This window comes from Aequorivita viscosa, assembly GCF_900106795.1.
Classification (GTDB): Bacteria; Bacteroidota; Bacteroidia; order Flavobacteriales; family Flavobacteriaceae; genus Aequorivita; species Aequorivita viscosa.
On the sequence record NZ_FNNS01000014.1, the window covers coordinates 1 to 57671 of the forward strand.

The window sequence follows — 57671 nt, forward strand, 5'->3', positions numbered from 1 at the left end:
AGGGTATTATAAACTTGATAATATCCTTTGATGATTTTTTCGGTTATTTCGGAATGGATCAGCATTTAGGTTTTTAATTTTTATGGAACGCGGATAACACGGGTTTTGCGGATTTTCACGGATGTTTTCAAGTGATTATCCGTTGCATCAGCGTAATCTGCGGTCTATATGTTGATGAACCCCATAAATTTATGAAATTATTTCGTGATAACTCTAGTCTACTTTCCTTGAAGTTGGTGCAGTTTTAGCTGAATCCGTTTTCTATCAACATCCACATCTAGCACTTTTACGATAATTTGTTGATGCAGATGCACGTGTTCATTCACATCTTTTACAAAAGAATCGGAAAGGTTTGAAACGTGAATCAAACCGCTTTCCTTAATTCCAATATCCACAAAACAACCAAAATTAGTGATGTTGTTTACAATTCCAGGCAGCAATTGTCCTTCTTGTAAATCGGTAATGTTTTTTATGTTTTGATTGAAGGTGAAAACTTTGGCTTCTTCACGTATGTCAAGTCCTGGTTTTTTCAGTTCTTTAATAATATCTTTTAAAGTGGGAAGTCCAACTCTTTCAGTAATGTAATTTTCTAGGTTTATTTTCTGAAGCAAGGTTTTGTTTCCTATTAATTCTGAAACGTTCACATTTACATTCTTTGCCATTTTTGAAACTACTGAATAACTTTCTGGGTGCACCGAAGAATCATCTAGTGGATTTTTCCCGTTTTTAATGCGAAGAAATCCCGCTGCTTGTTCATAAGCTTTTCCACCCAATCGCGGAACTTTCATTATTTCCTTACGCGAAGTAAAAGGTCCGTTTTCTTCACGATAATTCACTATGTTTTCAGCTAATTTTGGGCCAATTCCCGAAACATAACTTAATAGCGGGACACTAGCTGTATTTATATTTACGCCTACCGAATTTACACATAATTCCACAGTAGTATCCAATGAACTTTTTAATTTCGTTTGATCTACATCGTGCTGATACTGGCCTACTCCGATAGATTTTGCATCAATTTTCACAAGTTCAGCAAGTGGATCCTGCAATCGCCGACCGATGGAAACTGCGCCACGAACCGTGACATCGTAATTAGGAAATTCATCACGAGCTATTTTGGAAGCCGAATATATAGACGCGCCAGCCTCACTCACCACAAAAACCTGTATCGGATTTTTAAAATGAATTCGTTTTATAAATTGTTCCGTTTCACGTGAAGCAGTTCCGTTTCCTATTGCAATGGCTTCAATTTTATGAGCATCGGCAAGCGAACTTATTTTTTTCATTGCTCCTTTTGTGTCGTTTTTTGGAGCGTGCGGATAAATGGTTTCATTGTGCTGTAATCCACCTTGTGCGTCTAAACATACAACTTTACAACCCGTTCTAAATCCAGGGTCGATTGCCAAAACTCGTTTTTCTCCTAAAGGTGAGCCGAGCAATAATTGCTTTAAATTTTTAGCAAAAACGTTAATCGCGGTTTCGTCTGCTATTTCCTTAACGGCAGACAATGCTTCATTTGAAAGTGCCGGAAATAATAGTCGTTTGTAACTATCTTCAATGGCTAGTTTTATTTGTTTTGAAGCCGCATCATTCGATTTTATAACACGATTTTCAATTTTATAAATTGCCTTTTCATCGTCAATTTCAACTTTTTGGCGAATAAATCCTTCGGAAGTAGCGCGAAGAATTGCGAGCAGCCTATGCGACGGAATTCGGTTTAATGGCTCGTTCCATTCAAAGTAATCTCGGAATTTTTGAGCCATTTCATCGTCTTCCATCTTCTTAACGACTTTGGTAGCGATAACAGCGGAGCGTTCCAATTCCCGACGCAACGTGTTCCGAATGTCCGTGCGTTCGTTAATCCATTCGGCTATGATGTGGCGAGCACCTTCCAAGGCTTCTTCTTCCGAATTCACTTCGCCTTTCACATATTTTGAAGCTAGTGACGAAATATCGGAACTCCTAAGATTTCGGGATTGGCTCATTATAATTTTCGCCAACGGCTCTAAACCGTTTTCACGCGCGGTATCAGCTTTGGTTTTTCGCTTCTTTTTGTAAGGCAAGTACAAATCTTCCAAAGCGATTAAATCTGTCGTTTCTTCAATTTTTTTCTGAAGTTCCGCAGATAAAACTTCCTGCTCTTCCAACGATTTTAGAATGGCGATTTTGCGTTTTTCGAGAACTTCAAACTGTTCTTTAAACTTTACGATATCGCCAATTTGAACCTCATCGAGATTGCCTGTTAACTCCTTTCGATAACGGGAAATGAAGGGAATGGTGCAATCTTCGTTTAAAAGCTTGATGGTGTTTTCAACATTTTTTTTAGGAAGTTGTGTTTGGGAAGTGATAAAATTTAAAATCGCTGTCATTTCAGAAAAAATCAAATCCTTCGAGAGACCAGATATTTCGGGTACATCGAAGGATTTAGTATAGTTTAAAAGTTACTTAACTAATCGTTGCTCCGTTTAGTACGCCACTTGTATCAGGATTCATAAAAACCAATTTCCCGTCGGCGTCTTCGGTCATTAAAATCATTCCTTGGCTTTCAACACCGCGAAGGGCACGTGGCGCAAGGTTTACCAAAACAGTCACTTTTTTACCAATGATGTCTTCGGCATTAAAACTTTGAGCAATTCCAGAAACAATAGTGCGCACGTCAATTCCTGTATCAACTTTTAGTATCAAAAGTTTATCTGCTTTTGGCATTTTTTCAGCTTCGATGATTGTTCCCACTCGCATATCGAGTTTCATAAAATCATCAAATTGAATTGTTTCTTTCTGTGGCGTCAATGCTACTGTTTCAGAAGTATTCTCCTCTTTATCTTTTGTATTATCCATTTTCGTCTGTTTCAATTTATTTAGCTGCGCTTCCACTTGGTCGTCTTCTATTTTGCTGAAAAGAAGTTCTGCCTTTCCAATTTTGTGACCGGGTTTTATGAGTTCAGATTTTGTAGAAACGTCGTTCCATTTAACGGGTCCTTGGACTGCGCTCAGGGTGACATTGAGCATGTTTTTCAACTTTTCTGAAGTAAACGGTAAAAACGGTTCGCTTAAAACCGCCAATGCAGAAGCAATTTGCAAGGCAACATACATTACTGTTTTGGTGCGTTCTGCATCTGTTTTAATGGTTTTCCACGGCTCTTCGTCGGCCAAATATTTATTTCCTAATCGAGCTAAATTCATCATTTCCGCTTGTGCTTCGCGAAAACGGTAACGCTCCAACGAACTTGCAATTACGGCGGGATATGCTTTTAACTCATTTAATGTTTGCTCATCAATTTCAGAAAAAGTTGCTGGTTCTGGGACCCTTCCTTCGTAATATTTATCGGTTAGAACCATCACTCGGTTAATGAAATTCCCAAAAATTGCAACCAATTCACTATTGTTTCTAGCTTGAAAATCTGCCCAAGTAAAATCGTTATCCTTGGTTTCAGGTGCGTTTGCGGTTAAAGTGTATCGCAACACATCTTGCTGGTTCGGGAAATCTTCTAAATATTCGTGAAGCCATACCGCCCAGTTTTTACTAGTCGATATTTTATTGCCTTCAAGATTTAGAAATTCATTTGCGGGAACGTTTTCCGGTAGAATATAACTGCCTTCCGCTTTCAGCATTGCAGGAAAAATGATGCAATGAAAAACGATGTTGTCTTTTCCAATAAAGTGAAGCATTTTGGTTTTATCATCTTTCCAATAATCTTCCCAATTTTTGCCTTCGCGTTCCGCCCATTCCTTTGTTGAAGAAATATAGCCGATTGGCGCATCAAACCAAACATAAAGTACTTTTCCGTCGGCCCCTTCTACTGGCACAGGAATTCCCCAATCCAAATCGCGGGTAACGGCACGCGGCCGCAAACCGTCGTCTATCCAACTTTTACACTGCCCGTAAACATTGGTCTTCCAATCTTTTTTATGATCTACAAGAATCCACTGTTTTAAAAAATCTTCATATTCATTCAATGGCAAAAACCAGTGTTTTGTTTCTTTTAAAACTGGCACATTCCCAGAAATAGCACTTTTCGGATTGATTAAATCGGTAGCGTTTAAGCTGGAGCCACATTTTTCGCATTGGTCGCCATAAGCTTCTTCATTGCCGCATTTTGGGCAAGTTCCTGTAATGTATCTATCGGCAAGAAACTGATTGGCTTCTTCGTCGTATAATTGCTCGGTAACTTCTTCAGTAAATTTGCCTTCGTCGTAGAGTTTCTTGAAAAATTCGGATGCTGTTTTATGATGAATTTCAGCAGAAGTGCGCGAATAGTTATCAAAGGAAATCCCGAAATCTTCAAAAGATTTTTTGATAATTCCGTGGTATTTATCAACTACTTGTTGCGGCGTAATGCCTTCTTTTTTCGCTTTTATGGTAATGGGTACACCGTGTTCGTCACTTCCGCAAATAAAAGCAACATCTTTATTTTGAAGTCTTTGGAAGCGTGCGTAGATATCGGCTGGCACGTAAACGCCTGCTAAGTGGCCAATATGAACGGGGCCGTTTGTATATGGTAAGGCTGCGGTAATTGTATACCTATTTGGGTTTTGTTCCATAATTTTTTTTGAAAGTGCAAAAGTACATATAAATGTAGTAATTTGTGGTTTTAATTAGATTCATGATAACACCAAATACACTTCAAAAAGGCGATACGGTCGCCATAGTTTCCACTGCAAGAAAAATTACTAAGGAAGAATTGAAACCAGCACTTGAATTGCTTAAAAGTTGGGGGTTGAAATCGGTTTTAGGAAAAACAATAGGGGCAGAAGAAAATCAATTTGCTGGCAGTGATGAATTACGCGCAGCGGATTTTCAGGAAATGATGGACGATCCAAATATAAACGCTATTTGGTGTGCCCGTGGCGGCTATGGAACGGTCAGGATTATTGATAAGTTGGATTTTTCAAGCTTTACAAAGAACCCAAAATGGATTATTGGGTATAGCGATGTAACAGTTTTGCATTCTCATATTCACAATCTCGGAGTTGAAACGTTACACGCACAGATGTGTTTGGAAATTGAGAATAAGACGGAAAAATCGAGGGAATCTATTCGGAAAGTAATATTTGGGGAAGATTATTTAATTTCGTTCTCGGTGGATGCCTACAAGGAGGCCTGCGGCGACACCTTGCAGGAGAACACTCGGCTAGGTTTTATAAAAGGCGAAATTATTGGTGGAAACTTGTCGGTTCTTTACTCACTTGTGGGAAGTCCTTCGGAAATGAAAACCGAAGGGAAAATTCTTTTTATCGAAGACTTGGATGAAATGCTTTATCACATTGACAGAATGATGATGAATTTAAAGCGAAGCGGCTATTTAAAAAACCTGAAGGCCATAATTATTGGCGGAATGACGCAAATGAAAGACAATAAAGTGTACTTCGGAAAAACCGCTGAAGAAACTATTCTGGACTTAGTGAAAGAATACAATTATCCCGTAATATTGAACTTCCCAGCGGGACATATTCTTGACAATCGAGGGTTGATTTTGGGAAGGGAAGTGAAATTGATCTCTGAGAATGATAAGGTAATTTTGGAATTTTAGAAAGCTCTAAGCTGGATTTCTGAAAATTTGAATGCTTTAATGTTAAAGAAAAATGATATATTTGAGTTTGTGAATATTAATTTAAAGACACTTAGGCTATGAACACAGACAAAAGAAATTTAATAACCAAAGGACATTATGCTATTAGTATTCCAATCTTAGGGATTTATGCCTCGGCGATCTATTTTTTCGAACTAAGCTTTCTCGTTATTTCCATATCAACCATCGTTGCCTGGACATTTTGGTCTTATATGGTTCCGAAATGGAAACTAAGTTCAATCAAGCAACTAAGTTCTACTGAAGACTATGTTAATTGGTATTCAAATTCAATTGCAAGCTTTCTTATTTGGCCAGATTCTAACTGGTTTACCCAAACAGAATTTTGGACTGAAAAAGATAAAGATGAATATCAAGAACTTAGAAAATCACTTTTAAATATTCAATAATTCAAAACATAATAACTTACTTTCAGTATAAAATCCAAATTTCAATTTATGAGATTTGGATTTTTTGCTAATCAGTTTTTTGATTTATAAATATTATGGGAAGTCATAATGAATTAGGAAAAATAGGAGAAGAAATAGCCGCGCAATACTTATTGAAAAAGGGCTATAAAATTCTGCGTCGTAATTTCTTTTTTGACAAAGCTGAAATTGACATTATCGCCCAAAAGGAGGAGGACACGGTAGTTATTGTAGAGGTGAAGACTCGTAACAGCGACTTTTTTGGTGATCCGCAGAGTTTTGTTACTCCTGGAAAAATTAAAAATTTGGTGAAAGCTGCCAATGAATATATTGTTTCAAACGATCTAGATGTTGAAGTTCGCTTTGATGTTATTGCAATTTTAAAAAACCAAAAGACCGAAAGTTTGCAGCATTTTGAGAATGCCTTTTATCATTTTTAATTCCCTCGAAGGTGGGAATCTCTACATACTCCTATTTGACCTTCAAGCTTTAGAGGTGTCGTTGGTTTTTTCGCGATTAATTAACTCCCCAATTTTATAGAGTAAGATAATATGCAAAATTACTGTCGGAATTAAAAACATAAGTCCCAGCCAGCCCATAAAAACTAATGCAAACAATATTCCACTAACCACTTTAAAACCTCCCGCTATCTCTGGAATTTTCCCAAGAGGATCGTTTAATCGCATCAAGGCTAAACCAAAAATTATACTGCCAATTCCGAAGAAAATAGATTGAACCGAAATAACGTAGTCTATATAAAAAGGTTCAAAATATAGCGAAACCATATCGTAGCTATAAAATAAAATAGTAGTGCCAATTAGAAAGAAGGACCCAATTTTTAAAAGATAATTATTGAATATTTTACCGCTTAAAACAAACCCCCATAAAAAGTAGATGCAGGAAATCATTACAATAAACTTCATGCTGATGTAGGCTGCTTTTGGAATTATTAGTTCGTCATCGTAAAATCGGGCGTAGTCAACGGCATATTCCACAAATCCTGATAGAAAATAAATAAGTCCGCATATCCAAGCGACTTTTATATGTAACGCTGAAAACTTAACATTATTTAGATTGAGTTTGTTACCGTTTGAAGTGTTATGACTTTTCAGGTTTTCTAAATCTTCACCTAAAACATTTAAAATAGTTTTTAAGGTAAAACTCCGCGGTGTTACTTCGCCGGATTCTATGCGTTGAATAGTGCGTACGTTAATATTGCATTGCGCTACAAGTTCTTCTTGCGTAAGGCCTTTTTGTTTTCGCAGTTCTAAAATTTTTCGACCGAGTTCTGGTTGTTTCATTTACACGATAATTTATGAAGCAATAGTACGATGGTAGTAAATATAAGCCAATATTTTCAAAGGAATTTCACCCGACATTTACCCGACATTCTAGTAAACATTGAGCTTCCCAGGTTTTCCGACCTATTAGGTCTAAAGCTTTAGTCAGAAAATGGTTCCAAAGCCCGAAGCGCTTTATTAACCGAAGAAATCCCTTCAAAAGTTAAAATAAGTCGTAAGCCGTTACGGGTTTGCTTTTCTTTCATTGTTACTTTTTGAGGATGGGTCTGTACATATTGAAGCACGTTCGTAAAAGCGGCGCTTTGATAAAAAGCACTTTGTTGATCGGCTACAAAATATCCTACCATTTTTTTCTGCTTCATTATTAATCGTTCTAGGCCCATAGAAATAGCTAGCCACTTAATTCGTACACTATTCAATAAATCTTCTGCTTGTTTCGGCATTTCTCCGAAACGGTCAAGCATTTCTTTTTCGAATTTTTGAAGTTCGGCTTCGTTTTTTAATTCATTAAGCTTTGTGTACAGATTTAGTCTTTCAGTTATGTTATTTACATATTCATCAGGAAATAGCAGTTCAAAATCTGTGTCTATGGTCATTTCTTTCACGAAGTCTTTTTTCGGACCTTCAGTTTTTTCGTAAAGATTTTTGAATTCTTTTTCTTTCAGTTCCTCAATGGCTTCGGCAAGAATTTTTTGGTAAGTTTCAAAACCAATTTCATTTATAAAGCCGCTTTGCTCACCGCCCAATAAATCTCCTGCTCCACGAATTTCAAGATCTTTCATTGCGATATTAATTCCGCTTCCCAACTCTGAAAATTGCTCTAGGGCAGTAATGCGTTTTCGGGCATCATCGGTCATTGCGGAATATTCGGGGGTGATGAAATAACAAAATGCTTTTTTATTGCTTCTACCTACACGGCCGCGCATTTGATGAAGGTCTGAAAGTCCGAAATTATTGGCGTTATTAATAAATATTGTATTCGCATTTGGCACATCCAAACCACTTTCTATGATGGTTGTAGAAACCAAAACGTCGAATTCATTGTTCATAAACCGAAGCATTAAATCCTCTAGTTTCTTACCGTCCATTTGCCCGTGACCAATACCAATTTTAGCATCCGGAACCAATCTTTGAATCATTCCGGCAACTTCTTTTATATTTTCAATTCTATTGTGAACAAAGAAAATCTGGCCGCCACGAGAAATTTCATATTGCACCGCATCGCGAATACTTTCTTCACTAAAACGAATTACGTGCGTCTCAACAGGATAGCGGTTTGGTGGTGGGGTAGTAATTACCGAAAGATCGCGAGCCGCCATTAAGCTAAACTGCAATGTACGTGGAATAGGCGTTGCTGTTAGGGTTAGGGTATCCACGTTTTCTTTGATGGTTTTTAGTTTGTCCTTAACTGCGACACCAAATTTTTGTTCTTCGTCAATAACCAGTAATCCTAAATCTTTAAACTCAACCGATTTGCTAACCAATTGATGCGTGCCAATAACAATGTCCAGCCGCCCATCTTTTAAACCTTCCAAAACTGTTTTTCGCTCTTTTGCTGTACGAAAGCGGTTCAGGTAATCTACTTTTACGGGCATTTCGGACAGTCGTTCTTTGAACGTTTTAAAATGCTGAAATGCCAAGATTGTGGTTGGCACTAAAACTGCAACTTGCTTTCCGTTGTCTACCGCTTTAAAAGCGGCGCGAATGGCAACCTCCGTTTTTCCGAAACCTACGTCGCCACATACCAAGCGGTCCATTGGGCGCTCGTTTTCCATATCTTTTTTTACGTCTTCGGTTGCTGCGCTTTGGTCTGGCGTGTCTTCGTAAATAAACGACGATTCCAATTCGGCTTGCAAGTAACTATCAGGGTCGAATGCAAAACCTTTTAATGTGCGGCGTTTTGCGTAAAGTTCTATTAAATTGAAAGCTATTTCCTTTACGCGTGTTTTGGTTTTTTGTTTTAATTTTTTCCAAGCATCGCTACCTAACTTATAAATTTTAGGCTCTTTGCCGTCTTTCCCGTTGTATTTTGAAATTTTATGCAGCGAGTGAATGCTGAGGTACAAAATATCGCGTTCGCCATAAAAAAGTTTAATGGCTTCCTGCATTTTTCCTTCCACTTCAATTTTTTGTAAGCCTCCAAATCTTCCAATACCGTGATCTATGTGGGTTACATAATCGCCCACTTCTAGGTTTGTAATTTCCTTTAAAGTAATGGCCTGCTTTTTAGCGTAACCATTTTTAAGTTGGAATTTATGATATCGCTCAAAAATTTGATGATCGGTATAGCAAGCTAATTTTAAATCATCGTCAATAAATCCTTGAAAAAGCGGAAAAACAATTGTTTCAAATTGTGCTACTTGTTGGTCGGCATCTTCAAAAATATCGTGAAAGCGTTTTGCTTGTTGTTCACTGCTACAAAAAATGTAGTTTTTATATCCTTTTTCGGTGTTGTCATTCAAATTTTCAATCAGTAAATTGAATTGTTTGTTGAATGAAGGCTGAGGTTTGGTTGCAAACGAAATTGAAACCGAACCTAGATTCGAAATCGAACTGTTTTTTAAATGAACGGTTTTAAAATCTTCGAGTTGCTGTTTCAACAATTCTGAAGTAGCAAACAATTCTGAAGGCTTCGCACGCTTTATTTCTGAATCGATTGCATTATAGGCATCAGTAGCTTTTTTGAAAAGATTGTCGATTGCACTGCTGAAAAGTTCTTCGTTTTTTAGAAAAACCACAGTTTTTGAAGCAATATATTTTAGAAAGCTCTCGCGATTTTCATCAACCGTTTTATTTTCAACATTCGGAATTATTGAAACTTTTTTAACCTTTTCCAACGAAAGTTGTGTTTCCACATCGAAGGTTCGAATGCTATCTACATCGTCGCCAAAAAATTCGATTCGGTACGGTTCGTCATTGCTAAAACTAAAAACATCTAAAATTCCTCCTCGCACAGAAAATTCGCCTGGTTCGGTAACAAAATCGGTCCGTTTAAAGCGGTATTCAAACAAAATTTCATTTACAAAGTCGATTGAAAGTTTATCGTCTACAGCAATTTTTAAGGTGTTGCGCTCTAGTTCTTTTCGAGTAACTACTTTTTCAAAAAGTGCTTCGGGATAGGTAACGATAAAGGCAGGTTTTTTTCGTGAATTTATTCTGTTTAAAACCTCGCTTCGAAGCAAAACGTTGGCGTTATCAGTTTCCTCAATTTGATACGGTCGTCTGTAGCTTCCAGGATAAAAAAGAACATTTTTATCGCCCAGCAGATTTTCCAAGTCGTTTAAATGGTAGGCTGCTTCTTCTTTATCATTTAAAATAAGTAAATACGGCAGATCGCCAGTTGTAAACGTTTCGGCCAAAACCATTGAAACTGATGAGCCTACAAGACCTGAAACAGTAATATCATGGCTTCGACTTGCTTCGGCCATCGATTTTTTTTGGTCGTTTCGTGGAACCGAAACGGCAATAGATTCGCCTAGTTTTTGCGCTTGCAAAGACTGCGAATAGAGTGAAGTAACAATTTTTTTATGCATTAGGCTGCAAATTTAATCCAAACCTAGAAGGTCTCAAAGACCTCGTAGGTTTTTAATAACAACTTTATCATTTTGCTAACACACACCTCTTGGTTGAATCTGTAATTTTAGTTGAAATTGAATAAAAACAATAAATCCCAAAGTTTTTAAAATCTCTGGGGTCTAAGAAAACTCAAAGAATGGCAATTAAAGAATACGATGTTTTTGTAATAGGAACCGGAACAGCCGGTAAAAGTGTGGCATACGATTGTGCTGCGGAGGGAATGAAAGTAGCAATTGCCGATAACCGCGAATTTGGCGGGACATGTGCTAATAGAGGTTGCGACCCGAAAAAAGTGTTAGTAGGAGTTACAGAAGCTTTGCATCTTTCTGAGAACTTAAAGGAAAAAGGAATTGTTTCAGTACCAAAAATAGATTGGGCGGTACTGCAGCAATTTAAATCTACTTTTACCGATGCCGTGCCTGCCGCAACTGAGAGAGATTTGAAAGAAGCAGGAATTGAAATGTATCATCAATCGCCAAAGTTCCTTGATGAAAACACGCTTTCGGTAGAAGGAAAAACGGTAAAAGCGAAAAAAATAGTTATCGCAACGGGCCAAAAACCGATGGAGCTTAAAATTCCTGGCAGAGAACATTTAAGAATTAGTGACGATTTTCTAAATCTAGAAGAATTACCCGAGAGCATTGTATTTGTAGGCGCGGGTTATATCGGGATGGAGTTCGCACATATTGCTGCCTGTTGTGGCGCAAAGGTAACCGTTATTGAGTTTGGTGATAGACCGCTCAGCCCGTTTGAAGCTGATATTGTTTCGCACCTCACAAAAGCTTCGGATGAACTTGGGATAACATTTATCTTTAATGCAAAAGTTTCTGAAGTTGAAAAACTTCAGAAAAACTATCGGGTTTCTTTTCAAATAAATGGCAAAACAGATTCTGTAGATACGCGAATGGTTTTCAATACTGCAGGTCGCGTGCCTTCTATCGACGAACTTGATCTTGAAAATGGAAATGTGGCTTTTGAAGATAATGGTATCTCGGTAAATGAGTTTCTTCAAAATACCACAAATAAAAACGTTTACGCTTGTGGCGATGTTTCTGCGAGTGGATCACTTCCTTTAACGCCAACATCTTCACAAGAAGCCCGAATTGTTTCGTTAAATATTCGAAAAGGAAATACTACGAAAATGGATTTTCCGCCTGTGCCTTCAGTGGTTTTCACAATCCCTCAAGTTGCGTCGATTGGATTAACAGAAGACGAAGCAAAAAAAGAAGGTTATAATATTACAATTGAATATAAAAGTGTTCCTAAATGGTTTAATGCCAAACGTATTAACGAAAATGTGTATGCGTACAAAACCATTGTAGATAAAGACCGAAACCTAATTCTTGGGGCGCACATAATTGCTTCGGAAGCCGGAGAAATGATAAATCTATTTGTGTTGGCGATGTGCGGAAAGCTAACCACAGAAAATCTAAAAGCCATGATTTTTGCGTACCCAACTTGGGGTAACGATATTAAGGGAATGGTTTAAAAGAGAAATCCCAAAGAATTCAAATCCCAAATTCCAAAATTACTTTTTAGAATTGAGATGTTCCTTTAATTTAATATTGGGACTTGTAGCTCTATTTTTAAACCCGTGGTAACTACTGCTTACAAGCAAAACGGCGGCCACCGCAATTGCTGCATAGGCCACGGTTTGGCTCACTTCCGAATTGGCGACTGCAATTGCGCTTAAAGCCCAAACGCCAACCAATGCAAATTCTCGCATATTGCGTTTCCAAGTAACGGTTAAATTTATTATTCCAGCTATTACAATCATCGTTATTGTCCAGAAAACTTCGCTATAACCCCAGGCGTTCCACTCAATACTTGTTAAATATGCAGCCACGTTTGCAATGCTCGCAACTGTAACCCAACCGCTGTAAAATACAAAAGGCCACCAAAGAAAGGCAATTACTGAAATTGGCGCATCCCAAAGTTCCATCCGGTTGTTCATTACAATTTTTAAAAGTGAAAATAGCAACACAAAAATTGCGAGAACTGAATATTCCATATAGCCGTAAAGCCAGAAAGTTAACCACATAATATTTGCAAAGCACGAAAGTGCAAACCACCAACCCGTTTTAAGAATAAAGTCGTCGTCCCGCACTTTTTTAAAAAGACTTCGACTTTGATAAATTATAAATCCGAATAACAGTAAATAAATAAATCCCCAAATAGAAAAAGCATATCCTGCTGGGGTAAAAAGATTGGTTGATGCCTTGGATATTTCGCCTACGGTTGTATTGTTCATAGCTCCAGTGTTTGACAAATAGTTGACAAAAACCATAGCAACAAATAAAACAATATTGGAAATTTGGAGTGTTTTTTTCATAATAAATTATTTTTGTGAAACGCAGATAACCTCACCTTCAACAATAGCAAAGACTTCATCTTTTTTAGAAGGCGTTAAAATATGTTTCCCCGTAAAGTTACCAAAAGCAGGGAGAATTAAGCTGTTAAGGGTTTTGTAAAAACAAGGTAATCGCAAAGATTGTCTTCCCAAACCTCGCATTTTTATTCCGGGATGTATGTGGCCAGAAAAGTTGAACAATCCTTTAATTTCTGTTGGATGATGGGTTAAGTAAAAGCCTTCGAGTGTTAATTCATCAAAAACCTTTATGTCTAAATCTTGGTATAAATACTTCGGAATTATATCGTGATTTCCTGAGATTAAAATTATTTCAGCTTGGATATATTCTACCCACTTTTCAAAATCGTGCCATTCATCGTTTAATTTGCTATGAAATAAATCGCCCAAAAAACAAATAATTTCAGGTTGAAAATAATTGCTGGTCTCGGTAAGCTTTTCAAGGTTTTTAAAAGCTGCATCTACTGGAACTGCCGCGCCGTATTTTCTGAAATGCGCCACTTTTCCCAAATGCACATCTGCTATTAAAAGCATCTTTTTTTCTTCCCAATAAATAGCTCCGCTAGGGTGAAGCTTGAAGTTATGGTTATTAATATGTAAGTCGTGAATCATTTCATTAATTGAAGTGTCATTCGTTTTATTCTGTCTGCTAATTTTTCTGAAGAAAGCTTTTCGCGTAGTCTGTCGGTAATTATTGGAAAGCTGAAAGGTGTTGCTTTTTCGCACTGTTTCCAAATTGTTTTTTGCGAATTAATCCGCTCCAAAGCGCGCCGTAATCGTCCTTCTTCCAGCTGGTGCTCAAAGGTTTCACGATAGGCTTGAAGATACAAAAGGTTGTCTGCTTCGTAATCTCGAAACACATCAAACAATAACTGACTGTTGCTTTGCAAATGCTTTGTTTTGATAGCTTTATTGGGATAACCCTGAAAAACCATGCCACTAATCACTGCGATATCGCGAAATTTTCTACGTGCCAATTCGGTAGAATTTAAGCTCTTTTGCAGATCGTCATACAAATATTCTTCCGAAAAAAGGTTGTTGTCGAGTATGGTTTGAATGTCTAAAAACTGATCGCTCAACAATTCAAACCCATAGTCGTTATAGGCCAATGAAAAAGTAATTGGCGATAATAAACTGATGCGATACGCCAAAAGGCTGCTCATTGCTTCGTGAACAAAACGCCCTTCAAACGGATAAAAAAGTGAATGAAACCCTTCGCGGGTTTTAAAGGTTTCAATTAAAAATTCGCTTTCATTTGGCACAATACTTTCGCGCTCCTGTCGCTCAAAGATATGGCTCAAGGCCTCTATTTCTGGTGTTTTGCGCTTAGGAGCTACAGTTGCTCCTACCGGAAGCCGTGCGCTTTGCATTTCTTCGCGTAAAATTTTACTCATTTGTGATGAAAGCGGTAATCTTCCCCCCATAAAACTTACAATATTTGCAGTTCGTTTACTGCTTTTTCTAACCTGCGCTTGCATTTGCCTAATACGAACCAACTCTAGCGTTCTTCCGGCAAATACGAAAGTATCTCCTGGTTTCATTTTACTGATAAACCATTCTTCAATAGTGCCAATAAATCCGCCAGAAACATATTTCACGAGCATCATTGAATCACTTACAATTGTGCCGATACTTAACCGATGCATCATTGCAATTTGTCTGCTTTCAACTTTAAAAAGGCCTTCAGGCGTGACTTTAACTTTTTGGTATTCATCGTAAGCTTGCAGACTTTGACTTCCTATAGTAATGAAGTTTAAACACCAATTCCATTGGTCTTCTGTAATTTCTTGGAAGCAGAAAGTACTTTTAATTTCGGGGAAAATTTCCTTCGGGAAAAATCCATTACTCACGGCAAGCGTTACTAAATGCTGGATTAACACATCAAAACTGAGCAAATACGGAATTCTGTCTTCAACCACTTCATCTTTTACAGCGCGTTTTAAAGCTGAAGCTTCCAGTAATTCTAAAGCGTGGGTAGGTAAAAAATAAATCACCGAGGGCTCGCCCGGACGGTGGTTGCTGCGGCCCGCTCGTTGCAGAAATTTCGCAACGCCCTTAGGCCCACCAATTTGGATTACCGTTTCCACCGGTGCAAAATCAACGCCCAAATCCAAACTGGAGGTCGCCACAACAGCCGTCAACGATTCGTTGCGGATGGCCTGTTCCACCCAAAGCCGGGTGTCTTTGCCAATGCTGCCGTGGTGCATCGCGATTTCGCCAGCAAATTCGGGATGTTTTTCCAATATTTTTTGAAACCAGATTTCGCATTGTCCACGGGTGTTTGTAAAAATTAAGGTCGTTCTGCTGGCTTTTATGATCGGGATTATTTCCTCTAAAAGATGCAATCCCAAATGCCCACGCCACGGAAATGTTTCCATTTTTTTTGGAATGATAGAACGGACTTCTATTTTCGACTTTTGATTGGCCTTTACCAAAACTGAATTCTCGCGAAGGCGGGAATCTGTTCCCAAAAGTACATCCATTGCTTCCTCCAAATTACCTATGGTTGCTGAGATTCCCCAAATTCTTATTTCTGATGAAACTGTTTTTAAACGTGAAAGCGCCAATTCCATTTGCACTCCACGTTTGCTACCTAAAAGTTCGTGCCATTCGTCAACCACAATTGCAGTTAATGTTTTGAAGGTTTTTTCATAACCTTTTGAAGCCAATAGAAGCATCAAGCTTTCTGGCGTTGTGATCAATAAATCGGGCATTTGGCGTTTCTGTTTTGCGCGTTCGCTTTGTGAAGTGTCGCCAGTACGAATTCCAACAGTTAAACCTGTTTCCAGATCGTCTGCAAAGTGTTGTGCTGCTTGTTGAATTTCAACAGAAAGTGCACGTAATGGGGTAATCCAAATGGCTTTAATTCCTTTTGTGTGTTTCGTTTTATACTCAGGATTGTTTTTTAAATACTGAAGAACAATTGGCACCCAGAGAGCGTAGGTTTTCCCACTTCCCGTTGGAGCATTTAATAAGCCGTGTTTGCCATCGAGGAAGGCTTTCCAGGTTTTTTGTTGGAATGGGAAGGGATTCCAACCTTTGGATTTAAACCATTGCGAGCAAAGCGAAGCAATCTCTTCGTCGACAAGTCCTTGCCATTGGTTTGAGCCACTATCCTTTGTTTTTTTCATCGCAATTCAAAATTTTCGTCCTTCCAATTAATAGATAAATCATTCCATCCTGGATTCATTTCATTAATCAAAGCTTCCTTTCTTTTTCTGTTACCCGCTTTCAATTGTTTTTCCCTTAAAAAAGCATCGTTGACATCTTCATATTCCTCAAAATAGACCAATATATTGCAGTTGTATTTTGCCGTGAATGCATTTTTATAAATCTTCGTTTTATTTTCCATCAGGCGCCTCCTAATATCATCGGTGGCTCCCACATATAGGACGGTCTTATTTTTATTTGTGGTTATGTAAGTATATCCAGGCATTGCAAGCGTAGCGAAGCAATCTTTACTTCTTAAGTTAAAATATTTAATTGAAATAAATTCTATAATCGTGCATTTTATTGGGCAGATTCCTTCAGCAATTCTGACAAGTCAGAATTACTTCGGAATAAGTGCCTTTAAATCCGAAAGTGTATTTGCTTCGGCAATCGGCTTATCTTTTCGCCAACGCAGAATCCGCGGAAAACGGGTTGCGATTCCACTTTTGTGGCGGCTGCTTTCGGCAATTCCTTCAAAAGCTATTTCAAAAACATGATGCGGAGTTACGCTACGAACGGGGCCAAAACGCTCTAAAGTGTTGCGTTTAATCCAATTATCAACCTGTCTAAATTCTGCATCAGTTAAGCCTGAATATGCTTTTGCAAAAGTTACCAATTCACCTTCATCCCAAAGGGCAAAAGTGTAATCTGTGTAAAGATTGGCGCGTCTTCCGTGACCACGCATAGCATAGGTTAAAACTGCATCGATAGTAAATGGGTCGATTTTCCATTTCCACCAATCTCCTTTCTTTCTTCCAACTAGATAAGGCGAATCTTTTCGTTTTAGCATTAAGCCTTCACTGCGTTTTTCTCGCGAAAGTTCTCGTTCTGCTGCTGCTGCTTCCCAAGTTTCAAAATTCATGGTTTCGCTTAAAAACAGGCCTATTTCGGTACAATTACAACTTTGTATTAATTTATCTAAAATCTTTCTTCTTGCTGAAAATGGCATCTGCCGAATATCCTTGCCCTGCCATTCTAGCAAATCGTACGCATTCAAAATTACAGGCGTTTTTTTTAAAAGTGCTTTTGAAATATTCTTCCTACCTATACGAGTTTGCAGCGCGTTGAAATTGCCGATTTGCCCTTCTACAAAAGGTAAAATTTCACCATCGATTACAGTTCCGTTTGGAATTTCGGAAAGAAAACATTGAAACTCGGGATATTTGTCTGTGACTAATTCTTCACCTCGCGACCACACAAAAACCTCATCATTTCTAATAATTACTTGGCTGCGAATTCCGTCCCATTTATGCTCAAAACTCCAATCTAAAATTGATCCTAAATTCTCTTGAAAATTATCTTCCACGGCATAGGCCAAATAAAATGGATAGGGTTTGCTCAGGTAATCTTCGTCGTTGTGTTCGAGTATTAATTTTTTATAGGTAGTGGTTTCAGGCGTCCAATTGCCCATTAATTTATAGGCTAGAATATCTTCATCAATATCTGTGGCTTTTGCTAGGGCTCGCGTCATCAGTTTTTGGCTTACACCTATTCTAAAACTACCTGTTAGGATTTTATTAAAGACAAACCTTTCAAAATAGTTTAAAGCCAACCAATTGTCGTGTAAATATTGTTTCTTTTCTGCTTCAGTAAGGGTTCGTAATTCGATAATTTCTGAAACAAATTGTGAAAGCGATTTCTCTGAATGTGTTTCGGAAGTTGGCAGAATTAAAGCTATTGTTTCTGCCAGATCGCCAACTATATGATAACTCTCTTCAAAAAGCCAAAGCGGAATACCGCTAATTTCAGTAGCCCAAAGTCTGAGTAAAGTAGTATTTACAGGGCGTTTTGGGCGTCTATGTGAGAGTATTGCGATGGTCCACAGTTTATCTTTATCATCTGCATTTTGAAAATAGGCAGTTAGCGCCGAAACCTTTTCATTGGTTTTATTGGTGCTGTCGAGCTTTTTTATGAGTTGGGCGAAATCTTTCATAGTCCCCAGTGCCCCCATAGGGGTAATTTTATATGTATTGAAATATTATTCTTCATTCTCAATTTTTTGGTCGCTGAACGGCGCCGAAGCGACAGTTTCTGAATTTTCTTCTTCGTATTGGGTTTTTTCAGTTCGGGCGTCATAGCCCAATTCTTCCCTTAAATAGCGCGCAAAAATATCTGTATATCCGTGCGTTGCGATTATTTTCTCGCAGCCAGTAGCATCAATTGCAGCAAGCAATCCTTCCCAATCTGCGTGATCGCTTAAAACAAAACCTCTGTCAATCGCTCGTCTTCTCCGTGCTCCACGAAATGTCATCCACCCACTGGCAGAAGCGGTTACATAGGGCACCATTTTCCGAATCCAAGTACTGCCGTGGGTGCTCGGCGGGGCCACAACTATATTGCCTTTTATTTCTTCTTTTGTAGTGTCCCGAGTTATTAATGTAGTTTCTGGAAGATTGTAATTTGAACGCACTACCTCAGTCATATTTTCTACTGCTCCGTGGGTGTATATTTTGCCAATGGAAGTATCTAAATGTTTCAGTAAACGCTGTGCTTTTCCTAAACTATATCCGAAGAGCACCGAAGTTTTACCTTCTTGTCTATTTGTAGCCCACCAATCGTTAATATCTTTAAAAACTTCTGCTTGCGGTGTCCATTTAAATGCTGGTAAGCCAAAGGTGCATTCAGTGATAAATGTATGGCATTTTACAGGTTCATAAACTTCTGCCAAACCATCGTCTTCCGTTTTAAAATCGCCTGTAAATACCCAAATTTCACCTTTGTATTCAACTCGAACTTGCGATGAAGCAATAATATGCCCAGCAGGATGCAGTGAAAATTTAACGCCGTTGATGGTAAAGATTTCATTCCAGGCTTTTCCTGCGACAGAAATTTCACCCAACCGATGTTTAATAATCGGAACATTATTAGTGTGAGTAATATATTGTTTGTGCCCCCAACGACTGTGGTCTGCGTGACCGTGTGTTATAATGCACTTATCTACTGGTTTCCAAGCATCTATATATACATCTGCTTGTTTGCAGTATATTCCTTTTTCGTTAAATACAAGTAGTGGCTGTTTCATTTTTATTATTGTATCCCTTTAAAATTATAGAAGGCTATATAGTCTACCTTGTAATTAAGAAAAGTTTAGGTGAAATTTTTTAATGAATTTCATAAAAAACTTAAACCGAATTCTGTCCTTTGCTTACAAATCATTTTATATTTGCAATATAAAATTAAAATTATGTCGTTTACAGATTTATTCGAAAGTGGGGAGCATTCCCGAAATTTAGGTCATTTCGCATCTATAGCGAATATAGCATCGGTTGATGGTACAATTAATGCAGAAGAAGAAAAATTGTTAAAACGTTTCGCTCGTAAACTTGACATAGAAGAAGATGAGTATGCAGAGGTTTTAAAAAATCCAGGCAAATACCCTATAAATCCACCTAACGATTCTGAAAGACGTTTGGAAAGGATGCACGATCTTTTTGAAATGATTTTTGCCGATCATGAAATAGATGACCACGAACGATTTCTAATTGAAAGATATGCTATTGGTCTTGGTTATAGTGTAGAAACTGCTCAACACCTTATTAAACGCTCCATCCAAATTTATAGTGGAGGATTGGATTTTGAAGACTATCGCTATTTGCTGAATAAAAAGGACTAATTTTTAGAAACCCTATCCTTCATAAGTATTTTAAAAAAGCTCCGTAAGGAGTTTTTTTGCTTTAAATGGTTTCCAATTTCCTTACATAAAATATAATCGCAACATTAAATTACTTTTATAAAATAGTATCTTGCCTTCCAAAAATTTTTTGGTTATGATGCAATGGGAACAGCTACTGTCCTTACGAAAACAAGGTGATAGTAAGCAGCGATTACGCGCCGATGAAAACGAAACCCGCCTAGGGTTTGAAGTAGATTACGATAGAGTGATTTTTTCTTCAGCTTTCAGGAGTCTTCAAGATAAAACACAGGTTATTCCGCTATCAAAAACTTCTTTTGTGCATACTCGTCTTACGCACAGTTTAGAGGTTTCTGTTGTTGGTCGTTCCTTAGGAAGAGCGGTCGGAAAAGCAATTTTAGAGAAATATCCGAAGTTAGCAACCGAATGTGGTTACCGTTTTAACGATTTTGGAGGTATTGTTGCAGCAGCTGCTTTGGCGCATGACATTGGTAATCCACCATTTGGACATAGTGGTGAAAAAGCAATAGGCGATTATTTTTTGAACGGTAGCGGAAAACGTTTCCGCGATTATCTAAGTGAAAAGGAATATCAAGATTTAATCGATTTTGAAGGAAACGCCAATGGATTCAAAATTTTAACCGAATCTAAAGATGGTGTGCAAGGCGGACTTAGGCTAACTTACGCCACGCTAGGGGCTTTTATGAAGTATCCTAAACAATCGCTTCCTAAAAAGCCAACCGATAATGTATGTGATAAGAAGTTTGGGGTTTTTCAGAGTGAAAGTGCCTTTTTCAATGAAGTGGCCGATGCGTTAGGATTAATAAAGAGGCCTGATGCAAATGGCTATGTGCGACATCCACTTGCGTACTTAGTTGAAGCCGCAGATGACATTTGCTACACAATCATCGATTTTGAAGATGGTATAAACCTTGGATTGATTGAAGAGGAAATGGCACTAGAATATTTGATAAATTTAGTTCGCGGAAATTTAAAAACAGAAGTATATTATAAATTAAAAACACCACAAAACAGACTTGCTTACCTTCGGGCGTTGGCAATTAATACGTTGGTTACCGAAGCGACTTCAATATTTTTAAAGAATGAAGAAGCAATTTTAAACGGCACATTTTCCGAAGCACTTTTAGATAGCAGCCAGTATAAAGCTCAGATTTCTGATATTATAAAAATTAGTGTCGAAAAAATTTATCGAAGCGATGAGGTTCGAGAGAAGGAAATAGCGGGGTATAATATTTTATACACCTTGCTCGATACATTTACAAGTGCTTTTGAAAACTATCATAATGATGTTGCTCGTCCCTATGACCTGCTTCTTTTGCGAACGGTCTCGCCAACAATAACTAAGCAAGATTCGGTATATAAATATTTAATGGAAAGTTGTGGGTATATTTCACGACTAACGGATGGAAGTGCTGTGCAAATATTTCAAAAGGTTAAGGGTAATCTTTAACTGTGAGGCTTTTAAATGTTAAAAACACAATTGAAGAGGCAATATCTTAGGTTTTATGATATTTTTGGGAAATCTTAAATTCTAAAAGGTCAACACTCAATATTTGTGGAGTCTTTCCCTTTTGATTATGAATTCAATAAAAATAAAAACAAACTACATGAAAAAAATTATTTATCTGTTTATTTTCTTTGTTGTAAATCATTCCTTTGGGCAGGATTTTACAGCAACTGTAAATTCGTATTTACAAAAATATCAAGCCGATTCGTCTCTAAAACAAGGTGATGTAGCTGATGTTTCAATTGCAACTCAAAGTTATTCTAAAAGTTTAGATGCATACAACGTGTATGTTGAACAAAACTACCAAGGCATTAAGGTTTATAATTCTGTTTCTCCTTTTGTTATTAAAAATGGGGGAGTTGTAAGTGCAAAGGTGTCTTTTATTGAGAATATTTCAGCAAAAGCAAATAGCACTTCGCCTTCTATTTCGGCATTGGCAGCTATTTCAAAAGCCACAAATGCATTAGGGATTGATTCACCAAAAGGCCTGAGCTTGCTAGAAACCTTAGATGATAATTCGTACGTTTTTTCAAAGGGTGATATTTCTTTAGAAAATATTCCTGTTCAATTGGTTTATCAAAATATTGATGAAGGCAAAGCCTTGAAACTGGCTTGGGATTTAAACATTTACTTACTAGACGGAAGTCACTATTATAGCGTGAGAGTTGATGCCTTATCAGGAGATATTTTAGCTACCGATGATTGGGTTGTTAGTTGTGACCTTGGCGACGGAGCTCATTCACACGCTGCAGGAGAAAGTATACTTTTTCCAAGTGTAACCAAGTCTCAAAGCCAAATGATAAGTACTGCTGTAGCAACGCCAAGCTATAGAGTTTTTCCTATTCCATTAATTGGGCCTAGTGAAGGTAGAGATCAATTAATTTCTGATCCGTCAGATGCTTTAGCTTCTCCTTATGGATGGCACGATACCAACGGAATTGCAGGTGCAGAATATACCACTACACGTGGAAACAACGTACTAGCAAGAGAAGATCATAACGGAAACAATAGTGGAGGGCAACAAGCCGAAGGAGGTCCTACAATGCAATTTGATTTCCCATTTGATTTACCTGAAAATCCATTCAATTTTACCAACGGAGCAATCACCAATCTTTTCTATATGAATAACATCATGCACGATGTTTTCTATCAGTATGGTTTTGATGAAGCTAGCGGTAATTTTCAAGTAAATAACTATGCAAGAGGTGGAAATCAAGGAGATGGTGTATTAGCCGAAGCTCAAGATGGAAGCGGAATAAACAATGCTAATTTTGCCACGGGTACTGATGGTGTGCCGCCAAGAATGCAAATGTATCTTTGGACTGCGCCAGGAGAAGTTTTAGGATCATATTTTACCATTAATGATGGTCCCTTAGCTGGTTCATACTATTCTTTAGATTCTCAATTTGCACCACCACTTCCAACTATTCCAATCACTGCCGATTTGGTGTTAGTTGAAGATGATAACGCTGGAGATTCAGAAGATCCTCACGATGCTTGTGATGACCTTACAAATGGCGCTAGTATTGCGGGTAAAATTGCTGTAATTAGAAGAGGAAGTTGTGATTTCGTTGTAAAAGCTCAAAGAGCACAAGACGCTGGTGCAATTGCTGTAGTTATGGTAAATAATGTTTCGGGAGATCCTATTGTAATGGGTGGGACGGGTACAGATATAACTATTCCTGCTGTAATGATTTATAAGTTAGATGGAGAAAATATAATTACTTCACTTCAAAATGGCGACACTATTAACGCTACATTGGTAGATGATGGTTCTGGAATAGACAACAACCAAAGAGATGGAGATTTAGATAACGGAATTGTCGCACACGAATATGGGCACGGAATTTCTTCTAGATTGACTGGTGGTCGTTTTGCACCTGGATGTCTTCAAAATGAAGAACAAATGGGAGAAGGATGGAGTGATTACTTCGGCCTTATGCTTACAATGAAGCCAACCGATGCTGGTGAAGCACCTCGCGGAATTGGTACTTATGCAATGGGGCAAGGTATTGGTGGAAATGGTTTAAGAGCAAGGCCATACAGTACAGATTTTGAAAAAAATGAGTTTACATATGACAATATTAAATCTCAAAGAGCGCCACACGGTGTAGGATCTGTATGGGCAACTATGCTTTGGGATTTAACTTGGGCATTTATAGATGAATACGGTTTCGATCCAGATATTTACGAAGGTGAAGGCGGAAACAATATGGCGCTTCAATTAGTTATGGATGGATTAAAACTACAGCGTTGCAGTCCAGGTTTTGTTGATGGTCGTGATGCCATTTTGGAAGCTGATGAAATAGCAAATGGTGGTGCAAACAAATGTTTAATTTGGAATGCATTTGCCAAAAGAGGACTTGGTCTAAGTGCTAGTCAAGGAAGTGCTAGTAGCAAGCAAGACGGAACTGAAGCATTTGATGTTCCTGTTGAATGTAGACTTGGAGTTGGAGATCACGGAAGTGTTAAAAACAGCTTTATCATCTATCCTAACCCTTCACAAGGAGAACTTAACGTACAGTCAAGATTTGATGTTGGAGAAGCAACTATATCTATTTATGATATGAATGGAAGAGTAGTTTACAACACTGAAGTTGAAATGCACCAAGCAAGAAATTTAGATGTTAGTAGTTTAAATACAGGAATCTACCTTATTAAAGTTGAAGGTGGAGGATATTCTCAAACTTCTAAATTGATTATAAACTAAATTCAATTAAAATTGAATTTTAAAAAGGAGGTTCGTAATGAGCCTCCTTTTTTTATGACTTTAATAGTCGTTGCTTTATCTTTTCAATCGAGATTCCAACCATATCCATAAGTTCGTCTACGGTGCCGTGTTCTGGAAAAACATCTTGAATTCCTAAAGTTTCTATTTTAGCGGTATAATTATGTGCTGCTGCAAAAGAAACAACCGAGGTTCCAAGTCCACCTTTTACAGTTCCGTCTTCAAGGGTTATAACGTTGTTATATTTATTGAAAACCTTATGAAGCATGGTTTCATCTAAAGGCTTTAAAAATCGCATATCAATACAACCTATGGTTTGTTGCTTTTCGGTTGAAAGAAGTGAAATAGCAGCTAAAGCATTTTTTGATATAGGTCCTAAACATATAATAACTGCTTCGGTTCCTTCTTTTAAAATTTCAGCCTTACCGATTTCAATTTTTTCAAAAGTGCGTTGCCAATCTAAAATACTGCCCCGTGCTCTTGGATATCGGATGAAAATAGGCAATTCTAACCCTTGTACCGCAGTGTACATAATATTGCGAAGTTCTACAGCATTACGCGGTGCAAAAATGATAAGATTCGGAATACAATTTAAATATGCCAAATCGAAAATTCCGTGGTGCGTAGCACCATCTTCCCCTACGATTCCCGCACGGTCTAAACAAAATATTACAGGTATTTTCTGTAAACAAACATCGTGGATTACTTGATCGTAAGCACGCTGTAAAAAGGTTGAATAAATATTGCAGAAAACAGTAAATCCCTGCGTCGCCAATCCAGCAGCGAAAGTCACGGCGTGTTGTTCTGCAATGCCAACGTCAAAAGCTCGGTCTGGAAATTCATCCATCATAAACTTTAAGGAACTTCCCGTTGGCATTGCTGGAGTTATACCAATTATCTTTTCATTAGTTGTAGCAAGCTCTACAATAGTTTTACCAAAAACATCCTGAAACTTTGGTGGAAGTGCGTTTTCATTTTTCGGATTAAGATCTCCCGTAAGTGCATTGAATTTCCCTGGCGCATGATAAACCACTTGGTTTTCTTCAGCTTGCCTTAAACCTTTTCCTTTTTTTGTAATTAGGTGAAGCAGTTTTGGTCCTGATACATTTTTTAAACGTTTTAATTCAGAAATCACCAAATTTAAGTCGTGACCATCGATTGGGCCTGTGTAATCTAAATTAAGTGCTTCAAAGATATTGTCGGAAGTGGGTTCGCCATTTGTTTTAACTTTGGTGAGGTAGTTTTTCAATGCACCAACACTAGGGTCGATTCCAATAGCGTTGTCGTTGAGAACAATCAGTAGATTAGTGTCTGTTACTCCAGCGTGATTTAAGGCTTCAAAAGCCATCCCACTCGCAATGGAGGCGTCTCCCACGATGGCGATGTGTTGTTTTTCGGTTTCGCCTTTTAATTTTGAAGCAATTGCCATTCCCAAAGCTGCGGAAATAGCAGTACTGCTATGACCAACCCCAAAAGTATCGAATTCGCTTTCATCGCGCTTTGGAAAGCCGCTAATTCCTCCTAACTGTCTATTAGTGTGAAATATTTCTTGGCGACCGGTTAGTATTTTATGACCGTAGGCTTGATGCCCTACGTCCCAAACTAGTAAATCTTTGGGCGTATCAAAAACGTAATGAAGGGCGATGGTAAGTTCTACCACGCCAAGGCTCGCGCCTAAATGACCTTCCTTGGTAGCCACAATGTTTATAATGAATTCACGAAGTTCCTGCGCTAATATAGGCAGTTTGTCTTCAGGAATTTCTCGAAGATCTTCTGGAGATCGAATCGTATTTAATAAATTTTCTAGCACGTTGTAAAGATACAGCTATTGGTAATTTGTTAATTGACGGATTCGTTAATTTGTACTTTGTAATTCCAAGTGAAATATAAAGTGATATGACGGTTGAAGATGCATTCAATTAAATACATCGGACTTTTCAACTTTTATGATTCGCTTAGACGTAAAAAACACAGAGAGAACGTTGAGAATTATATCTTTGTGTGAAAATGAATTCAGGAACTAAAACCTGATATCTGTAACTTCAAATCCTAAAGATCTTGAGCATCATAACCCCTTTTGACGATACTTATTTTATGAAACGCGCCTTTCAAGAAGCCGAAGTGGCTTATGACAAAGGTGAAGTTCCTATTGGTGCGGTGGTTGTAGTCAATAATCAAATTATTGCTCGCGCTCATAATCTTACAGAAACATTAAATGATGTGACTGCGCACGCAGAAATGCAGGCTATTACTTCGGCAGCAAACTATTTAGGAGGAAAGTATTTAATAGATTGTACGCTTTATGTTACTATTGAACCGTGCCAAATGTGTGCAGGAGCATTGTTTTGGAGCCAAATTTCGAGAATTGTGTATGGGGCAAGAGACGAACGGCGGGGGTGTATTGCAATGGATACCAAATTACATCCTAAAACGATGATGACAGGAGGCATAATGGCCGAGGAAGCTTCACAACTACTCAAGCGGTTTTTTATTGAAAAACGAAACTTGAACTAGCAAGTCTACAGCTTTTTCTTTTTTTGATACTCGTGCATTTTCATTATGTTTTCCTTGTTTAGCATATAGTCTTTAACATCTTTGTCTTTCCAGCGGTGGTAGATAAATGAAGGCATCAAAACTAAAAATCCGACCATTAAGGAAAGGCCGATTATTAATTTTCCCGTGGCTTCGTCATCTACTTTTATATAAAATCCGACTCCCAAGGCTATTGCTACTGCAAAGAAGAGAATTATTAAGAAATATTTCATTTTACTTAAATTATTGACTTGTTATTTCTGGTTATGATGATTTTATAGTTTCACTACCAAAAACAACTATTATAACTTTATGTTTATTTGTGACTGTGCATTTATAGCCGCTTCTAAATTATTGAGGTCCTGAATGTAAATTTGTTTTAAACTTTCGGTATAGTCGTGCTTGTTAAAATAACCAAGGTTATAGTTTTCAATTGCTAAATCCAATTCTTTTTTGGCTTCTTCGTATTTATTATCTTCAAACAGGATTAAAGCTTTGTAATAACTCCCGTCCGCTGTTTTATTTTTGTTGTAAAGAATCATTTTATTAAAGTTCTTTAGCGCGGCTTCTGGGTTTTTGTTTTCGTAATGCGCGATTCCACGGTATAAAAAAGCTGTTGGCTCTGCCCAGTCTTCGCCATTTTCTTCGGTTATTTCATTTATATAACGATCAAAATATCTAATTGAATTTTCGTAATCTTTCAATCCTAGATAAGCTATTCCGCGCCAATAATCTACACTGTGGCCTTGTGGGGCATCTGTAAAGTTTGGCGTTAACGTATCCGAAGCGTCAAAATCTGCGATGGCTTTTTCATAATCCCTATAAAATTGAAGATAAAGATAACCACGCCAAGGCACCCATTCTTTCGGGTCACATTCCACGGCTTGGTCAAACAAAGGTTTCCATTCTTTCATTAACCCGCGCTTTAGGTACGCAATAGTTCTGGCGCGAATCGCTTTACAGTTGGATGGATCAAGGGTTAAAACACTATCCAATATACTCAATTGCTGTGCGGTGCCTTGTCCGAAGCGACCCGAAGTTGTATATATTTCTTTTGACAGCGCTATTTTATCTTCTACAGAAAGTGTCTCCGTTTTATTGCCACAACTCAATAGTAAGGCTAAAAAAAATGTGCTAAGGCAATATTTCAAGTACTTCACCATTTTCAATTTTAAAGATTAAATACATATAGCTGTCATACGTCTTTCCGCCAATTTCTTTTGGAGTCCAGTTTTCTTTGGCGATGCTCAAATTAACTAATTGATCTACTAATTCGTTGTTTAAATCGGTCTGTTGATAATCGGAATTCAATTCATTTATTTCAACATTGCCCACGTCGCCATTACAATTTACGAGAAATCGAAGATTTAAAAACCCTGAATCTGTATACCCGTTGTTCTCATATTTTTTTGAAATAGTTTTTCTAAATTGATATTTGCCATCTTTAAAAATATTTCGTTCCGAATGGTAATAGCCTTGTGGCTTCAAAGTAGTGTCGCAACGTGCAAAGCCTTCTGAGAACGCTGCGGTTTTTGGGTTTATATAACCTACATCATGCGGATACTTTGCTGTGTTAATCGGGTATTTTCCGATGCGCTCATAATGAATATAATTTATATAACCGATAAGTCCTCCAAGCACCATTAAAAGCACCCAAAATGTGATAATCGTCACTTTTAAGAAATTATTCCAGTTCATTTTATAGGGTGTAAAAAGACCCCCAAAGGTTTTGAAAACCTTTGGGGTCTGGGCGTTAATTATGATTTAGTCACAACGTTCAAATGAAGCTCTTCCAATTGTTTTGCATCAATGGGAGCAGGGGCATCGATCATTACATCACGACCAGAATTGTTTTTCGGGAAGGCAATGAAATCACGGATGGTTTCTTGTCCGCCCAAAATAGCGACTAATCTGTCTAATCCAAAGGCAAGCCCGCCGTGCGGAGGTGCGCCGTATTGGAAAGCATCCATCAAAAAGCCGAATTGTTCTTTTGCTTCTTCAGGTGTAAACCCTAAATAATCAAACATTTTAGCTTGAGTTTCTCTATCGTGAATCCTGATTGAGCCTCCGCCGATTTCGTTTCCGTTTAAAACTAAATCGTAGGCATTGGCTTTTACATCGCCAGGATTTGTAGCTAAAAGTTCGAGCTGCCCTGGTTTAGGAGCGGTAAAAGGATGGTGCATTGCGTAGTAGCGTTCGGTTTCTTCATCCCATTCTAACAGCGGGAAGTCTATAACCCACAACGGAGCGAATACTTTTGGGTCTCTTAAATTAAGTTCTTCTGCCAAGTGCATTCTTAATGCACTTAACTGCGTTCTTACTTTGTTTTTATCTCCAGATAGTACGCAAACTAAATCACCAGGTTTTGCACCCGTTGCTTCGGCCCATTTTGCCAAATCGTCTTGATCGAAAAACTTATCTACAGAAGATTTATACGTTCCATCGTCGTTGCAACGTGAGTAAACCATTCCCAAAGCACCAACTTGTGGGCGTTTTACCCAGTCAATTATTTTGTCTATTTCTTTTCTTGTGAACCCATTTCCGCCAGGAACCGCAATTCCCACAACCAATTCGGCTTGGTTGAAGACACCGAAATCTTTGTGCTGTGCAACTTCGTTCAATTCGCCAAACTCCATTCCAAAACGAATGTCTGGTTTGTCGTTTCCGTATTTTGCCATGGCTTCGTCGTAGGTCATTCTTGGGAAATCAGAAACCTCAACACCGTTAATTTCTTTTAGTAAATGTCTTGTTAGTCCTTCAAACGCATTCAGGATTTCTTCCTGATCTACAAATGCCATTTCACAATCTATTTGCGTGAATTCTGGCTGACGGTCTGCGCGGAGGTCTTCATCCCTAAAACATTTTACTATTTGGAAGTATTTATCCATTCCGCCCACCATCAATAATTGTTTGAAGGTTTGTGGCGACTGCGGAAGGGCGTAAAACTGACCTTCGTTCATTCGTGAAGGGACTACGAAATCGCGCGCGCCTTCAGGTGTAGATTTTATTAAATATGGAGTTTCAACTTCAACGAATCCTTTTTCCGAAAGATAATTTCGTACAGCAATGGCTACTTTATGACGGAAGATGAGGTTTTCACGAACGGGGTTTCGGCGAATGTCGAGGTAGCGATATTTCATTCTAAGGTCTTCGCCGCCGTCGGTTTCGTCTTCAATGGTGAATGGAGGTGTTTTTGATTCATTCAGAATTGTTAGTTCAGAAACCAATATTTCAACATCGCCAGTTGGCATGTTTGGGTTTTTGGACTGTCGCTCAATAACAGTTCCTTTAACCTTAATGACAAATTCGCGCCCTAATTGTGAAGCTTTCTCCATCAATTCTTTTGAACTGCGTTCCTCGTCAAAAATAAGTTGGGTAATGCCGTAGCGATCGCGAAGATCGACCCACATCATAAATCCTTTATCGCGTGTTTTTTGAACCCATCCTGAAAGGGTTACTTCTTTGTTGATATCTGCGGCGCGGAGTTGGCCGTTGTTGTGTGTTCTGTACATTTTGTTCTGAAAAAATTTGAGAGGGCAAATTTAGTGAGTATTAACGGAATGGGGTAGGTTTTGATGAGATTATTGATACAAGTATCACTTCCAACGTAGATCCGCATCAAATATTGGAATTTAGTCGTTTTTAACTCTCTTTTTTTAATTTTCGAATTTTTCGATAGTAAGTTTCCGAAAATAGATTGTTTGCTATTATATGTAGTTAATAACTGGTTTAACTCCAATCTTTCCTATGTTTTTTTTGTATGTTCGTGCCCTTAACCTAAAAATAATTCTATGTTTAAAAAATTATCCCTTTTAATAATTTTATTTGTGGCGTTTGCCACAAATGCTCAGGACTTGCCTGTAACGCAATGGACCGATAACGCCGATACTTCTTGGTATGATGATTCTCTAGATACGTTTGACGTATCGGATGCAGCAAGCTTTGCCGGAGTGAGTGTTTTGGTAGAAGCCGGTAACAATTTTGAAGGAAAAATAATCAACCTTACTTCAGATATTGATTTAGGAGCGCACCTTTGGTTGCCTGTAGGAACTTCAATTGACCTAGCGTTTAAAGGAAGCGTTGAGGGAAATGATTATACAATTTCAAATATATTTGTAAATCGTCCTGATAACGATTTTAGTGGTTTGTTTGGAGCCGTAATTTCTTGCGAAGTAAAAAACCTTAAAGTCGATGGAGCTGTGGTATATGGACTAAGCACTGTTGCTGTTTTAACTGCAAATTTATCTACCAATAGTTTGGTCGAAAACTGTCATGTAACCAATTCAGAAGTGTATTCTGCTGGTGGTTTTGACGGTGCGTCTGTTGGTGGAATCGCTGGTGGATTGTTAATAGATTCTCAGATTAAGAAATCTTCTTTTTCAGGTGAAGTTTACGGTGGAAACCAAACAGGTGGTCTCGTTGGAACTGCTTGGGATACCACATTAATTGAAGAGAGCTTTTCAGAAGGTTTGGTTTCTGGAGATGATGTTGTTGGTGGATTAGTAGGCTTTTGTACTTTTAATTTTCCTCCAGACCCTAACTCTACAAATGTGGTTAAAAACTCATATTCAAGAGCTAATGTTATTGCAACAGGCACAAGAGTTGGTGGTTTTTACGGTTCGCCAGAAATTAATGGAGCGATTGAAAATAGCTATTCTACAGGAACGGTTACAGCCCCAAATGCGGGTGGAACTGTAGGTGGTTTTATAGGCGACATTATTCAGGAAACTACGGTGGCAAATTCTTATTTTGATACTGAAAGTAGTGGAATGGCAGAAGGTATTGGAGCATTTCCAGCAGATCCAACAATTAGTGTAGTGGGAAGAACTACTAACGAAATGAAGTCTCAAGAATTGGTAGACCTTTTAAATGGGGATCAAGGTGATATTTGGAGCATTAATCCAGATGTAAATGATGGATACCCTGTTCTTACAAATCTTGTACTATCTACTGAAAGTTTTGTTTCAGTTGAAAATGAAGTAGTTATTTACCCAAGTATTTCTGCAACTTCAATCAATTTAAGAACGAGTGTACCGTCTAAATTTGTTTTGACAGATATAAACGGTAGAGTTTTAGACAACGGAATGATTCAGGAAACGGAAGTGAATTATACTATTGCGCATTTAAATTCTGGTGTTTATATTGTGATTTTTGAAAGCAATTCTCAAAGAACAGTAAAGCGCTTTATTAAAAAATAGTCTTGCGACGAACCCTTAATTAGCTAACAGAGCTGAGTAAGGTTTAAATTAAAAAAGCTGGGTAATGGTTATCATTATTCGGCTTTTTTTATTTGTGTTGTTTCCTTATTTATGGGTTAGCTGCAACATATAGTTAGCACATCAAGTATTCACTATTTGGGATCTTTTGTTTTCTGTTCTGAGTGAAACTAAGCTGTTATCTAAACTTGTTTTGGGTATGTTGTTCTGCCTTCTCTAAAGCTTTTAAAACGTCCTACGCTTTATAAATTTTCTATGTTTTCGAAGTCCATATATTACAAGAGGCTTCATCATTAATAATCAAAAAAAGAGGCTGCAAAATGCAACCTCTTTATAAATACAAAGACTTTTAAAGGTCAGTTATAGATTATTCAAAATCTGAATCTGACACTCCTTCATTGATGCTTACTTTGCTGATCTCAAAAGCGATTTCTTGTGGACCTGCAGTTTGCTTAATCGTAAATGGAAACTTAATTCCGTCTACTTCTGTGTAGTTCTCGTATGAAATAGTAGTAGAAATAGTCTGTCCCATTGCTTCTTGCGTGGTAACTTCTTTAACTTTCAATCCACTAGCTTTGTCATAATAAGCTTCTTTTCCTCCTTCGAAGGAAACAACGTAAGCGTCTTTTCCATCAACAGGTTCTAAACGCTCTAACTTTGCCCCTTTTGCTGAAAGTTCTGGGAAAGGAACTGCTGCGGTTTTTGCGGCAGCGTTTTGCTCGTCAGTGTTATCAATACGTTGGCCTTGAGCCATCATATATCCTTTTTCGCCATCAAAAATCATTTTTTGCAATGTCATTCCGCCCATAGAAACAACCAAAGAAGATTGATTTTTAGTGGTGTTTTTCATTTCAAGACCAAGTTGCATGCCTTGCATTTCAGCTTGTGCAACCCAGCTTACAGAATTAACAGCTTTTAGAGCTTTTTCGCCTCCAATGGCATTGATGTATTGGTTCAAAACAGTTTCTGCGGTTACACCTGCCTCAATGGCTTTGTTGTAATTTGGTTCAGATACGGGATTTGCATATTCATCAAAATAAAATATCGGAATTTGTCTTCCGCTAGGACCTTTAAGGGTTTTAAGACCTTCTAAAACTTCAGATCCTTTTCCAACAATTACTATACGAAGATTGTCCGGCTTATAATATTTCTTAGCTACACGTTGTACATCGGCTACGGTTACTGCGTTAATTTTTCTTAGGTAGTTGATGTAAAAATCATTTCCGAGATTTTGTGTTTTTATTCTTAAAGCAGAATTTGCGATAGTTGCAGGACGTTCTAAAGCTAGGACGAAATCTCCAGTGAATTTAGCTTTAGCATTAGCTAATTGCTGAGTAGTAACTTGGTTGTCACGAATAAAACGTATCTCTTTCAATATTTCGACAACAGCACTATCAGTTACCGCATTTCTCACGCTTGTTGAAGCTGTAAAGCGAGTAATGTTTTTATCTGCTCCTGTATTTGAACGCGCACCATAAGTCCAACCGTGTGCTTCACGTAAATTCATGTTTAATAAACTATTGAAGCCACCACCTAAAATTCTGTTAGCTACTAGTACTGGAAAATAATCAGGATCGCTCATTTTTAGTTTTACTAAGTTCTGAACTGTAATCTCTGATTGTACAGCGTTTGGCATATCCACAAAATTAACTTGTGTGTACTGAACGTCTTGTGGGTCGGCATAAGTAGCTGATGGTACAGGTGCTGCACTCCAGTCTTTTAAGTACTTTTTTACTAAGCGCTTAACTTCTTTGCTTGACACGTCACCAACTACTGCTAAATACGCATGGTTTGGTCTAAAAAAGTTGTCGTAAAAAAACTTTACATCGTTTAAAGTAAGGTTTTTAACTTTTTCTTCGGTTGTAAACTCACCATTTGGGTGTTCTGTACCGTAGATTAATGCAGGGCTTATTCTGCTGGCAACTTGAGAAACACTCTTTTCTTGACTTTTAATGCCTTCTAGCAACTTATCTTTTTCTTTTTGAAATTCTTCTTCTGTAAATAATGGATTTTTGATAGCATCTGCCATTAATTCCATAATTCTTGGGAAGTATTCAGAAAGAGAACTTGCATAGCCGCTTTCAGAGCCAAATGAGATATAAGCGCCTAGGTAATCGACTTCTTCATTAAAATCATCTTTTGAAATGCTGGTAGTTCCGTTGCCCATCATTGCAGCAACTAAAGACTCAACACCAGCTTTTTGACGAGATGCGTGAATTGGATTATCTATAAGAAGCTGTACACGAACGGCAGGTAGCTTATTGTTTTCAACAACTAAAACTGTTAAACCGTTATCTAGCTTAAAAGTTATAGGTTCAGATAAATTGACTGTAGGAGCAGGACCTGGAATAGGTTGTTTGCTTCGGTCTATTTGCGCTGTTGCAAGACTTGTAGTTAAAAGTCCTACTAGAAATAGGTAAATATATTTTTTCATTTTGATAAAATTCTTTTATGATTATTGATCGGTTTTTGGCAAATACTCTAAACGAAGGCGTTGGTTCGGGTTTAAGTATTTTTTGGCAACCTCTCTGATTTCTTCACGGGTAATATTCTTGTAGATTTCCAACTCTTTATTTATAAGACTAGTATCTCCGTAAAAAGTATAATAGTTAGCTAAGGAATTTGCAATACCTTCAACTGTTGCATTTGATGTTACAAAGTTGTTTTTGTAGATATTCTGTAATTTTTCATACTCGCGTTCAGAAATTAGTTCGGTTTGTAACTTTACGATTTCTTCATCCATTTCTCTTGTAATTGTTTCTAATGGAGTATTGTTTAGCGGTAATGCTAAGGTTATGTAGCTTCCATAATCTTCTTGGCTGAAGTTTAGAGCAGCAACTTCCATCGCTATTTTATCTTGGTCTACTAGTTTTTTGTATAAACGTGAACTTTTTCCATCGCTAAGAATGGTTGAAATCATGTCTAATACATATGCATCACGCTCTTTCATTGATGGCGTACGATATGCGTGTACAACCATTGGCAGTTGAATATTTGGATCGTAGAACTTAGCATTTATTTGTTGTGTAATAGGATCTTCTTTTATGTTAGGCTGAACAACTGCAGGTCCGCTAGGAATAGGTCCGAAGTAATCCTTAATCATCTTTTTCACCTGTTTTTTGTCTATATCACCGGCAACTACCAAAACCGCATTATTTGGAATATAAAACTTTTTATTAAAGGCTTGGAACTCTTCTAAAGTAGCCGCATCTAGGTCTTCCATTTCACCGATGGTAGTCCATCTGTAAGGGTGATTTTTGAAAAGATTTTCTTTTACAGCTTTTAGAACATTACCATACGGTTGATTGTCTACGCGAAGGCGTTTTTCTTCTTTTACAACTTCGTTTTGAGTGTCTACCCCAATTTGGTTAATAACTGGGTGCAACATACGTTCGCTTTCCATCCATAATCCAACTTCTACACTATTGGAAGGAAAAATTTCATAATAATAGGTGCGGTCATCGGTAGTGTTTGCGTTATTCGTTCCACCATTTGAGGAAACAATCTCGAACCACTTACCACGATCAATATTTTCAGTTCCTTCGAATAAAAGGTGTTCAAAAAAGTGAGCAAATCCTGAACGTCCTGGAGTTTCATTTTTGGCTCCTACGTGATACATTACGGATGTAATTACCACAGGAGATGTTTTGTCTTCATGAAGAATAACGTGTAGACCATTGTCAAGGTCGTACTCTTCAAATTCTACATGCTGTGACTGAACGCCTGCCAAAACGGCAAGGGCAAATAGAGCGGTAAGAAATGTTTTTTTCATTGTTTAAGTTTACGGGTTATGAACTTCATAAGTTTTAGCGGGTAAAAATACAAAGAAATATGGGGTTTATAACATAGATATTCAATTTAGGCTGTAAGCTTTAAGATATTTTTGTTCTTTAGAACGTTGAAGTCGTAGAAGAATGTAAAACCGTGAAATTTCACTATTTTTTCAAGATTTATCTCCATTAATATTATTTTATTGACATTTGTACTGTATCAGAGTTAATTTCTTATCGAATAAGTCATAATTTAGTCATAAAATTTACCCTTAATTTGCGTTCTACACTGATATTGTCGTAACTTTTGAAACTAAAACCTCAAACTATGTTGAAAATTTATTCCACTTATGGTATCGGTATTGCTATTGTGCTTATTGCCTATTTCCTGATTTTAAAATTAATCGGTCTGCATCACTATCCAGTATTAAGTGTTGTTAATGCGTTATTTTTTGGTGCGGGAATTTATTTCGCGCTAAAAAGCTATCAAAGTAAGGTTTCAGAAGTTAAATATGAAAAAGGTTTCGAGGCTGGACTATTTACTGGTGGAATTGCGTCGATAATTTTTACCGTTTTTATGGCGCTTTATATGTATCAAATTGACGGTGTATTTGCAACGTCTATTATGGAAAGCTGGAATATGGAAACCCAAATGGGTACGGCAATGATTGTTGTTTCCGTTTTTATAATGGGCCTTGTTACAACACTCATTTTAACATTTTCGCTAATGCAACTTTTCAAAAAGTCTTGGAACGCCAAGAATAGAAACAGGAACACTCTGTAAATTAAACAAAAACATTTGTTGTTTAGCTTAAAAAAACTATATTTGCACCCGCTTTTACTTGACGGTAAGAGTATAATGTTTAACTAATTTATAAACGATTCGCTATGTACGCAATTGTAGAGATAGCAGGGCAGCAAATAAAAGTTGCGAAAGACCAAAAGGTTTTTGTTAATCGTTTACCAGTAGAAGAGGGTAAATCAGTGTCTTTTGACAATGTACTTCTTATTGGTGACGGAGACAATATTACCATTGGCGCCCCGGCTATAAACGGCGCTCAAATAGGAGCAAAAGTCGTAAAGCACCTTAAAGGTGACAAAGTTATAGTTTTCAAAAAGAAACGCCGTAAAGGATACCGTGTTAAAAACGGACACCGTCAGGCCCTTTCTGAAATCGTAATTGAAAGCATTGTAGCCTCTGGTGCTACACCTGCTAAAAAAGAAGAGGCTAAAAAGGCACCTGCAAAAAAAGCAGCTCCTAAAAAAGCCGCTAAAGCAGACGATCTTAAAAAGATTGAAGGTGTTGGACCAAAAGCTGCTGAAGCTATGGTGGCTGCTGGATTGGATACTTTTGCTAAAGTTGCAAAAGCAAAACCAGAAGCTATTTCAACAATTCTTTCTGATGCAAGTTCAAATTTGGCTCATTTGGTTACCGATACTTGGCCAAAACAAGCACAATTAGCTGCTGATGGTAAGTGGGACGAGCTAAAGGAATTGCAAGACAGATTAGACGGTGGGATTGAAAAATAATCTTACTGAAGTATAATATTTAAAACCGAAACAAAATGGCTCACAAAAAAGGAGTTGGTAGTTCTAAGAACGGTAGAGAATCAGAATCGAAACGTCTAGGCGTTAAAATTTTTGGTGGACAAGCTGCTGTTGCTGGAAATATCATTGTAAGACAAAGAGGAAATACGCATCACCCAGGTGAAAACGTATACGGTGGAAAAGATCACACATTACACGCTCAAGTGGACGGTGTAGTGAAATTCACTAAAAAGAGGGATAACAAGAGCTACGTTTCAATCGTTCCAAACGCTAAGGCTTAGTAGTACATCTTGTGTAAAATTTGAAAACCTTCACAGCAATGTGGAGGTTTTTTGTTTTTAGGATTGTTATAGCACCGCAACTAAGTAACCATTAATCCGTTTACAATCTAGCGCTTCTTAAAGTCTGTGAATGAAATGCGACTATTTAAAAGTGTCCATCGGGGATTTTCGGGATAATGAGAATAAATAAAATTTTCAGGGCGTGTTAGAATCCAAAAATCGTCTGGAGCTTTACCATTTCCATGACTTATGGCACAAGTTATATCTAGCAATTGCCATTTTCCGTTTAGTTTTACAGCATTCCATGTGTGGTTGGGTTGTTTGTAATTCTTAGGCTGTCCCTCAATCGCTTTTGTAAATCCGTTAATCACCGCTACTGGAATATTTATGCTCTCACACAAATCCCGAAATAAAAAAGCATATCCTCCGCACAGTGCCATTCTCCGATCTAAAACATTTTCAACCACGTTTTCTTCAGAAATATAAATTTTTTTCTGAAGTTTCTTGCTAAAGCGCAATTCCGTGTCGTAACGAATGTTAGCGGCAATCCATCTATAAATGGCATATACCTTTTCAGAGTCTGAATGAGAGTTGACTGTAATTGACTTCGCCAAATTCGCAATAGGATTTGCTTTACTCTTTTTCTTTTTTACAGTCTTAGCTTTCGGGGGAGTATATGTTCCGATTATATTACGAGATTGCCCCCTCATTTCAGCGTAGAAGAATACCGAAATAAGAAGGACAATTAAATATTTTTTTTCTTTGAGAATCACCATTGATTATACTATAATTGATTGTCCGCAACACATCATAATGCTGTGAATTGTGACATTATAACAACTTTTATATGTAGTCTCAAATAGTAAATACTTTTTTTATTCGGCGTTAATCACCGTAATCTGTGGGATATCTTTCGCATTCTCAGATTTTTGGTTCCCGCTGATCTCGCAGATACTCGCAGACTTTTTTACTTGTATGGCAAAAAGCGGATATACAATACTATAACGTATTTTTAATGAAATCAATTTCATCAATACCTGTTATTTCATATTATAATTGCAATTTTCCTGCCAACAAAAAACCCCTGCATCAAATGCAAGGGTTTCAAAATTTTAGACTAACAGTCTGAAATATTAACCTTTCAAACTCGCGCTTAAGTATTCGCGGTTCATTCTGGCAATATTCTCTAATGAAATACCTTTTGGACATTCAATTTCGCAAGCTCCAGTGTTTGTACAGTTTCCAAAACCTTCTTTGTCCATTTGCGCAACCATATTCAAGACACGTTCAGTAGCTTCAACTTTACCTTGTGGTAATAAGGCAAACTGACTTACTTTAGCGGCAGTAAATAACATTGCACTGGCGTTTTTACAAGCTGCTACACAAGCACCGCAACCAATACAAGTTGCTGCGTTAAATGAGTCGTCTGCGTCTTGTTTATTAACTGGAATAGCATTTGCATCAATAGTATTTCCTGAAGTGTTCACAGAAACATAACCGCCTGCCTGCTGAATTCTTTCAAACGAGGATCTATCTACCATTAAATCCTTAATTACAGGAAATGCATTTGCGCGAAATGGTTCAATTGTAATTGTGTCACCATCTTTGAACATTCGCATGTGTAGTTGGCAAGTGGTAACCAATCTATCTGGTCCGTGAGGTTCACCGTTGATTTGAAGTGAACAGGAACCACAAATTCCTTCGCGGCAATCGTGATCAAAAACGACAGGTTCGTCTCCTTTATTGATTAATTCTTCGTTAAGAACGTCGAGCATCTCCAAGAAAGACATGTCACCTTCTATACCATCAATAGGATATGTTTTTAACTCTCCTTTTGCTTTGTTATTTTTCTGTCTCCAGATTTTGAGTGTAAGTTTCATCTTTATAATATATTTGATAAAGCGGAAGATGGAATGCCCCAAATATTCATCTTCGTTTTATTAGAAAATTGTTGTGGGCATTTCATAGTCTATTTATATGATCTCGATTTAACTTCAATATTCTCATACTTCAACTCTTCTTTGTGAAGTATTTCTGTTGCTGGATCTCCAGTGTATTCCCAAGCGGCGACGTACATAAAGTTTTCGTCGTCGCGTAAGGCTTCACCTTCTTCTGTTTGATACTCTTCACGGAAGTGGCCGCCACAGCTTTCGTTTCTGTGTAGTGCATCTTTTGCAAACAGTTCGCCCAATTCAAGGAAATCTGCAACACGCATTGCCTTTTCAAGCTCAGGGTTCATTTCATTCATGTCGCCAGGAACTTTTACGTCTCGCCAAAATTCTTCACGTAAAGCTCTAATTTCTGTCATTGCAGACGCTAAATCTTTTGCATTACGAGCCATTCCGCATTTGTCCCACATAATATGGCCCAATTTTTTATGGAAATGATCTACAGAATGGGTTCCTTTGTTGTTCAATAACTTCTCTAACTGCTCGCGAACCTTGTTTTCGGCTTCTACAAACTCTTTAGAGTCTGTTGGTATTTTTCCAGTCTTAATGTCTTTAGATAAGTAGTCACCAATGGTGTATGGTAACACAAAATATCCATCTGCCAATCCTTGCATTAAAGCCGAAGCACCTAGTCGGTTTGCACCGTGATCGCTAAAGTTGGCTTCACCTGTAACATAACAACCCGGGATTGTTGACTGTAAGTTGTAATCTACCCAAATACCACCCATTGTATAGTGTACAGCTGGGTAAATCATCATGGGGCTTTCGTATGGATTTTCATCTACGATTTTCTCGTACATCTGGAAAAGGTTTCCGTATTTGTTCTCGATAACCTCTTTTCCAAGTTTTGTGATTTCTTCTTTAGATGGATTGTAATTTCCGTGCATTGCCGCTTGCTCTTTTCCATAACGTTCAATGGCGCTGGCAAAGTCTAGGAATACAGCTTGACCTGTTTTATTTACACCAAACCCAGCGTCGCAGCGTTCTTTAGCGGCTCTGGAAGCAACGTCACGAGGTACTAAGTTACCAAATGAAGGGTATCTTCTTTCTAGGTAATAATCGCGTTCTTCTTCAGAAAGATCTTTTGCTTTTTTCTTTCCTTCACGAATAGCTATTGCGTCTTCTTTTTTCTTCGGAACCCAAATTCTTCCATCATTTCGTAACGATTCAGACATTAAAGTTAGCTTACTTTGGTGTTCTCCCGAGACTGGAATACAAGTAGGGTGAATTTGTGTATAACAAGGGTTTGCGAAGTAAGCACCTCTTTTATGGACTTTCCAGGCAGCAGTTGCGTTGCTTCCCATTGCATTTGTAGAAAGGAAAAACACATTGCCATATCCACCCGATGCAATAACCACAGCGTGTGCGGAATGCCTTTCAATTTCACCTGAAACTAAATCGCGAGCAATGATACCTCTTGCTTTTCCATCAACGATTACTAAATCTAGCATTTCGTGACGGTTGTAAGGAATAATTTTTCCTCTATTTATCTGGCGGTTCATTGCTGAATATGCGCCAAGTAATAGTTGTTGTCCTGTTTGGCCTTTCGCATAAAAAGTACGTGAAACTAATACACCACCGAAAGAACGGTTGTCTAACATACCTCCGTACTCACGAGCAAAAGGAACACCTTGTGCTACGCATTGGTCTATAATGTTTGCCGATACTTCGGCAAGGCGATACACGTTTGCTTCACGAGAGCGATAATCGCCACCTTTTACAGTATCGTAAAATAAACGGTAATTTGAGTCACCATCGCCTTGATAGTTTTTTGCTGCGTTAATACCTCCTTGCGCTGCGATTGAGTGTGCGCGACGAGGAGAATCTTGGTAGCAAAATGTTTTTACGTTATAGCCTAATTCCGCAAGAGTTGCCGCGGCACTACCACCTGCAAGACCTGTTCCAACTACAATTACGTCGATGTTACGTTTGTTGGCTGGGTTAACAAGGTTTACATCGTTTTTATGTTTTGTCCACTTATCTGCTAAGGGTCCTTTTGGGATTTTTGAATCTAATATTGACATAGCGTTAAATTTCGTGGTGATTATTGATTAAGGTGTAAATAAATCGCAATAAAAACGAATCCTAAAGGAATGAATATTGCGTAAAACTTCGTGAAACCTTGTAATGCTTTAGAATACTTATTGTTCCAACCCATACTTTGGAAAGACGAAGAAAAGCCGTGCCAAAGGTGAAGCGCTAACAATACAAATGAAAGGCTATACAAAGCTGTTCGTATTGGACTTTCAAATTTTTGAAGCAACTCGGTGTAATAACGTGTTTCGTCGATTGGATGGCTCTCAATGTATTTGTGTACTATTTCTGGAAACCAAAAGTCATAGAAGTGAAGTCCTAAAAATGCTAAAATCACAGCACCACTAATGATCATATTTCGCGAAGCCCAAGTTGAGTTTTCATTGCCTTTAAAAGACTGATATTTTATGCTCCGGGCACCACGGTTTCTTATTTCAAGAACAAAGCCCATTATAAAATGGAAAATAACTCCAAAAATTAAAAGCGGTTGAGCAAGAAATTGAACAAAGAAGTTGTGCCCCATAAAATGAGACAAGCTATTAAAAGTTTCAGGATCAATAACCGAAGTTAAATTAATGATGAAATGTTGCGCCAAGAAAATGACGAGAAACAAGCCCGAAAGAGCCATCGCTACTTTTCGTGCAATTGAAGAGGTTAGTATTGCCATTATTATTTTATTTCGAGAATAGTTGTACAAAAATACACTTCAAACCGCATGTTGCCAAACATTCTTATCTGTTTGAATCTATTTAGAATTAGTTTAAATACCGTAACCTTAGTAAGCTCCAAAACAACCGCTTTAAGCCCTATAAAGTCATTTGTTTTTTGATTAATTTTATCGAATTGATTTTCTTGTCTGATAATTCATTTTAAATTCAACAAAAAATGCTACCAAGCCAAAAGAACCACTGGGAAACTGTTTATGAAACGAAAGCACCTAGCGAAGTTAGCTGGACACAAAATCTACCAAAAACATCATTGGATTTTATCACTTCCTTCAATTTACCAAATAATGCAAGCATTATTGACGTTGGTGGTGGCGATAGTAAGTTGGTCGATTTTTTACTTGATGCTGGATTCACAAACATTTCTGTATTGGATATTTCTTCTAAGGCACTCGAGAGAGCCAAATTGCGTTTAGGAGAAAAGGCCGAATTGGTTGACTGGATAGTTAGCGATATCTCAGATTTTAAACCTCAAAAAAAATTTGATCTCTGGCACGACCGAGCTGCTTTTCACTTTCTTACTTCACCTAAACAGAAAGAGAAGTATCTAGAAATAATTCGAAACAATGTGAATGGGTATTTGGTTTTGGGAACTTTTTCGGAAAATGGGCCAAAAAAATGTAGCGGGCTTGATATTCAACAATATTCTGAAGATTCCTTGTCGCAATTTTTAAAAAATGACTTCGAAAAAATAAAATGCTTTACCGAAGATCATACAACACCCTTTGATACTACACAGAATTTTCTGTTTTGCAGCTTTAAAAGACGATAACAAGAAATTTTACATCTTTAGCAAGTTAAAAATATGCCCGCAACTGTACACTACCTGTGTGTACAGTTTTGGTAGTTTCACTTTTTCTTCCATTATACGATAGATTGGCGTCTAGGTATTTCGTAATTCGTTTTTGTAAAAGCGCCCGCCACGTAAAGTTAGTGCCTGGCTGCAATCCTTCGAGCATTTGGTAGGCAACGGGAGAATACGCACTACCCGAAAATTTGTTGTTGATATAATTAAACTCTCCATTGATTGATACCTTTTCCGCATTGGAATACGCAAATGAAAACCCAAGAGTTTGTTGCTTCAACTTTTCTTGATCTCCAAGTTGATTGTCGTTATTCTTAAAATTGAAAAACACATCAAAACGGGTTTGTCGGTTGAGTAAATATGAAATTTTTGGATTTAACTCATACGATTCTAAAAAGTAGTTCCGGCTCTCAAAGTTTTCAGATAGGCTTTCATTAAATCCTTTAGCTCCTTTGAAGTTGAACAACCATGCTTCCCAGAATTTATGGCTGAAATTTAACTGGTGGCTCTCCAAATTATTCTTTTGTAGACCAATAGTTAGTAAATTGTCGGCGGAAGTAGCTATATAAGTATAACTGGTTGTAAAGTATTGTTTTCCCCGATTAAAGAATAGCGCATTTCTGAAATTCAGCGTCAAGCCAAGTTGATCATCGCCTCCATCCTTAAACGGATTTATATTGAAACCGTCGTTTTTCCGCTTCACTTTTCGATCCAAAATGTAGGAAGTCTGATTGTAAAAATGTGAAAGCAGTTTTCGGAACCCTTCCTTATTCGACCACGCTTGCGGATTTAAGGTCAGGATTTGACTAAACTTATTCTGACGGATTTTCAAAAACACCTGATTTGGTAATAACACGCGAATGTACTCCGCCTGATCTTGAAATTGTGCCACTTCAAACTCTTCTAGCTCCTGAATTCCGTTGTTATTATAGTCTATCCACATATAAATTCCCTGCCCTGGATCGGTTTTTACATAGGTGTATTCCTGTTGCGCAATTACCCCGTTGTTTGATTCTAAAGTCGTATTCCAACGGACTCCCCCATCAAAAAACATTTGATTGTATAAAATTCGGGAATTGAGCGATTTTTCAGTTTCTCTAGACACTAACTCATCCTGAATTGTGGAGTCTATACTTATTGTTCTTCTTGAAAACGGTTCGTATTTTACAGTCCGATAGTTGGCAAAAGCCGATAACTGCGTGTTTTCAGAATTAATTAATCGCGACTTCAAGAAAAAGGTATTGGATGAATTCACCTTTTGTAATTTTTTATTCCGAACACTATCGTTCACCCGAAATTGATATCCTAATTCTACAAATACATTCGTACTGTCCCCAATTCCTGAAAACACTTCATACGAACTAAATTTCTGGCTCGCGATGGAAATACTGTCTCGGGCTACATCCATAATGCGGTTGTCTTCTAGTGCAATCTTTCCTCCAAGCCAAGATTTTTCGAAGGAATAAGAAGATGTATTGTTAAGACGATAAAATTTTGAAGAAATGGAATCTGCTTTACTATTCAGCAAACTTCCATAGGTGATGAATTTGAGTTTTTTAAGTTTTAGTTCTGAAGCTATTAAATGTCGTGAGCCATTAAAGTTTTCAGAAAAATTTAAATTCTGAAACTCATAGCGTCCGCCACCAATTTTGGGATGCGAAACCTCAACTCCAGAAACTATAAAACTTTGGTTTCCCAATGGATTAGTCAAGTTCCAATCTCGGTTGAACTCAACGTTATAGAGCCTTTCAATAGTTCTAAAATCCTTTTGAACATAATCCAAAGCTCCTAATGCTTCTATTTTTAAGGTGTCGGTGGTTGTTAAAACTCGCTGTTTAATAGCCAATCGGCCAGCAAAGCCATCGTTATCATTATTATCTAAATCGCTAAAAAGATTACGATCGTTATTACTTCCTGCAATTTCAAAATCTATTTTTGTTTTTTCAGAAGGATGGTAACTTCCATTCAAACCACCAACTTGAATTTTTTCTGGCGCATTCAACCTGATAACTGGTTCGTAATTTCCTTGCTTAACTCCATTTATTGGCGGTACGTATTCATAAATTCGGTTAATCGCACTTTGGTTACTGATGACATAATTACCGCTATTGTTGCCTAATAAAGTGAAGCGTACGTTAAAAAGTTCATCATCAGGATTGTTTGAATAAGCAAAAACTTCTTGCCCGTTGATAATAATCTTTTTATAGAGAATTTTATTTTCAGAATACACATCGGGAACAGCCGAAGGAGCCATCATGGCATCCTTATCGTCTCCTGCTGCTTTTAGAATGGCTACTTGTTCTTCTGTTAAACTTTGTTGCAAAGGTTGGTTTTTGGCATCACTTTCAGAATATACATAGACGCCCAAATCTAATTTCCCGCTTGAATAATTTCCTCCGCCGTAACCAATAAAACGTGTGTAACTGCGATCTGTAAATTGGTATTCCACAGAAATACGCATATTGGCTGTTATGGGATATGTTGGGTTGAACCTAATCTCGCCCGCATTGTAATCAATTTCATAGTCTTCGTTTTCACCACGTTTCAGTAAAAGTCCGTTGACGTAAACCCGCTCACTTCCCGATACAACCAGGATGTAAAGTTCGCCATTCGGGCCAACGAGTTTGTAAGGGCCTTGGTTTCCTTCTTGCCCCACAAATTCACTCTTTGCAAAAACGCCTTTAACCAAAGCTCCAGAGGCAAAAGCAGAAATTTTTGAACCATCTGCATTATTAAACGTTCCGCTCAACGAAATACCCTGTACTTTTTTAGTGAACCGTCCAAAATAACTTCCTTTATTTTCCAGATCGATATCGCCTGCCCGGATATTCCAAGTGTCGCCAAAAAGTTCAATAAAAATCTGATCAAATTCATTTAAACTCTGCGAATATCCACTTTCCTGTGCGGGAATGTTCGCGTCTTGAATTGAGGCACGAATAGAAACTTTATCGCTCAATTTTCCAGTAATTTGAAGATCCAGTTCACTGTTGACCACCGCATTTTGGTTATTCCCAATAGTGATGCCTCGCGAGATGCTTCCAGAAGTGTTTAAGCCGTCAAACGGAGTGAAGGTATTGACGTTTGTAGATTCTTGAAGCGAATACAACTTGTCCATTCTCCCGGTGTTTTCAACAATGATTTTTGAATCGAGCGTAAAATAATCGCGGGTTAAAAAAGAAGGGTATTGCAAATATTCAATTGTAATTGAGTCCTGTTGTTGCTGTAACTCTTCTGAGAAAATGACAACTCCTTTTTTAAAATCGATACGATAACTAAAAGGGTTGGGGGCGTTTCCATTTTTGTCGAGTATTATGAACCGTTGTGGGTTAATTCCAGAACTGTCTAACACTACAGTATCGCGTACGGCTACTTTTTTCACTCGATAATTTGAAGTCACATCCTGCGCAAACCCAATAGCGGTGAAAAAAAAGAAGAAAACAAGCAGTCGGTACTTCATCAACTATACAACTTAACACTTCCTATTTTATTTTGTGAAAAACTTTTGTGTATTGATTAGTGTGAATAAACACTCTTTTTCCCACCAAAATAGAATTCTTTCAAATGTAAATAAACCAATAAAGAATTAAGGTACAAGTTGTATATAGCGGTTTAGATTTTTAACTTGTCGTCTTTTATTAAATCAATTAAAAAAAGTCGATTTGCAACAGAACGATATAAAAATAATCTCATATAATGTAAATGGAATTCGAGCAGCAATGCGAAAGGGATTTATAGAATGGCTCAAAGCTGCTAACCCAGATATAATTTGTCTTCAGGAAATAAAAGCCAATTTTGAACAGGTTGATATTGAGGAAATTGAAAAAGCAGGATATCCATATCATTATTGGTATAGTGCACAGAAAAAAGGCTACAGTGGCGTTGCAATTCTTTCAAAAATTGAACCTGATCATGTGGAATACGGTACTGGCATCGATTATATGGATTTTGAAGGAAGAAACATTCGAGCAGATTTCGAAAATTTTTCAGTAATGAGTCTGTATATGCCAAGTGGTACGAATATAAATCGGCTTGAGTTCAAGTTTTCCTATATGGACGATTTTCAGGAATATATTGACACGTTGAAAGTAAAAATTCCAAATCTCGTGATTTGTGGTGATTATAACATTTGTCACCAAGCTATTGACATTCACGACCCTATTAGAAATGCTAATGTTTCAGGATTTTTACCTGTAGAAAGAGAATGGTTGGATGGGTTTATGAAAAGCGGCTTTATCGACAGTTTTAGGCATTTCAACAAAGAACCGCATCAATATACGTGGTGGAGCTATCGTGCCAATTCAAGAAACAACAACAAAGGATGGAGAATAGATTACAATCTGGTTTCGGAACCTTTAAAAGATAATTTAAATCGTGCTGTTATTTTGCCAGAGGCTAAACACAGTGACCATTGTCCGCTGTTGGTGGAATTAGCATTTTGATTTTAAATGAAAAAACCCCAAGGGTTTTAAAAACCTCTTATGTTTGATTTCTGAATACGTATCCAAAAATACAATTATTTTAGGCTTTTAAATTTACTGAATAAGAACAGGGAAGGGTTGGCTTTAAAACCTAGACAACATAATCTTGTATGTCCACCCAAAGATAACAACCTTTTCCTGTATTTTTCCAAGAGTCACAACAGTATTGAGAAACCACGGCTATATGCTTGGATTTCGTATCAGCTAAGAGGAAAGACGGTGGGAAAAATCCTTATTCTTTATAACCTAACACAAGAATAATGGTACAACCAAAAGTAGTGAAACAAGTAGTAGGTATTGATATAGGAATGGAAAGTTTCTTTGCCTGTTATCAAGTGAAGGATCAACATGAGCATATTGCCATCAAAGGGACCAAGTCATTTAAAAACAGCCCCAAGGGCATGGAAGAGTTCCTTTCGTGGTGTGAAAAACGTGAAAAGGACGTGGCTCCACAGCCTATTTATGTGATGGAGGCCACGGGTGTATATTATGAGAACCTGGCCTACTTTCTCTATGAGAACGACCAGAAAGTAAGTGTACAGTTGGCGCAAAAGCTAGCTTACTTTGCCAAGAGCAACAATCTGAAAACAAAGACGGACAAGGTCGACTCAAAAATGATTGCTGCTTTTGGGATGGAAAAGACACTGGGTGCATCAGACTTATGGACGCCTCCAAGCAAGGAGTTCAGGGTCATAAGAGACCTATCAAGAGAGCACACCAGTCTCAAGAAAGAGATCACGGCCGCCAAGTCCCAGCTTCACGCAATGGATCACGCACATAAGACCTATAAAAAAGTAATAACACTTAAAAAACAGATGATCTCCTTTTATAAAAAACAGTTGGATATCATCGAGAAAGAACTGAAAAAGCAAATAAAAGCAGATGATCAGCTCTATAAGAAGATCCAAAACATTGAAACGGTAAAGGGACTGGGGTTCATCACGATAATTAAAGTGATATCCGAGGTAAACGGCTTTTTGCTCTTCACCAATATCCGCCAGTTGGTCAGCTACGCGGGGCTGGACGTAGTGGACAAGGAATCCGGGAAGTACAAAGGGAAGGCCAGGATATCAAAAAAAGGTAATGCACGCATCAGATCTGCTCTATATATGCCAGCCGTGGCTGCCGCCACCCATAACATTAATTTGAGAGATTTCTATGAACGCGTAAATGACAACCGTACGGTAAAAAAACATGGAGTCGTAGCGGTAATGCGCAAATTGTTGATCTTGATATATACATTGTGGAAAAAAAATGAACCATATATTGTGGATTATCAGTTAAGATAAACTTCGGGTAACGATGAAGGACGGGCCTTCTTTTTGCCACAAAAAAGGCGGAGTCAAACTCCGCCCAGTAGATAGACTTCGGTACAACGAATTGGACGAAGCCTTCTTTTTGCAAAACAAAGATATTAATTAAATAATTGAAAAATGATTAGGATTTGAACACAGTATCTTTGGGGTTTAGTTTTATATTTAGAGAATATTAATCTAAATCAAACTTGATTCCCTGTGCCAATGGCAACTCGGTAGTATAGTTGATAGTATTTGTTTGTCTTCTCATATAAACTTTCCAAGCATCACTTCCGCTTTCGCGTCCGCCACCTGTTTCTTTTTCACCTCCAAAAGCACCTCCAATTTCAGCGCCAGAAGTACCGATGTTTACGTTTGCAATTCCACAATCAGATCCTTGAACCGAAAGGAAACGTTCAGCTTCACGTAAATTGTTGGTCATAATTGCGGAAGAAAGTCCTTGTACAACTCCGTTTTGAAGTTCAATAGCGTTTTCAACATCTCCACTATACTTCATCATATATAATACAGGAGCAAATGTTTCGTGTTGAACAATTTCATAACTGTTTTCGGCTTCAGCGATTGCTGGCTTAACGTAGCATCCGCTTTCATAACCTTCACCTTCAAGAACACCGCCTTCAACAATAATTTTTCCACCTTCTTCTACAACTTTTTCAAGTGCATTTTGGTAGTTTTTTACTGCGTCTTTATCGATAAGTGGCCCAACGTGATTTTTTTCATCCAACGGGTTTCCAATCTTCAATTGCTTATATGCAACAACAACAGCATCTTTTACTTTGTCGTAAATACTTTCGTGGATTATCAATCTTCTGGTTGAAGTACAACGCTGACCCGCAGTTCCAACAGCACCAAAAACAGCACCGATTACTGTCATTTTAATATCGGCATCTGGAGTTACGATAATTGCATTGTTTCCTCCAAGTTCAAGAAGTGATTTTCCTAATCTTTTTGCAACTGCTTGAGCAACGATTTTCCCCATTCTGATAGATCCTGTAGCAGAAACTAAAGCGGTTCTACCATCATTGGTCATTAGCTCACCTACTTTGTAGTCCCCATTTATTAAACAAGAAATCCCTTCAGGTAAATCGTTATCAGCAAAAACTTTTGCAGCAATATTTTGACAAGCAATTCCGGTTAATGGAGTTTTTTCTGAAGGTTTCCAAACACAAACATCTCCACAAACCCAAGCCAATGCTGTGTTCCAAGCCCAAACAGCCACTGGGAAGTTAAATGCTGAAATAATTCCAACAACTCCAAGTGGGTGATATTGTTCGTACATTCTATGTCCTGGACGCTCACTGTGCATTGTTAATCCGTGTAGTTGACGTGAAAGACCTACTGCAAAATCGCAGATATCGATCATTTCCTGTACTTCGCCTAAACCTTCTTGGTAACTTTTTCCCATTTCGTAAGAAACAAGTTTTCCTAATGGTTCTTTAAGTCTTCTTAATTCCTCTCCAAATTGGCGAACTATTTCACCACGTTGCGGTGCGGGCTTTACTCTCCAGGTTTTAAAAGCTGAAGTAGCCGTTTGCATTACTTTTTCGTAATCTTCTTTTGAAGTAGCAGTTACTTTTCCAATCAATTCGCCATCTACTGGTGAATAGGAAGAAATTTCTTCTCCATTTGAAAACCATTCGCTTCCAGTGGAAGTTCCTAAGTTTGTTTTTTTAACTCCTAATTGTTCCAATGCTTCTTCTATTCCGAAGGAAGTCGTAGTTGCTTGCATAAATATATATTTAAATGAAATTTTTTGTGAATAAAGAAATGGGATATTCCCTCCCTTTAATAATTCTGCAAAGGTACAGAATGAAGGTAAGAATGAAAAATGAATAGGCCGTAACCTTCTTTTACTCTAAAATGAGTAAGAAACATAGCTTCCTCCCCTTGTCAAGAGGGGTCAGGGAAGGATTAGTCTACTGTAAAACGTGGGTCGGTTTCCATTATTGTTCCACATGTATCGCACGTGCGTAGTTCTTTACTGTTATAGAAATGTTTAAAATGTTTCAGAAAGTCTTTTTCTATATCACTAAGTGGAAAATAAACTTCATATAGTTTATTGTTGCAATTGTCGCAAAACCATAAAAGGCCGTCCTTTCCGTCAAGGTCTGTTCGCTTTCTTTCAATAACCAAACCAATTGAGCCTTCACTTCTTCCTGGAGAATGTGGCACTTTTCCAGGATGTAAGTACATATCGCCTGGCCCTAATTCCATCACCTTTTTTTCTCCATTTTCTTGAATTGCAACTTGAATATTTCCTTCCAGCTGATAAAAAAGCTCTTCGGTTTCGTTGTAATGGTAATCCTTTCGAGCATTCGGACCAGCGACAATCATCACGATATAATCGCCAGAATCTACATATAGGTTTTTATTGCCTACGGGTGGCTTTAGTTTATCTCGGTTTTCTTCGATCCACTTATTTAGGTTGAAAGGTTTTTTGATTGCCATTGTTTGTATATTTATCAGATTAGTAAAAATACGGGAAAATGATTAAAATGAAAAACGAATGGCTATGATAAAAATTGCAACATACATTTTTGCAATCCTTCTGCTCTTTGGATGTAAAAACGACAAAGCCTCTACTTCTGAAATCACTAATACTTCTGAAAAGTCCCTTAAAAGTGAAGAAAACTTCGGAATTGTAATTCACGGTGGTGCAGGGACTATTCTAAAAGAAAATATGAGTGACTCACTTGAAGCTGCTTATAAGGCAAAGCTAAAAGAAGCCATTTCCGTCGGTCACGAAATCTTAAAAAATGGTGGAACTTCTTTGGAAGCCGTTACACATACAATTAATGTATTGGAAGATTCTCCACTTTTTAACGCAGGAAAAGGAGCTGTTTTTACACACGAAGAAAGAAATGAGCTCGATGCTTCCATTATGGATGGAGCAACGCTGAATGCAGGTGCAGTTGCAGGTGTTAAGCGCATTAAAAACCCAATAGATTTAGCCAGGGACGTAATGCAAAAAAGTGAACACGTAATGCTTTATGGTGAAGGTGCGGAAGAATTTGCAAGAAGACTAGGTTACAAAATGATGGATACTTCGTATTTCTATACTCGTGATAGATATGAGTCATTAAAGAGAGTTCTGAGGAAGGAGCAAAGTAAAAATGAAAAATCAATCTCTTTTGAAGATTCATTTATAAAAGACTCAAAGTTCGGAACAGTTGGTTGCGCCGCTCTCGATAAACACGGAAATCTCGCCGCTGGAACCTCAACTGGCGGAATGACAAATAAGCGATGGAATAGAATTGGTGATGCGCCAATTATTGGAGCGGGAACTTATGCAAACAACGCAACTGCCGCGGTTTCATCAACTGGTTGGGGTGAGTTTTTTATCCGTTCCGTGGTGGCTTATGACATTTCTGCTTTGATGGAATATAAAGGAATGACGCTACAAGATGCTGCAAGGGAAGTTATTCAGAAAAAAGTTCCAGCACTAGGTGGCGATGGCGGCATTGTGGCTATTGATAAGGACGGAAACGTGGCAATGGAATTTAATACTGCGGGAATGTATCGAGCTTCAATGAATTCGGAAGGAGAATTAGTGGTTGGGATTTATAAAGAGGATGAGTAGAGTTGGGCTAAAGCCCACTCAGTTTGCAGGTTTTCTTGGCCCCCAGCTAAAGCAGGGAGTTATTCGATGGCAGACTTAATCAATCGCCGTTAGTTCTACGAATAATCTCGCGGCTTTAGCCCGGGGTCACTGAAGCTCAGCCTTTCAATGGGCTTTAGCCTAAATCATTATTTTCTTCTAAATATTTAATTCACAATTTCTTCCAATTCACTTTATTGACTATCTATGTCCCCAGTTAATGCGGGGGTTATTCGATGACAGACTAAATCAATTGCCGTTAGCTCTACCAATAACCCCGTGGCTTTAGCTCGAGGTGACCAAAGTACAACTCTTCAATAGGGCTTTAGCCTAAATCATTATTTTCTTCTAAATATTTAATTCACAGTTGCTTCTAAGTCACTTTATAGGCCTTCTATGTCCCCAGTTAATACGCGGGTTATTCGATGATAGACTTAATCAATCGCCATTAGTTCTACGAATAATCTCGTGGCTTTAGCCCGGGGTCACTAAAGTTCAACCCTTCAATAGGGCTTTAGCCTAAATCATTAGTTTCTTCTAAATATTTAATTCACGATTGCTTCCAATTCACTTTATTGACTATCTATGTCCCCAGTTAATGCGGGGGTTATTCTCTGTTAGAAGTAATCAATCGTCGTAAGTTGTACAAATAACCCCGTGGCTTTAGCCCGGGGTGACTAAAGTCCAACGCTTCAATAGGGCTTTAGCCTAAATCACCCATCGCATATAACCTTATAAAGAGAAATTGGTTAAAAGTTGAATTTCACCTATATTTATTGGGAATCTAATCTCATTGTATTATGTCATACGTCAAAATCTATATCCATCTAGTTTGGAATACAAAAAATCGACATCCATATCTTTCCGCCTTGGAGGTTCGGCAAAAAGTATGGCAACATATCCGTCGGAATGCAAAGGAAAAAGAAATCTTCATCGATAGGATAAATGGACATAAAGAACATTGTCATTGCCTTTTCTCCCTTGGAAAAAATCAAACAATCCAACAAATCGCACAATTGCTCAAAGGCGAATCCTCCCATTGGATTAATAAAGAAAATATTCTGGGTAATGAAAGATTAAAATTCAAATGGCAAGAGGAGTATTTCGCGGTTTCCGTTTCGGAGTCGGTGGTTGGGAAAGTTCGAAAGTATATTGAAAATCAGGAAACTCATCATCAAAAGAAGACATATCAGCAGGAATATAATGAGTTTATTAAAAGGTTTGGGTTTGAAAGATTAGAAGGTTAAAGGTTGGGCTAAAGCCCATTTCATTCTACTGCATTCTAACCCTCAGCTGAAGCTGGGGGTTATTCGATGACAGAATTGTTAATCATAGGTAATTCTACGAATAACCCCTCGGCTTCAGCCAGGGGTATAAAAGTATACTCAGCCATCTAGGGCTTTAGCTTAACCTTTATTTTAGTTTGCAATTTTCGGAACACAAATTGCAAGGCATCCATTTTTCCTTTACTTTTAAATCTTCCTAAACTCGCCCGTAATGAAAATTTTTCATCGCCTTTTAATTCTCTCTTTGGTTCTTCTGATTTTTTCCTGTAAAGACAAAGACAAACATTCCGAAACCGATAATCTCTTTAAATTCAAAGAGTATATTTCCTATAATACTTTCGGAAATAAATCTATAACCACAGATATTAAAGTAGGGTTGGCGCGACCGCTAGAGCAGTTTGAAATGTCTCAAGAACTTTCTGTAAACGAATATTTACAAATCTCTCCCAAGGTTGACGGTAAACTTGTAATCGAAAACGGCAACACTTTAATTTTTGTGCCATCCAAAAACTTAAAACCCGATACTGAATATTCGGTTACGGTAAAACTGAACAAGCTATACGACGACATTTCAAAGGAATACAAAACCTATACTTTCAGTTTTAGAACTATTAAGCCAAATTTTAAGGTAAACCTGGTTAAGCTTCAATCGTATAGCAAGGAATGGCAGTATTTAGAAGCGTCTGTAGAAGCCTCAGACTTTATTTCCATAGACAAAGCAAAACAACTTGTTTCTGCTTCCCAAAACGGACAGAATTTAAAACTGAAATGGCCTGCGGAAATAGCTGATGGTCAATATTTCAGTTTTAAGATTGATAGTATTTCCCGTAAAATGGAGGATTCTGAGATTCTAATTAAGTGGGACGGCAAAGCAATCGGTGCAGAAAATCGAGGAGAAAACACTTTTAAAATCCCAGGACAGAATAATTTCACAATTTTGAATGTCAGTAGTACGTTGGCGCCTCAAGCTTTGCTAAGTATCAATTTTTCTGATCCGTTAATGGTAAATCAGGATTTTTCAGGATTGGTCAATATTGAAAACTCACAAAATTTAAGATATGAAGTAGATGGAAATGTTTTAAATGTTTATCCACCAAATCGAGTTATAGGCAATGTAAAAGTTACTGTTTTCAATGGAATAAAAAATACCGAAGGATATAAATTGAAAAAGGATTTTTCAGAATTAGTTTCTTTTGAGCAATTAAAACCCGCCATTCGGATGATTTCAAATGGGGTGATTCTACCAAATTCTTCTGCTACGCCCATTTATTTTGAAGCCGTTAATCTTTCCAAAGTGGATGTTCGTGTTATTAAGATTTATGAGAATAACGTACTTCAATTTCTTCAAAGTTACAATCTGAACGACAACGACACTTATGATATCCGTCGTGTGGGTCGAAGGATCGCCAAAAAAACAATTGATTTAAAATCTGATGGCTTAGGAGATAATGGAAGCTGGAAGGCTTATGCCATTAATCTTTCCGAATATTTTAAATCCGATCCAGGCGCTATTTATCAATTAGAGCTCAGCTTCAAAAAGGATTATACTACTTATGATTGCGATGAACCTATTTCCGAAGAAAAAAACATTGATGGAAGCGAAGATGAATACTACGATGAAGATCCTTATTACGCAGTAGATTCTTCCGAAGATGAAGAAATCCGTGAACAACGTTATTGGGACAACGAAATTTATCGCTGGAGAAACTACACTTATAATTGGGAACAGCAAGACAATCCCTGTCATCCTGCCTATTATAATGACGAACGAGTTGTAACCGCTAATATTCTAGGTTCAGATTTGGGATTGATCGTTAAGAAAGGAAACAACCGTGCCTACCAATTTTTTGCTACAAATCTAATCTCCGCAAAACCTGAAAGCGGTGTAAAAATCAAACTTTTCAATTATCAAAAGCAACTTATTGAAACCGTAACCACAAACAGCGATGGAAGTGTACTTTATGATAGTAGTAAAAACGTCGCCTTCGCCGTAGCCCAAAAAGGAAATAATTTCGCTTATGTGAAATTGGAAGACGGCAACGCTTTGTCAATGAGCAATTTTGATGTTTCTGGGAAAGAACTTCAAAGAGGGTTAAAGGGTTTCACTTATACCGAACGTGGAGTTTATCGTCCTGGCGACAGCATCCACCTTACATTTGTCTTGAACGACAATGCCAATCCACTTCCAAAAAATCATCCCGTAACACTCTCAGTAACGGATGCACGAGGAAAACTTGTTCAACGTACGGTTTTAAATAATACAACCAAAAGTTCCTCTCCTTCTTCAAGGGGAGGTGCCGAAGGCGGAGGGGTTTCGGACAACTTCTACTATTTCCCAATAAAAACCGACGAATCGGCCCCCACGGGAAATTGGAACGCAACCATAACTGTTGGTGGTGCCCAATTTAGCCATACCTTAAAAGTGGCTACAATAAAACCCAACCGATTAAAAATCAAACTCGATTTTGAGGATGAAATCCTCGATGCTACCAAGCCAGTTAAGGGAACGGCAAGTGCATTGTGGCTTCACGGTTCGCCAGCGAGAGATCTTAATATTGATATGACTGCTACACTTCGGGCCAGTAATTCTTCATTTCCGAAATATCCTAAATTCAATTTTACAGATCCAATAAGAACATTTGATGAAGTGGAAATTCCTGTTTTGGACACCAAACTTTCTTCTGAAGGAAGTGTCGCTTTTAGTAAGAATCTGGAAGTAGGTAAGAACACACCGGGAATGCTAAAAGCCACTTTCTTGACGAAGGTATATGAGGGCGGCGGCGATTTTTCCATAGACGTTTTCACCAAGGAATTGGCGCCATTTTCCTATTTCGTAGGATTGAAATCGCCTGAAGCTCGTGAATACGGGTCGTACTATACAGATGAAAACACTTCTTTTGATGTTGTAACCGTTGATGCGCAAGGAAATCCAGCAGGCAATCGCGAACTGGAAGTAAAGATTTTTCAGATTGAATGGCGCTGGTGGTGGAATCGCGGCGCCGATAATCTATCGAGTTATGAAAATTCCACTGTGCACCGTCCCGTTCAAGGTTTTACTGTAAAAACCGATGGCAGCGGAAAAGGAAAGTTCAACGTAAATATTCCCGATGAGGAAGGAGGCAGATATTTAATAAGGGTAATCGACAAACAATCCGGACACGCCACAGGAAGAGTTGCTTATTTCTATAAAAACTGGTGGCAACGTCCGAGCGATGGCGATGCTGAAAGTGCTAAAATGCTGGTGTTTTCATCAGATAAGGAAAAATATACAGTAGGCGAAAAAGCTTCCATTACGTTCCCTTCCGGAAGTGAAGGCAGAGCTTTGGTGAGTGTTGAAAACGGTACCGAAGTTTTGGAAACGCAGTGGATTGAAACCAAAAAAGGTGAAACTCAGGCTACCATTAAAATCAACAAGGAAATGGCACCGAATATTTATGTGAACATTTCCTTACTCCAACCCCACAGCCAAACCAAAAATGATTTGCCGATGCGGCTTTACGGGGTGATTCCCCTCTCGGTAGAAGATCCTTCCACCATTCTTCATCCAAAGATTACGATGCCTGAAGTATTAAAACCCGAGGAAAATTTCACCGTAAAAGTTTCAGAGGAGAATAAAAAGCCAATGACCTACACCATTGCAGTGGTGGATGATGGTTTGTTGGATTTAACCCGCTTTAAAACCCCCGATATTCACGAAGCTTTTTACAGTCGCGAGGCACTCGGGGTTAAGACCTTTGATATGTTTGATTATGTAATTGGCGCCTATTCCGGCAGTGTGGATAATATTTACGCAATC

42 protein-coding genes (1 of these 42 running past the window's edge) are annotated in these 57671 nt (G+C 37.9%); 18 read left to right on the forward strand and 24 right to left on the reverse strand.

The annotated features are described in order from the left end of the window. Positions 1-218 precede the first annotated feature (218 nt). On the reverse strand, positions 219-2369 hold the full coding sequence (locus tag BLW28_RS09325) for a Tex family protein (RefSeq protein WP_073218479.1): 2151 nt from the start codon (positions 2367-2369) through the stop codon (positions 219-221). Between the two features lie 76 nt (positions 2370-2445). Beyond that, positions 2446-4542, reverse strand: coding sequence for a methionine--tRNA ligase (gene metG, locus BLW28_RS09330; RefSeq protein WP_073218439.1), 2097 nt, complete (start codon positions 4540-4542; stop codon positions 2446-2448). A gap of 62 nt (positions 4543-4604) precedes the next feature. Here metG and BLW28_RS09335 point away from each other — a divergent pair, with 62 nt between their 5' ends. The 3 genes from BLW28_RS09335 (at position 4605) to BLW28_RS09345 (ending at position 6435) form a co-directional block, all read left to right on the forward strand. Further along, positions 4605-5531 carry a S66 peptidase family protein gene (locus BLW28_RS09335; RefSeq protein WP_073218436.1) on the forward strand — a complete coding sequence of 309 codons (927 nt, stop codon included), beginning with the start codon at positions 4605-4607 and terminating at the stop codon, positions 5529-5531. A gap of 98 nt (positions 5532-5629) precedes the next feature. Beyond that, entirely contained in the window at positions 5630-5977 is a 348-nt protein-coding gene (locus BLW28_RS09340; RefSeq protein WP_073218433.1) for a hypothetical protein, read from the forward strand. Positions 5978-6072: 95 nt separating this feature from the next. Further along, entirely contained in the window at positions 6073-6435 is a 363-nt protein-coding gene (locus BLW28_RS09345; protein ID WP_073218430.1) for a YraN family protein, read from the forward strand. 42 nt (positions 6436-6477) lie between these two features. Here the strand turns inward: BLW28_RS09345 and BLW28_RS09350 are convergent, their stop codons facing one another. Further along, the gene (locus BLW28_RS09350) at positions 6478-7296 is read right to left on the reverse strand and encodes a helix-turn-helix domain-containing protein (RefSeq protein WP_073218427.1); all 819 of its coding nucleotides are present in this window, start codon (positions 7294-7296) and stop codon (positions 6478-6480) included. A 140-nt stretch (positions 7297-7436) separates the two neighbouring features. After that, positions 7437-10829 (reverse strand): transcription-repair coupling factor, encoded by a 3393-nt coding sequence (mfd, locus tag BLW28_RS09355; protein ID WP_073218424.1) that lies wholly within the window; start codon positions 10827-10829, stop codon positions 7437-7439. 179 nt (positions 10830-11008) lie between these two features. Here mfd and BLW28_RS09360 point away from each other — a divergent pair, with 179 nt between their 5' ends. Next, positions 11009-12361, forward strand: a complete 1353-nt coding sequence (locus tag BLW28_RS09360; RefSeq protein WP_073218421.1) for a dihydrolipoyl dehydrogenase family protein — start codon at positions 11009-11011, stop codon at positions 12359-12361. Positions 12362-12400: 39 nt separating this feature from the next. Here the strand turns inward: BLW28_RS09360 and BLW28_RS09365 are convergent, their stop codons facing one another. The 6 genes from BLW28_RS09365 to BLW28_RS09390 form a co-directional block, all read right to left on the reverse strand. After that, positions 12401-13204, reverse strand: a complete 804-nt coding sequence (locus BLW28_RS09365) for a hypothetical protein (RefSeq protein WP_073218418.1) — start codon at positions 13202-13204, stop codon at positions 12401-12403. Between the two features lie 6 nt (positions 13205-13210). Then, the gene (gene pdeM, locus BLW28_RS09370; RefSeq protein WP_073218415.1) at positions 13211-13852 is read right to left on the reverse strand and encodes a ligase-associated DNA damage response endonuclease PdeM; all 642 of its coding nucleotides are present in this window, start codon (positions 13850-13852) and stop codon (positions 13211-13213) included. Continuing rightward, entirely contained in the window at positions 13849-16371 is a 2523-nt protein-coding gene (locus BLW28_RS09375) for a ligase-associated DNA damage response DEXH box helicase (RefSeq protein ID WP_073218412.1), read from the reverse strand. The genes pdeM and BLW28_RS09375 overlap by 4 nt, the downstream gene beginning before the upstream one ends. Next, entirely contained in the window at positions 16368-16676 is a 309-nt protein-coding gene (locus BLW28_RS09380; RefSeq protein ID WP_073218408.1) for a GIY-YIG nuclease family protein, read from the reverse strand. The genes BLW28_RS09375 and BLW28_RS09380 overlap by 4 nt, the downstream gene beginning before the upstream one ends. Before the next feature lie 114 nt (positions 16677-16790). Next, positions 16791-18383 (reverse strand): ATP-dependent DNA ligase, encoded by a 1593-nt coding sequence (locus BLW28_RS09385; RefSeq protein WP_073218477.1) that lies wholly within the window; start codon positions 18381-18383, stop codon positions 16791-16793. Between the two features lie 45 nt (positions 18384-18428). After that, positions 18429-19472, reverse strand: coding sequence for a ligase-associated DNA damage response exonuclease (locus tag BLW28_RS09390; protein ID WP_073218405.1), 1044 nt, complete (start codon positions 19470-19472; stop codon positions 18429-18431). A gap of 162 nt (positions 19473-19634) precedes the next feature. Between BLW28_RS09390 and BLW28_RS09395 the strand changes: the two genes are divergently transcribed. The 3 genes from BLW28_RS09395 (at position 19635) to BLW28_RS09405 (ending at position 24319) form a co-directional block, all read left to right on the forward strand. After that, positions 19635-20063 carry a tellurite resistance TerB family protein gene (locus tag BLW28_RS09395; protein WP_073218402.1) on the forward strand — a complete coding sequence of 143 codons (429 nt, stop codon included), beginning with the start codon at positions 19635-19637 and terminating at the stop codon, positions 20061-20063. 157 nt (positions 20064-20220) lie between these two features. Then, positions 20221-21552, forward strand: a complete 1332-nt coding sequence (gene dgt / locus BLW28_RS09400) for a dGTP triphosphohydrolase (protein ID WP_073218474.1) — start codon at positions 20221-20223, stop codon at positions 21550-21552. Between the two features lie 157 nt (positions 21553-21709). Beyond that, positions 21710-24319, forward strand: coding sequence for a T9SS-dependent M36 family metallopeptidase (locus BLW28_RS09405; RefSeq protein WP_073218471.1), 2610 nt, complete (start codon positions 21710-21712; stop codon positions 24317-24319). 52 nt (positions 24320-24371) lie between these two features. Here the strand turns inward: BLW28_RS09405 and BLW28_RS09410 are convergent, their stop codons facing one another. Beyond that, positions 24372-26147, reverse strand: coding sequence for a 1-deoxy-D-xylulose-5-phosphate synthase (locus BLW28_RS09410; protein ID WP_073218399.1), 1776 nt, complete (start codon positions 26145-26147; stop codon positions 24372-24374). 254 nt (positions 26148-26401) lie between these two features. On the opposite strand from BLW28_RS09410, the gene BLW28_RS09415 reads away from it, so the two are divergent. Then, positions 26402-26851, forward strand: coding sequence for a nucleoside deaminase (locus tag BLW28_RS09415; RefSeq protein WP_073218468.1), 450 nt, complete (start codon positions 26402-26404; stop codon positions 26849-26851). Between the two features lie 5 nt (positions 26852-26856). Here the strand turns inward: BLW28_RS09415 and BLW28_RS09420 are convergent, their stop codons facing one another. The 4 genes from BLW28_RS09420 to aspS all read right to left on the reverse strand — a co-directional run bounded on the left by BLW28_RS09420 (position 26857) and on the right by aspS (position 30381). Beyond that, positions 26857-27102, reverse strand: a complete 246-nt coding sequence (locus tag BLW28_RS09420; protein WP_073218395.1) for a hypothetical protein — start codon at positions 27100-27102, stop codon at positions 26857-26859. 69 nt (positions 27103-27171) lie between these two features. Then, on the reverse strand, positions 27172-28032 hold the full coding sequence (locus BLW28_RS09425) for a tetratricopeptide repeat protein (protein ID WP_073218393.1): 861 nt from the start codon (positions 28030-28032) through the stop codon (positions 27172-27174). Further along, positions 28004-28567: a hypothetical protein gene (locus BLW28_RS09430; protein WP_073218389.1), complete on the reverse strand. Its 564-nt coding sequence runs from the start codon at positions 28565-28567 to the stop codon at positions 28004-28006. The genes BLW28_RS09425 and BLW28_RS09430 overlap by 29 nt, the downstream gene beginning before the upstream one ends. Before the next feature lie 59 nt (positions 28568-28626). Beyond that, a complete protein-coding gene (gene aspS / locus BLW28_RS09435) occupies positions 28627-30381 on the reverse strand; it encodes an aspartate--tRNA ligase (RefSeq protein WP_073218386.1) in 1755 nt (584 codons plus the stop codon). 279 nt (positions 30382-30660) lie between these two features. Between aspS and BLW28_RS09440 the strand changes: the two genes are divergently transcribed. Beyond that, a complete protein-coding gene (locus tag BLW28_RS09440) occupies positions 30661-32067 on the forward strand; it encodes a T9SS type A sorting domain-containing protein (protein WP_073218383.1) in 1407 nt (468 codons plus the stop codon). Positions 32068-32452: 385 nt separating this feature from the next. Here BLW28_RS09440 and BLW28_RS09445 read toward each other — a convergent pair whose 3' ends face one another. Beyond that, positions 32453-34519, reverse strand: a complete 2067-nt coding sequence (locus BLW28_RS09445; RefSeq protein WP_073218380.1) for a M16 family metallopeptidase — start codon at positions 34517-34519, stop codon at positions 32453-32455. Between the two features lie 21 nt (positions 34520-34540). Beyond that, entirely contained in the window at positions 34541-35857 is a 1317-nt protein-coding gene (locus tag BLW28_RS09450) for a M16 family metallopeptidase (protein ID WP_073218377.1), read from the reverse strand. 326 nt (positions 35858-36183) lie between these two features. Between BLW28_RS09450 and BLW28_RS09455 the strand changes: the two genes are divergently transcribed. The 3 genes from BLW28_RS09455 to rpmA all read left to right on the forward strand — a co-directional run bounded on the left by BLW28_RS09455 (position 36184) and on the right by rpmA (position 37684). Further along, the gene (locus tag BLW28_RS09455) at positions 36184-36639 is read left to right on the forward strand and encodes a DUF4199 domain-containing protein (RefSeq protein WP_073218374.1); all 456 of its coding nucleotides are present in this window, start codon (positions 36184-36186) and stop codon (positions 36637-36639) included. A 104-nt stretch (positions 36640-36743) separates the two neighbouring features. Beyond that, positions 36744-37385, forward strand: a complete 642-nt coding sequence (gene rplU / locus BLW28_RS09460; RefSeq protein WP_073218371.1) for a 50S ribosomal protein L21 — start codon at positions 36744-36746, stop codon at positions 37383-37385. Positions 37386-37420: 35 nt separating this feature from the next. Beyond that, complete coding sequence (gene rpmA / locus BLW28_RS09465) at positions 37421-37684, forward strand: 50S ribosomal protein L27 (protein WP_073218368.1); 264 nt, start codon at positions 37421-37423, stop codon at positions 37682-37684. A 107-nt stretch (positions 37685-37791) separates the two neighbouring features. Here rpmA and BLW28_RS09470 read toward each other — a convergent pair whose 3' ends face one another. The 4 genes from BLW28_RS09470 to BLW28_RS09485 form a co-directional block, all read right to left on the reverse strand. Continuing rightward, the gene (locus BLW28_RS09470; RefSeq protein ID WP_073218365.1) at positions 37792-38460 is read right to left on the reverse strand and encodes a transglutaminase domain-containing protein; all 669 of its coding nucleotides are present in this window, start codon (positions 38458-38460) and stop codon (positions 37792-37794) included. A 357-nt stretch (positions 38461-38817) separates the two neighbouring features. After that, positions 38818-39564, reverse strand: a complete 747-nt coding sequence (locus BLW28_RS09475) for a succinate dehydrogenase/fumarate reductase iron-sulfur subunit (RefSeq protein WP_073218362.1) — start codon at positions 39562-39564, stop codon at positions 38818-38820. Between the two features lie 89 nt (positions 39565-39653). Further along, positions 39654-41657 (reverse strand): fumarate reductase/succinate dehydrogenase flavoprotein subunit, encoded by a 2004-nt coding sequence (locus BLW28_RS09480; RefSeq protein ID WP_073218359.1) that lies wholly within the window; start codon positions 41655-41657, stop codon positions 39654-39656. 20 nt (positions 41658-41677) lie between these two features. Next, positions 41678-42334, reverse strand: a complete 657-nt coding sequence (locus tag BLW28_RS09485; protein ID WP_073218356.1) for a succinate dehydrogenase cytochrome b subunit — start codon at positions 42332-42334, stop codon at positions 41678-41680. A 218-nt stretch (positions 42335-42552) separates the two neighbouring features. Here BLW28_RS09485 and BLW28_RS09490 point away from each other — a divergent pair, with 218 nt between their 5' ends. Next, positions 42553-43164 (forward strand): class I SAM-dependent methyltransferase, encoded by a 612-nt coding sequence (locus tag BLW28_RS09490; RefSeq protein WP_073218353.1) that lies wholly within the window; start codon positions 42553-42555, stop codon positions 43162-43164. Between the two features lie 25 nt (positions 43165-43189). Here BLW28_RS09490 and BLW28_RS09495 read toward each other — a convergent pair whose 3' ends face one another. Beyond that, on the reverse strand, positions 43190-46654 hold the full coding sequence (locus tag BLW28_RS09495) for a hypothetical protein (RefSeq protein ID WP_073218351.1): 3465 nt from the start codon (positions 46652-46654) through the stop codon (positions 43190-43192). A 217-nt stretch (positions 46655-46871) separates the two neighbouring features. Here BLW28_RS09495 and BLW28_RS09500 point away from each other — a divergent pair, with 217 nt between their 5' ends. Both BLW28_RS09500 and BLW28_RS09505 read left to right on the forward strand, forming a co-directional pair. Then, complete coding sequence (locus BLW28_RS09500) at positions 46872-47636, forward strand: exodeoxyribonuclease III (protein WP_073218465.1); 765 nt, start codon at positions 46872-46874, stop codon at positions 47634-47636. A gap of 299 nt (positions 47637-47935) precedes the next feature. Next, positions 47936-48964 (forward strand): IS110 family RNA-guided transposase, encoded by a 1029-nt coding sequence (locus tag BLW28_RS09505; protein ID WP_073218346.1) that lies wholly within the window; start codon positions 47936-47938, stop codon positions 48962-48964. 199 nt (positions 48965-49163) lie between these two features. Here the strand turns inward: BLW28_RS09505 and amaB are convergent, their stop codons facing one another. Together amaB and BLW28_RS09515 are read right to left on the reverse strand one after the other, a co-directional pair. Further along, the gene (amaB, locus tag BLW28_RS09510; protein WP_073218343.1) at positions 49164-50720 is read right to left on the reverse strand and encodes an L-piperidine-6-carboxylate dehydrogenase; all 1557 of its coding nucleotides are present in this window, start codon (positions 50718-50720) and stop codon (positions 49164-49166) included. Between the two features lie 182 nt (positions 50721-50902). Next, complete coding sequence (locus tag BLW28_RS09515; protein WP_073218340.1) at positions 50903-51439, reverse strand: 3-hydroxyanthranilate 3,4-dioxygenase; 537 nt, start codon at positions 51437-51439, stop codon at positions 50903-50905. Between the two features lie 64 nt (positions 51440-51503). Between BLW28_RS09515 and BLW28_RS09520 the strand changes: the two genes are divergently transcribed. The 3 genes from BLW28_RS09520 to BLW28_RS09530 all read left to right on the forward strand — a co-directional run. Beyond that, a complete protein-coding gene (locus tag BLW28_RS09520) occupies positions 51504-52571 on the forward strand; it encodes an isoaspartyl peptidase/L-asparaginase family protein (protein ID WP_073218462.1) in 1068 nt (355 codons plus the stop codon). Positions 52572-53389: 818 nt separating this feature from the next. After that, on the forward strand, positions 53390-53836 hold the full coding sequence (gene tnpA / locus BLW28_RS09525) for an IS200/IS605 family transposase (protein ID WP_092842562.1): 447 nt from the start codon (positions 53390-53392) through the stop codon (positions 53834-53836). A gap of 250 nt (positions 53837-54086) precedes the next feature. Continuing rightward, a protein-coding gene (locus BLW28_RS09530) for an alpha-2-macroglobulin family protein (RefSeq protein ID WP_073218333.1) crosses the window boundary here: on the forward strand, positions 54087-57671 show its 5' portion. It continues 2031 nt past the right edge of the window; 3585 of the gene's 5616 nt are visible here — the first part of the coding sequence; it begins with the start codon at positions 54087-54089; the stop codon falls past the right edge of the window.

Coding starts and splice junctions, on each gene's coding strand:
- BLW28_RS09325 (WP_073218479.1), bottom strand. CDS start 2,369: ATGACAGCGATTTTAAATTTTATCACTTCCCAAACACAACTTCCTAAA.
- BLW28_RS09475 (WP_073218362.1), bottom strand. CDS start 39,564: ATGAAACTTACACTCAAAATCTGGAGACAGAAAAATAACAAAGCAAAA.
- BLW28_RS09345 (WP_073218430.1), top strand. CDS start 6,073: ATGGGAAGTCATAATGAATTAGGAAAAATAGGAGAAGAAATAGCCGCG.
- BLW28_RS09505 (WP_073218346.1), top strand. CDS start 47,936: ATGGTACAACCAAAAGTAGTGAAACAAGTAGTAGGTATTGATATAGGA.
- mfd (WP_073218424.1), bottom strand. CDS start 10,829: ATGCATAAAAAAATTGTTACTTCACTCTATTCGCAGTCTTTGCAAGCG.
- rplU (WP_073218371.1), top strand. CDS start 36,744: ATGTACGCAATTGTAGAGATAGCAGGGCAGCAAATAAAAGTTGCGAAA.
- BLW28_RS09470 (WP_073218365.1), bottom strand. CDS start 38,460: ATGGTGATTCTCAAAGAAAAAAAATATTTAATTGTCCTTCTTATTTCG.
- BLW28_RS09520 (WP_073218462.1), top strand. CDS start 51,504: ATGATAAAAATTGCAACATACATTTTTGCAATCCTTCTGCTCTTTGGA.
- aspS (WP_073218386.1), bottom strand. CDS start 30,381: ATGTACAGAACACACAACAACGGCCAACTCCGCGCCGCAGATATCAAC.
- BLW28_RS09405 (WP_073218471.1), top strand. CDS start 21,710: ATGAAAAAAATTATTTATCTGTTTATTTTCTTTGTTGTAAATCATTCC.
- BLW28_RS09425 (WP_073218393.1), bottom strand. CDS start 28,032: ATGGTGAAGTACTTGAAATATTGCCTTAGCACATTTTTTTTAGCCTTA.
- metG (WP_073218439.1), bottom strand. CDS start 4,542: ATGGAACAAAACCCAAATAGGTATACAATTACCGCAGCCTTACCATAT.
- BLW28_RS09385 (WP_073218477.1), bottom strand. CDS start 18,383: ATGAAAGATTTCGCCCAACTCATAAAAAAGCTCGACAGCACCAATAAA.
- tnpA (WP_092842562.1), top strand. CDS start 53,390: ATGTCATACGTCAAAATCTATATCCATCTAGTTTGGAATACAAAAAAT.
- BLW28_RS09430 (WP_073218389.1), bottom strand. CDS start 28,567: ATGAACTGGAATAATTTCTTAAAAGTGACGATTATCACATTTTGGGTG.
- BLW28_RS09485 (WP_073218356.1), bottom strand. CDS start 42,334: ATGGCAATACTAACCTCTTCAATTGCACGAAAAGTAGCGATGGCTCTT.
- BLW28_RS09365 (WP_073218418.1), bottom strand. CDS start 13,204: ATGAAAAAAACACTCCAAATTTCCAATATTGTTTTATTTGTTGCTATG.
- pdeM (WP_073218415.1), bottom strand. CDS start 13,852: ATGATTCACGACTTACATATTAATAACCATAACTTCAAGCTTCACCCT.
- BLW28_RS09490 (WP_073218353.1), top strand. CDS start 42,553: ATGCTACCAAGCCAAAAGAACCACTGGGAAACTGTTTATGAAACGAAA.
- BLW28_RS09445 (WP_073218380.1), bottom strand. CDS start 34,519: ATGAAAAAATATATTTACCTATTTCTAGTAGGACTTTTAACTACAAGT.
- BLW28_RS09380 (WP_073218408.1), bottom strand. CDS start 16,676: ATGCCTGGATATACTTACATAACCACAAATAAAAATAAGACCGTCCTA.
- BLW28_RS09440 (WP_073218383.1), top strand. CDS start 30,661: ATGTTTAAAAAATTATCCCTTTTAATAATTTTATTTGTGGCGTTTGCC.
- amaB (WP_073218343.1), bottom strand. CDS start 50,720: ATGCAAGCAACTACGACTTCCTTCGGAATAGAAGAAGCATTGGAACAA.
- BLW28_RS09450 (WP_073218377.1), bottom strand. CDS start 35,857: ATGAAAAAAACATTTCTTACCGCTCTATTTGCCCTTGCCGTTTTGGCA.
- BLW28_RS09390 (WP_073218405.1), bottom strand. CDS start 19,472: ATGAAACAGCCACTACTTGTATTTAACGAAAAAGGAATATACTGCAAA.
- BLW28_RS09420 (WP_073218395.1), bottom strand. CDS start 27,102: ATGAAATATTTCTTAATAATTCTCTTCTTTGCAGTAGCAATAGCCTTG.
- BLW28_RS09335 (WP_073218436.1), top strand. CDS start 4,605: ATGATAACACCAAATACACTTCAAAAAGGCGATACGGTCGCCATAGTT.
- BLW28_RS09455 (WP_073218374.1), top strand. CDS start 36,184: ATGTTGAAAATTTATTCCACTTATGGTATCGGTATTGCTATTGTGCTT.
- BLW28_RS09375 (WP_073218412.1), bottom strand. CDS start 16,371: ATGAAAAAAACAAAGGATAGTGGCTCAAACCAATGGCAAGGACTTGTC.
- BLW28_RS09395 (WP_073218402.1), top strand. CDS start 19,635: ATGTCGTTTACAGATTTATTCGAAAGTGGGGAGCATTCCCGAAATTTA.
- BLW28_RS09495 (WP_073218351.1), bottom strand. CDS start 46,654: ATGAAGTACCGACTGCTTGTTTTCTTCTTTTTTTTCACCGCTATTGGG.
- BLW28_RS09480 (WP_073218359.1), bottom strand. CDS start 41,657: ATGTCAATATTAGATTCAAAAATCCCAAAAGGACCCTTAGCAGATAAG.
- BLW28_RS09350 (WP_073218427.1), bottom strand. CDS start 7,296: ATGAAACAACCAGAACTCGGTCGAAAAATTTTAGAACTGCGAAAACAA.
- BLW28_RS09340 (WP_073218433.1), top strand. CDS start 5,630: ATGAACACAGACAAAAGAAATTTAATAACCAAAGGACATTATGCTATT.
- BLW28_RS09515 (WP_073218340.1), bottom strand. CDS start 51,439: ATGGCAATCAAAAAACCTTTCAACCTAAATAAGTGGATCGAAGAAAAC.
- rpmA (WP_073218368.1), top strand. CDS start 37,421: ATGGCTCACAAAAAAGGAGTTGGTAGTTCTAAGAACGGTAGAGAATCA.
- BLW28_RS09360 (WP_073218421.1), top strand. CDS start 11,009: ATGGCAATTAAAGAATACGATGTTTTTGTAATAGGAACCGGAACAGCC.
- dgt (WP_073218474.1), top strand. CDS start 20,221: ATGCAATGGGAACAGCTACTGTCCTTACGAAAACAAGGTGATAGTAAG.